Annotated in this window: 54 protein-coding genes (2 of these 54 cut by a window edge); 17 read left to right on the top strand and 37 right to left on the bottom strand. The window is 65.9% G+C overall.

The window, feature by feature from the left end:
* From iolE to ACO06P_RS24880, 14 genes are all read left to right on the top strand, one after another.
* A protein-coding gene (iolE, locus tag ACO06P_RS24945) for a myo-inosose-2 dehydratase (RefSeq protein WP_420347925.1) crosses the window boundary here: on the top strand, positions 1-81 show its end. 822 nt of this gene lie to the left of the window's left edge; 81 of the gene's 903 nt are visible here — the last part of the coding sequence; its start codon lies beyond the left edge, outside the window; its stop codon occupies positions 79-81.
* Positions 81-290 (top strand): hypothetical protein, encoded by a 210-nt coding sequence (locus ACO06P_RS24940; RefSeq protein ID WP_420347924.1) that lies wholly within the window; start codon positions 81-83, stop codon positions 288-290. The genes iolE and ACO06P_RS24940 overlap by 1 nt, the downstream gene beginning before the upstream one ends.
* Before the next feature lie 25 nt (positions 291-315).
* A complete protein-coding gene (iolB, locus tag ACO06P_RS24935) occupies positions 316-1,119 on the top strand; it encodes a 5-deoxy-glucuronate isomerase (RefSeq protein ID WP_420347923.1) in 804 nt (267 codons plus the stop codon).
* 249 nt (positions 1,120-1,368) lie between these two features.
* Entirely contained in the window at positions 1,369-2,658 is a 1,290-nt protein-coding gene (locus ACO06P_RS24930; RefSeq protein WP_420347922.1) for an ankyrin repeat domain-containing protein, read from the top strand.
* A gap of 97 nt (positions 2,659-2,755) precedes the next feature.
* Positions 2,756-3,040 carry a DUF7660 family protein gene (locus tag ACO06P_RS24925; RefSeq protein WP_420347921.1) on the top strand — a complete coding sequence of 95 codons (285 nt, stop codon included), beginning with the start codon at positions 2,756-2,758 and terminating at the stop codon, positions 3,038-3,040.
* 423 nt (positions 3,041-3,463) lie between these two features.
* Positions 3,464-3,700 (top strand): hypothetical protein, encoded by a 237-nt coding sequence (locus ACO06P_RS24920; RefSeq protein WP_420347920.1) that lies wholly within the window; start codon positions 3,464-3,466, stop codon positions 3,698-3,700.
* Between the two features lie 143 nt (positions 3,701-3,843).
* Entirely contained in the window at positions 3,844-5,103 is a 1,260-nt protein-coding gene (locus ACO06P_RS24915; protein ID WP_420347919.1) for a sarcosine oxidase subunit beta family protein, read from the top strand.
* A gap of 153 nt (positions 5,104-5,256) precedes the next feature.
* Complete coding sequence (locus ACO06P_RS24910; protein ID WP_420347918.1) at positions 5,257-5,559, top strand: sarcosine oxidase subunit delta; 303 nt, start codon at positions 5,257-5,259, stop codon at positions 5,557-5,559.
* Positions 5,556-8,552, top strand: coding sequence for a sarcosine oxidase subunit alpha family protein (locus tag ACO06P_RS24905; protein WP_420347917.1), 2,997 nt, complete (start codon positions 5,556-5,558; stop codon positions 8,550-8,552). The genes ACO06P_RS24910 and ACO06P_RS24905 overlap by 4 nt, the downstream gene beginning before the upstream one ends.
* Positions 8,545-9,141: a sarcosine oxidase subunit gamma gene (locus ACO06P_RS24900; RefSeq protein WP_420347916.1), complete on the top strand. Its 597-nt coding sequence runs from the start codon at positions 8,545-8,547 to the stop codon at positions 9,139-9,141. The genes ACO06P_RS24905 and ACO06P_RS24900 overlap by 8 nt, the downstream gene beginning before the upstream one ends.
* Positions 9,142-9,215: 74 nt before the next feature.
* A complete protein-coding gene (locus ACO06P_RS24895) occupies positions 9,216-10,214 on the top strand; it encodes a LysR family transcriptional regulator (RefSeq protein ID WP_420347915.1) in 999 nt (332 codons plus the stop codon).
* Positions 10,211-10,930 (top strand): DUF1963 domain-containing protein, encoded by a 720-nt coding sequence (locus tag ACO06P_RS24890; protein ID WP_420347914.1) that lies wholly within the window; start codon positions 10,211-10,213, stop codon positions 10,928-10,930. The genes ACO06P_RS24895 and ACO06P_RS24890 overlap by 4 nt, the downstream gene beginning before the upstream one ends.
* Positions 10,931-10,991: 61 nt before the next feature.
* Positions 10,992-11,738 (top strand): SDR family NAD(P)-dependent oxidoreductase, encoded by a 747-nt coding sequence (locus ACO06P_RS24885; protein WP_420347913.1) that lies wholly within the window; start codon positions 10,992-10,994, stop codon positions 11,736-11,738.
* A gap of 23 nt (positions 11,739-11,761) precedes the next feature.
* Positions 11,762-12,133: a glyoxalase superfamily protein gene (locus ACO06P_RS24880; protein ID WP_420347912.1), complete on the top strand. Its 372-nt coding sequence runs from the start codon at positions 11,762-11,764 to the stop codon at positions 12,131-12,133.
* A gap of 16 nt (positions 12,134-12,149) precedes the next feature.
* On the opposite strand, the gene pgi is transcribed toward ACO06P_RS24880, so the two are convergent.
* From pgi to zwf, 5 genes are all read right to left on the bottom strand, one after another.
* On the bottom strand, positions 12,150-13,805 hold the full coding sequence (gene pgi, locus ACO06P_RS24875) for a glucose-6-phosphate isomerase (protein WP_420347911.1): 1,656 nt from the start codon (positions 13,803-13,805) through the stop codon (positions 12,150-12,152).
* 25 nt (positions 13,806-13,830) lie between these two features.
* Entirely contained in the window at positions 13,831-14,469 is a 639-nt protein-coding gene (gene eda / locus ACO06P_RS24870; protein WP_420347910.1) for a bifunctional 4-hydroxy-2-oxoglutarate aldolase/2-dehydro-3-deoxy-phosphogluconate aldolase, read from the bottom strand.
* Positions 14,466-16,286 (bottom strand): phosphogluconate dehydratase, encoded by a 1,821-nt coding sequence (edd, locus tag ACO06P_RS24865; protein ID WP_420349678.1) that lies wholly within the window; start codon positions 16,284-16,286, stop codon positions 14,466-14,468. The genes eda and edd overlap by 4 nt, the downstream gene beginning before the upstream one ends.
* A gap of 71 nt (positions 16,287-16,357) precedes the next feature.
* On the bottom strand, positions 16,358-17,062 hold the full coding sequence (gene pgl / locus ACO06P_RS24860) for a 6-phosphogluconolactonase (protein ID WP_420347909.1): 705 nt from the start codon (positions 17,060-17,062) through the stop codon (positions 16,358-16,360).
* Between the two features lie 2 nt (positions 17,063-17,064).
* Entirely contained in the window at positions 17,065-18,540 is a 1,476-nt protein-coding gene (gene zwf / locus ACO06P_RS24855; protein WP_420347908.1) for a glucose-6-phosphate dehydrogenase, read from the bottom strand.
* Between the two features lie 279 nt (positions 18,541-18,819).
* On the opposite strand from zwf, the gene ACO06P_RS24850 reads away from it, so the two are divergent.
* Positions 18,820-19,995, top strand: coding sequence for a PQQ-dependent sugar dehydrogenase (locus ACO06P_RS24850; RefSeq protein WP_420347907.1), 1,176 nt, complete (start codon positions 18,820-18,822; stop codon positions 19,993-19,995).
* 192 nt (positions 19,996-20,187) lie between these two features.
* On the top strand, positions 20,188-21,429 hold the full coding sequence (locus tag ACO06P_RS24845; RefSeq protein WP_420347906.1) for a hypothetical protein: 1,242 nt from the start codon (positions 20,188-20,190) through the stop codon (positions 21,427-21,429).
* Between the two features lie 104 nt (positions 21,430-21,533).
* Here the strand turns inward: ACO06P_RS24845 and ACO06P_RS24840 are convergent, their stop codons facing one another.
* Positions 21,534-21,818 carry a hypothetical protein gene (locus ACO06P_RS24840; RefSeq protein ID WP_420347905.1) on the bottom strand — a complete coding sequence of 95 codons (285 nt, stop codon included), beginning with the start codon at positions 21,816-21,818 and terminating at the stop codon, positions 21,534-21,536.
* 164 nt (positions 21,819-21,982) lie between these two features.
* Positions 21,983-23,002: a histone deacetylase family protein gene (locus ACO06P_RS24835; RefSeq protein WP_420347904.1), complete on the bottom strand. Its 1,020-nt coding sequence runs from the start codon at positions 23,000-23,002 to the stop codon at positions 21,983-21,985.
* A gap of 128 nt (positions 23,003-23,130) precedes the next feature.
* On the opposite strand from ACO06P_RS24835, the gene ACO06P_RS24830 reads away from it, so the two are divergent.
* Complete coding sequence (locus ACO06P_RS24830) at positions 23,131-23,979, top strand: GNAT family N-acetyltransferase (protein ID WP_420347903.1); 849 nt, start codon at positions 23,131-23,133, stop codon at positions 23,977-23,979.
* Here ACO06P_RS24830 and ACO06P_RS24825 read toward each other — a convergent pair.
* The 30 genes from ACO06P_RS24825 to ACO06P_RS24680 all read right to left on the bottom strand — a co-directional run.
* Positions 23,957-24,385, bottom strand: coding sequence for a tetratricopeptide repeat protein (locus tag ACO06P_RS24825; RefSeq protein ID WP_420347902.1), 429 nt, complete (start codon positions 24,383-24,385; stop codon positions 23,957-23,959). The two genes, ACO06P_RS24830 and ACO06P_RS24825, sit on opposite strands and share 23 nt — an antisense overlap.
* 30 nt (positions 24,386-24,415) lie before the next feature.
* On the bottom strand, positions 24,416-25,264 hold the full coding sequence (locus ACO06P_RS24820) for a helix-turn-helix domain-containing protein (RefSeq protein WP_421935144.1): 849 nt from the start codon (positions 25,262-25,264) through the stop codon (positions 24,416-24,418).
* A gap of 23 nt (positions 25,265-25,287) precedes the next feature.
* A complete protein-coding gene (locus ACO06P_RS24815) occupies positions 25,288-26,052 on the bottom strand; it encodes an SDR family NAD(P)-dependent oxidoreductase (protein ID WP_420347900.1) in 765 nt (254 codons plus the stop codon).
* A gap of 7 nt (positions 26,053-26,059) precedes the next feature.
* Positions 26,060-26,794 (bottom strand): alanyl-tRNA editing protein, encoded by a 735-nt coding sequence (locus ACO06P_RS24810; protein ID WP_420347899.1) that lies wholly within the window; start codon positions 26,792-26,794, stop codon positions 26,060-26,062.
* Between the two features lie 129 nt (positions 26,795-26,923).
* Entirely contained in the window at positions 26,924-29,707 is a 2,784-nt protein-coding gene (gene fdhF, locus ACO06P_RS24805) for a formate dehydrogenase subunit alpha (RefSeq protein WP_420347898.1), read from the bottom strand.
* Positions 29,704-31,317: an NAD(P)H-dependent oxidoreductase subunit E gene (locus ACO06P_RS24800; protein WP_420347897.1), complete on the bottom strand. Its 1,614-nt coding sequence runs from the start codon at positions 31,315-31,317 to the stop codon at positions 29,704-29,706. The genes fdhF and ACO06P_RS24800 overlap by 4 nt, the downstream gene beginning before the upstream one ends.
* Positions 31,318-31,674: 357 nt before the next feature.
* Positions 31,675-32,553, bottom strand: a complete 879-nt coding sequence (sucD, locus tag ACO06P_RS24795) for a succinate--CoA ligase subunit alpha (protein WP_420347896.1) — start codon at positions 32,551-32,553, stop codon at positions 31,675-31,677.
* Positions 32,553-33,728 (bottom strand): ADP-forming succinate--CoA ligase subunit beta, encoded by a 1,176-nt coding sequence (sucC, locus tag ACO06P_RS24790; RefSeq protein WP_420347895.1) that lies wholly within the window; start codon positions 33,726-33,728, stop codon positions 32,553-32,555. Before sucC ends, sucD begins: the two co-directional genes overlap by 1 nt.
* 205 nt (positions 33,729-33,933) lie before the next feature.
* Positions 33,934-35,448: a tripartite tricarboxylate transporter permease gene (locus ACO06P_RS24785; RefSeq protein WP_420347894.1), complete on the bottom strand. Its 1,515-nt coding sequence runs from the start codon at positions 35,446-35,448 to the stop codon at positions 33,934-33,936.
* Between the two features lie 89 nt (positions 35,449-35,537).
* Positions 35,538-36,041 (bottom strand): tripartite tricarboxylate transporter TctB family protein, encoded by a 504-nt coding sequence (locus ACO06P_RS24780; RefSeq protein WP_420347893.1) that lies wholly within the window; start codon positions 36,039-36,041, stop codon positions 35,538-35,540.
* Positions 36,042-36,180: 139 nt separating this feature from the next.
* Positions 36,181-37,065 (bottom strand): Bug family tripartite tricarboxylate transporter substrate binding protein, encoded by an 885-nt coding sequence (locus tag ACO06P_RS24775; protein ID WP_420347892.1) that lies wholly within the window; start codon positions 37,063-37,065, stop codon positions 36,181-36,183.
* A gap of 691 nt (positions 37,066-37,756) precedes the next feature.
* A complete protein-coding gene (locus tag ACO06P_RS24770; protein ID WP_420347891.1) occupies positions 37,757-38,617 on the bottom strand; it encodes a universal stress protein in 861 nt (286 codons plus the stop codon).
* 138 nt (positions 38,618-38,755) lie between these two features.
* Positions 38,756-40,429: a formate--tetrahydrofolate ligase gene (locus ACO06P_RS24765; RefSeq protein WP_420347890.1), complete on the bottom strand. Its 1,674-nt coding sequence runs from the start codon at positions 40,427-40,429 to the stop codon at positions 38,756-38,758.
* Positions 40,430-40,522: 93 nt separating this feature from the next.
* Positions 40,523-41,437 carry a methionyl-tRNA formyltransferase gene (locus ACO06P_RS24760; RefSeq protein WP_420347889.1) on the bottom strand — a complete coding sequence of 305 codons (915 nt, stop codon included), beginning with the start codon at positions 41,435-41,437 and terminating at the stop codon, positions 40,523-40,525.
* Between the two features lie 102 nt (positions 41,438-41,539).
* Positions 41,540-42,817 carry a formyl-CoA transferase gene (gene frc / locus ACO06P_RS24755; RefSeq protein ID WP_420347888.1) on the bottom strand — a complete coding sequence of 426 codons (1,278 nt, stop codon included), beginning with the start codon at positions 42,815-42,817 and terminating at the stop codon, positions 41,540-41,542.
* A gap of 43 nt (positions 42,818-42,860) precedes the next feature.
* Positions 42,861-44,606, bottom strand: coding sequence for an oxalyl-CoA decarboxylase (gene oxc / locus ACO06P_RS24750; RefSeq protein ID WP_420347887.1), 1,746 nt, complete (start codon positions 44,604-44,606; stop codon positions 42,861-42,863).
* A 93-nt stretch (positions 44,607-44,699) separates the two neighbouring features.
* The gene (locus tag ACO06P_RS24745; protein WP_420347886.1) at positions 44,700-45,389 is read right to left on the bottom strand and encodes a GntR family transcriptional regulator; all 690 of its coding nucleotides are present in this window, start codon (positions 45,387-45,389) and stop codon (positions 44,700-44,702) included.
* A 206-nt stretch (positions 45,390-45,595) separates the two neighbouring features.
* Positions 45,596-46,585: a dihydroxyacetone kinase subunit DhaK gene (gene dhaK / locus ACO06P_RS24740; protein WP_420347885.1), complete on the bottom strand. Its 990-nt coding sequence runs from the start codon at positions 46,583-46,585 to the stop codon at positions 45,596-45,598.
* 28 nt (positions 46,586-46,613) lie between these two features.
* Positions 46,614-47,039, bottom strand: coding sequence for a hypothetical protein (locus ACO06P_RS24735; RefSeq protein ID WP_420347884.1), 426 nt, complete (start codon positions 47,037-47,039; stop codon positions 46,614-46,616).
* Entirely contained in the window at positions 47,032-48,675 is a 1,644-nt protein-coding gene (gene ptsP / locus ACO06P_RS24730) for a phosphoenolpyruvate--protein phosphotransferase (protein ID WP_420347883.1), read from the bottom strand. The genes ACO06P_RS24735 and ptsP overlap by 8 nt, the downstream gene beginning before the upstream one ends.
* Positions 48,659-48,952, bottom strand: a complete 294-nt coding sequence (locus tag ACO06P_RS24725; protein WP_420347882.1) for an HPr family phosphocarrier protein — start codon at positions 48,950-48,952, stop codon at positions 48,659-48,661. The genes ptsP and ACO06P_RS24725 overlap by 17 nt, the downstream gene beginning before the upstream one ends.
* Positions 48,953-49,008: 56 nt before the next feature.
* The gene (dhaM, locus tag ACO06P_RS24720) at positions 49,009-49,404 is read right to left on the bottom strand and encodes a dihydroxyacetone kinase phosphoryl donor subunit DhaM (protein WP_420347881.1); all 396 of its coding nucleotides are present in this window, start codon (positions 49,402-49,404) and stop codon (positions 49,009-49,011) included.
* Complete coding sequence (dhaL, locus tag ACO06P_RS24715; protein WP_420347880.1) at positions 49,401-50,015, bottom strand: dihydroxyacetone kinase subunit DhaL; 615 nt, start codon at positions 50,013-50,015, stop codon at positions 49,401-49,403. Before dhaL ends, dhaM begins: the two co-directional genes overlap by 4 nt.
* Before the next feature lie 13 nt (positions 50,016-50,028).
* Positions 50,029-51,045, bottom strand: a complete 1,017-nt coding sequence (locus ACO06P_RS24710) for an ABC transporter ATP-binding protein (protein ID WP_420347879.1) — start codon at positions 51,043-51,045, stop codon at positions 50,029-50,031.
* Complete coding sequence (locus ACO06P_RS24705) at positions 51,038-52,147, bottom strand: ABC transporter ATP-binding protein (protein ID WP_420347878.1); 1,110 nt, start codon at positions 52,145-52,147, stop codon at positions 51,038-51,040. Before ACO06P_RS24705 ends, ACO06P_RS24710 begins: the two co-directional genes overlap by 8 nt.
* Positions 52,148-52,157: 10 nt before the next feature.
* Positions 52,158-52,385 (bottom strand): hypothetical protein, encoded by a 228-nt coding sequence (locus ACO06P_RS24700; RefSeq protein WP_421938160.1) that lies wholly within the window; start codon positions 52,383-52,385, stop codon positions 52,158-52,160.
* Positions 52,382-53,332 carry a carbohydrate ABC transporter permease gene (locus ACO06P_RS24695; protein WP_420347876.1) on the bottom strand — a complete coding sequence of 317 codons (951 nt, stop codon included), beginning with the start codon at positions 53,330-53,332 and terminating at the stop codon, positions 52,382-52,384. Before ACO06P_RS24695 ends, ACO06P_RS24700 begins: the two co-directional genes overlap by 4 nt.
* Positions 53,329-54,291, bottom strand: coding sequence for a carbohydrate ABC transporter permease (locus ACO06P_RS24690; protein WP_420347875.1), 963 nt, complete (start codon positions 54,289-54,291; stop codon positions 53,329-53,331). The genes ACO06P_RS24695 and ACO06P_RS24690 overlap by 4 nt, the downstream gene beginning before the upstream one ends.
* Before the next feature lie 121 nt (positions 54,292-54,412).
* Positions 54,413-55,744: an ABC transporter substrate-binding protein gene (locus ACO06P_RS24685; protein WP_420347874.1), complete on the bottom strand. Its 1,332-nt coding sequence runs from the start codon at positions 55,742-55,744 to the stop codon at positions 54,413-54,415.
* A gap of 246 nt (positions 55,745-55,990) precedes the next feature.
* A protein-coding gene (locus ACO06P_RS24680) for a Gfo/Idh/MocA family protein (protein WP_420347873.1) crosses the window boundary here: on the bottom strand, positions 55,991-56,209 show its end. It continues 954 nt past the right edge of the window; only the last 219 of its 1,173 coding nucleotides appear in the window; its start codon lies off the right edge, out of view; the stop codon is at positions 55,991-55,993.

Genomic DNA, 56,209 nt, shown 5'->3' with positions numbered 1-56,209 from the left:
CCGGGCGTCTACGCCGCCCTTGGCCACAAGAACCTCGCCCGCTTCGCGGCGGAGGCCGGCCTTGCCCAGAGCTCGGCCTGATGCTCGACAACACCCACCCCTGGTTCCGGCCGCTCTATCGCCGGGTGCTGATCGTCGCGGTCTGTTTCCTCTGGCTGGTGCTGGAGACCATCGGCGAACAGCCGCTCTGGCAGATCATCTCCTTCGCCGTGCTGGCCTACGCTATCTGGGCGCTGTTGTGGAAATACGAGCCGCCGAAAGACGGTTCCTCCGGTAACGGCAACCGCTAACCCCTTTAAGCACGAGAGACCTGATATGCCCAAGCTCCTGGTGAAACCGCGAACCCCCGATGCCGACGGCGAGGTGCTCTCCGTCTCGCCGGAGTCTGCCGGCTGGCGCCATGTCGGCTTCAAGGTCTTCAAGCTAACGACCGGCCAGACCCTCGCCCGCGAGACCGGCGATCAGGAGGTCTGCCTGGTGCTGGTGACTGGCAAGGCGGACATCGAGGCCGGCGGCCAGAACTTTGCCGATCTGGGTGAGCGCATGTCGGTTTTCGAGGGCAAGGCCCCCTCCTCCGTCTATGTGCCCAACGGCGAGCGCTACAGCGTCACCGCCAGGACCGAGGTCGAACTCGCCGTCTGCTCGGCCCCCGGCGCCGGCACTCATCCGGTGCGCCTCATCGCGCCGGAGGACGTGGGCTTCGAGGAGCGCGGCCGCGGCACCAACCGGCGCCTGATCTACAACATCCTGCCGGAGACCGAGCCCGCCGACAGCCTGCTGGTGGTGGAGGTGATCACCCCCAACGGCAACTGGTCGAGCTATCCGCCGCACAAGCACGACACCGACAACATCCCGACGGAATCGAGCCTGGAGGAGACCTACTACCACCACCTGAACCCGCCCCAGGGCTTCGCCTTCCAGCGGGTCTACACCGACGACCGCTCCATCGACGAGACCATGGCCGTGGAAGACGGCAATTGCGTGATGGTGCCCCGCGGCTACCACCCGGTCGGCGCCCCCCACGGCTACGATCTCTACTACCTGAATGTGATGGCCGGCCCGGTGCGCCAATGGCACTTCAAGAACGACCCGGCCCATGACTGGATCATGAAGAAGTAGGGGCGGCTCTCTGCCACTCGGCCAAGGCGGAACAGAGACTCAACGCGCCACGCTCCTGTTGCGACGTCAGGCGATATAGGCCTGGAAATCTCTCCATCATCAACTTAACCTCATGGTTGAAATCACCTTGGAGAGTTGAGCGTTATGGTTCGCGCAGTAGCCCTGCCAGGAATCTTCTTCGGCATTGTCCTTAGTCTCACGTCCTGTGCGACTCAGCCGGTTGGCGGGTGCAAGCAACTCTGCGAGCCCATGTTCTGGCAGTCGGCGGGGCCGCTCGAAATCTCGGTTGAACTCGCAAGCGGCATCGACCCCAACGCCCGCAGCGACGCCGGCTACTCTGTGCTGCAGTACGCCGCGGCCCTCAGCGATAACCCCGAAGCGATCCGCTATCTGGTCGCTCAGGGCGCCGATCCGGATACGCCAAGCTGGCTGGGACTGTCGCCGCTCCATATGGCAGTCCTGTTCAATGACAACGTGGAGGTGGCCAGGGTGCTTCTGGAGGCGGGCGCCGACGTCGATGCCAAGGACAAAGAACGTGGCGGCACTCCGCTGCACCATGCCGGGCGCAAGCGAAACCCCGACGTCTACAGACTGCTCTTGTCGCATGGCGCCGATGTGCGTGCCAACGATGTCGCCTATGCAAAGCCTCTCCATTGGGTTGGCTATACAAAAGACGGCTTCTTCCCGAGGCTTTTTGCCGAATCACCGCCGTTCGACCTCGCGCTGATAGAGAACGCCGATCCTTCCGACTCGCCAACCCATGGGGCGCGTGGGCAGGAGGTCGGTGCGCTTCTGTTGGCCGCGGGCGCAAAGGTCAACGATCAGAATTGGCTTAAAGCCTCCGCCCTGCATTACGCTGTGGCTTACGAAAACGACCCTCAGTTCATCGAGTTCCTGCTGGACCAAGGAGCTGATCTTCACGCCGTTGCGCACAGAGGCCGGACCCCTCTCCACCAGGCGACCGCCTTCAGCCCCAACCCCCAAATTGTGGAGTTGTTGATCGATCGCGGTGCGAACATAGCGGCTTTGGCCGAAGACCAGATGACCCCCTTGCATACGGCTGCCGTTACAAGCACCGAGCCAGGAGTCATTCGAGTTCTGATGGAACGCGGGGCCGACATCTCGGCCAAGGCAGGGGAATTCGGCCCGCCGCTCAACTGGGCTGCCGCCTTCAACAACGATGCCTCCATCGCCCTTGCTCTGATCGATGCCGGGGCCGACGTCAACTCTCGCTACGGACCGCAGGACTACGCTCCACTGCATCTGGCCACGTACCGGAACCACAACACTTCGGTCATGACTGCTCTGCTGGACCGTGGCGCCGATGTGAACCTGCGATCCGGGAACGGCGGAACAGCCCTGCACCTCGCAGCAGCCTATGCCATGGGGCCGGAAGAGATCGACCTGCTGCTCGACCGCGGGGCCGATGCGACCATAGAAGCCAAGGGTGGAAGCGATGCCTATGACTCGGGGAGCTTTAATGCAGACATAAGGGGGACCGCCGTACTGGAGCGGCTGAGAAAGGCCGCCGGGCGGTAATGGTCTCCGGATGACCAGCGCCTGCGACGCGCAGTTTCTAGGGTGACATAGCCGGCTCGGATCGCCAAAGGCATTTAAAAAACGATCCGGCCCCCGAGTGGATCATGAAGAAGTGAGCCCAACGACGAAAGAACCTGAGGATTTGATTCCCCAGATCCAGACAAAGCAGGACTTCATCGAATTCATGCAGGTGCTTCGATGTGACCTAGAGGAACATCCGGAACGCTGGGAAAACCTCACTCTTCACGACTTCCTGCAAGCCATAGAAGCTTGGGTAGGATCAATGGAAAACATAAACAAGAACCTGAGATCAGCACCGCGAGAGGAACCGGATTGGCAGACGGTCGCTGAGATATTGTTTGCAGCCAGCATGTACGAATAGAAGATCCGTAGAAAACATCTCAGTCGTAAAAGCCTCTTCAGAAAACGATCACGCTCTCAATGGGCGCCTCCGGATCGTCCTTTGCGAGCGATGCCCGGACGCCGACGCCAAGCTGATAGGCCGTGAGAGTATCGACGTCGACAGCCAAGTCCGCGCCCAGGCCTGGTCAGTAATGCCCTTGGTTCAGCAAAGGCGAATTGACCGGGCCAACCTTGATCGATTGGCTGTCTTTGGGCTTGAAGCCCCGTGTAAAGCGTGAGTACCGCGCGGATCCGATCGCAAACGCACAAAGCTGAATTCAATATGAGCCTCGCAATGCTCTTAGTGTTGGCGATGCAGTCGTCACCTAATGTTTCGTTGGACCCACAACAGGTCTGCAGTTCTCAACGAAGCTTGCTGATATCGCAATCAGTGAAGACTGGCATGCACCGGACCGATGTTGAGGCATTCCTGACCGATGGTGGATTTCAGTTCACGTTTCTCCCAGACTTCAGTAGCGAAGGTCTCCGCCTTGAGAGTTTAGCCGGTGCGATTTTGGTCTCCGTGCCGCTACCAAAGACCAGTCAATGGGTCAAAGCGGATGAGTTAACCGTTATAGAGATCGACAATCAGCAAACCGTTTCGACTGCCAAATGCAGAATTGTTCTTGAAGGGCCGTGAAGTCCCGCATCACCAGCCACAATCCGCCTTCATCACCCCAGCCGATCCGGCCCATCGGAAATCGCGATGGCGCGGGCGCTTTCTGGACGGCGGCGGTCGCGCCGGTGCAAATGGGTCCGGGAGAACAGCCCTAGTCTGGAGCCATGGCGCGCTATTCGATCTTTTCCCTGCTCGGCAATGCCCTGACAGGCAACCGCAGGTGGCAGCGGGTCTGGCGTTCGCCGGAGCCGAAGCCGGCCTACGACGTTGTTATCGTCGGCGGCGGCGGCCACGGGCTGGCGACGGCCTACTACCTGGCCAAGGAGCACGGCATCACCAACGTGGCGGTGCTGGAAAAGGGCTGGCTCGGCAGCGGCAACATCGGCCGCAACACCACCATCGTGCGCTCCAACTACCTGCTGGAGCCCAACGCCCGCTTCTACGAGCACTCCATGAAGCTCTGGGAGGGCCTTTCCCAGGACCTGAACTACAACGTCATGTTCTCCCAACGCGGCGTTCTGAACCTGGCCCACACGCCGGGCCAGATGGACAGCTACGCCCAGCGCGGCAACGCCATGCGCCTGCACGGCATCGACGCCGAGCTGCTGGGCCGTGAAGAGGTCGCGAAGTTCGCCCCCGGATTGGACATGTCCCGCAGCGCGCGCTTTCCCATCGAGGGCGGCCTGCTGCAGCCGCGCGGCGGCACCGCGCGCCACGACGCGGTGGCCTGGGGCTATGCCTACGGCGCCGACAGTCGCGGCGTCGACATCATCGAGAACTGCGAGGTCACCGGCTTCCTGCGCGAGGGCGGCGCCATCGTCGGGGTCGAGACCAGCCGCGGCACCATCCGCGCCGGCAAGGTGGGGGTGGCCGTCGCCGGCAATTCCTCGGTGGTGCTTGAAAAGGCGGGGCTCAACGGCCTGCCCATCGAAAGCCACGTGCTGCAGGCCTTCGTTTCGGAGCCGCTGAAGCCCCTCATCGACAGCGTCGTGACCTACGGCGCGGGGCACCTTTACATTTCCCAGTCCGACAAGGGCGGGCTGGTCTTCGGCGGTGACATCGACGGCTACAACTCCTACGCCCAGCGCGGCAACCTGCCGATCATCAAGCAGGTGGCCGCCGCTGCCGTCACCATGTTTCCCAACCTGGCGCGCCTGCGCCTCGTGCGGCACTGGGGCGGCATCATGGACATGTCCATGGACGGCAGCCCGATCATCTGCAAGGGCCCCGTCGAGGGGCTCTACATCAACGCCGGCTGGTGCTACGGCGGCTTCAAGGCAACCCCGGCCTCGGGCTGGTGCTTTGCCTCGACCATCGCCAACGGCCAGGCCCACGCGCTGAACGCGGCCTTCACCCTGGAGCGTTTCTGCCAGGGCCGCGTGATCGACGAGCGCGGCGCCGGCCCGCAGCCGCGGCTGCACTGAGGGTTAAACGATGAAGGTCAGTTCGTCATCCACCCTTCGAGACGGCGCTTCGCGCCTCCTCAGGGTGAGGCTTGAGACCCAAAAAGCCAGCCTCATGGTGAGGAGCCCCGCAGGGGCGTCTCGAACCATGACGAGGGCCGAAGGAGCGGAAGGATGCTGATCCCTTGCCCCCACTGCGGCCTGCGCGACGTCGGCGAGTTCACCTACGGCGGCGACGCCACCAAGGAACGGCCCGATCCGGGAAGCACTTCGGCAACGGAGTGGTGCGACTACGTCTTCGCGCGGGAAAATCCGCGCGGCCCCCATCTGGAGTATTGGCACCATACCCAGGGCTGCAGGCTTTGGCTGAAGGTGCGCCGGAACACCGCAACTCACACAATCGAAAGCGCAGAGGTGGTCGGTCCCTGGGCCGGGGCGGAGGAGCGTCGGCGCGACAAAGGACAGGACGTGGCATGAGCGGCTACCGCCTGCCCTCCGGCGGCCTGATCGACCGCAGCCGCCCGCTCAGCTTCACCTTCGACGGCAGGCGCTACCAGGGCTTCGCCGGCGACAGCCTCGCCTCGGCGCTGCTGGCCAACGGCGTCGACTTCTTAGGGCGCAGCTTCAAGTACCACCGCCCGCGCGGGCTGTTCTCCGCCGGAGTGGAGGAACCCAACGCGCTGGTCACCCTGCGCAGCGGCGCGCGCAGCGAGCCAAACTGCAAGGCGCCTGTTGTGGAGCTCTTCGAAGGGCTGGAGGCGCGCAGCCAGAACCGCTGGCCCTCCCTCGGCCTCGACGTCATGGCGGTCAACGGCCTGGCCGGGCCCCTGCTCTCCGCCGGCTTCTACTACAAGACCTTCATGGGCCCGACTCGCAAGGCCTGGATGCTTTACGAGCACTTCATCCGCAAGGCCGCCGGCATGGGCGCCGGAACGCTGGTGCCCGACCCGGACCGCTACGAGGACATGAACGCCTTCGCAGACGTGTTGATCGCAGGCGCCGGGCCGGCGGGCCTGATGGCGGCTCTGGCCGCCGCCGGCAGCGGCGCAAGGGTCATCCTGGCCGACGAGCAGGCGGAGATGGGCGGCAACCTGCTCGGCAGCGGCCTTCCGGTCGGAGAGGTCGGCGGCAATGCCTGGTGCCGCTCGGCCCTGGCAGTGCTGGCCGCCCTGCCGAATGTCACCCTGCTGCCGCGCACGACGGTCTACGGCACCTACGACGACAACACCTTCGGCGCCGTGGAGCGGGTCGCCGATCATCTGGCCGCACCGCCGGAGGGTGCGCCGCGCCAGCGCCACTGGACGATCCGCGCAAAGCGGCTGGTGATCGCCGCCGGCGCCATCGAACGCCCCTTGGTCTTCGCCGACAACGACCGCCCGGGGATCATGCTGGCCGATGCGACGCGGGTCTATGTCGAGCGCTACGGCGTCGCACCGGGCCGCCGGGTCGCGCTCTTCGCCAACCATGACGGCGCCTATCGAACCCTCACCGCCCTCGCCGCCGCCGATGTTCCTGTCGTCGCTGTCATCGACCCGCGCCAGTCGATCGGCACAGCCGCCCGCGCCGCCGCCGAAGCGGCCGGCGCCGAGGTCCTGACCGGCCATGTTGTCACGCGGGCCCTCGGCGGGCGGCGGCTGACCGGCATCGACGTTGCCGCCTATGACCCCGATGCGGGCGTGACCGGCCCTGCCACCCGGACCCTCGCCGTCGACTTCCTGGCGGTCAGCGGGGGCTGGACCCCGACCATCCACTTGGCCAGCCAGGCCAGCGGCCCGGCGCGTTGGGATGAGACCCTGGCCGCCTTCCTGCCCGGCGAACCGGCCCAGCCCTGGATCGCCGCCGGCGCCTGCAACGGCGAAATGGCGACATCGGCCTGCCTGGCCGCCGGCGCCCGGGCCGGCGCCGAGGCGGCGCGCGCCTGCGGCTTCTCGCCTTCGCCGGTCTCGATCCCGGCGGTGACAGAGCAGCTCGTCTGCGACGGCATCCTGCCGCTTTGGGACGCCCGCCTGCCGAAGGGTGGAGGCAAGGCCTTCGTCGACCTGCAGCACGACGTCACGGCGTCGGATGTCAGCCTCGCCCACCGGGAGGGCTTCCGCTCCGTCGAGCACCTGAAGCGCTACACCACCCTCGGCATGGCCACCGACCAGGGCAAGACCTCCAACATGGCGGGCCTGGCGCTGATGGCCCACGAGCGCGGCCTGACCATCCCGGAAGTGGGTACCACCCGCTTCCGCCCACCCTACACGCCGGTCAGCCTCGGTGCCCTGGCGGGCCAGGCCCGCGGCGCCCACTTTCGCCCGCTGCGGCGCACGCCGCTGCACGACTGGCATGCGGCCGAGGGCGCCGACATGATGGAGGTCGGCCTCTGGCAACGCCCGCGGGTCTATCGCAAATCTGGTGAAAGCGTCGAGCAGGCCTACATCCGCGAGGCCCGCCAGGTGCGGGAAAGCGTGGGCATCGTCGACGTCTCCACCCTCGGCAAGATCGACGTCCAGGGGCCGGACGCGGCGGAGTTCCTGAACCGCGTCTATTCCAACGGTTTCCTGAAGCTGCCGGAGGGCAAGGCGCGCTACGGCCTGATGCTGCGCGAGGACGGTTTCCTCTGGGACGATGGCACCACCTGGCGCCTCGGCGAGCATCGCTTCCTCATGACCACCACCACGGCCAACGCCGCCCCGGTGCTCGCCCAGCTCGAGTTCCTGCTGGCGGCGGTCTGGCCGGAGCTGAAGGTGGCGGTCACCTCCGTCACCGAGCAGTGGGCCGCCATGGCGGTTTCCGGCCCCAAGACCCGCGACGTCCTGGCGGCGGTCGTCGACGACATCGACATGACCAACGAAGCCTTCCCCTTCATGGGCGTGCGCGCGGGACATCTGGACGGCATTCCGGTGATCGTGGCGCGGCTCAGCTTCTCCGGCGAGCTGGCCTACGAGGTCTACTGCGGCGCGCACTCCGGCGAGGCTGTCTGGCGCAGGATCCTGGCGGCCGGCCGGGACCACGACATCGTCGCCTATGGCCTGGAGGCTCTCGGCACGCTGCGCATCGAAAAGGGCCACGTGGCCGGACCGGAACTGGACGGCCGCACCACGGCGGAAGACCTGGGCCTGGCGGCTATGACCTCGCGCAAGAAGGACTACATCGGCAGCGCCATGCTGGACCGCGAAGGCCTGACCGATCCCAAGCGCCTGAAGCTGGTCGGCTTCGTCTCCCGCGACGGCCAGCCGGTGCGCTCCGGTTCCCATCTGGTGGCCGCCGACGACAGCGCCAGTCCGCCGCGCAGCCTGGGCCACGTCACCTCCTCGACCTACAGCCCGGCGCTGGAGAAATACATCGCCCTCGGCCTTCTGGAGGACGGACGCGAGCGCATCGGCCAGGAACTGATCGCCAGCTATCCCCTGAAAGGCCACAGGGTCGAGGTGGAGGTTGTCTCCTCCCACTTCTTCGATCCCGAAGGGAGCCGGATGCATGTCTGACCTGCTGTCTCCCCTGCAGGGCCACAGCGAGCCCCGGGTCGTGGGCGCCCGCCAGGGCGAAGCCGGTGTGGTGCTGAGCGAGCGGCGCATCGTCAGCCTGGTGCAGGTTGCCGCCTGGCCGGACAGTCTGGCGCAGGTGGAGGACGCCCTCGCCTCCCTCACCCACTGCGCCCCGCCGCAGCGCAGCACCGGCTCCAGCGCCCGGGAGGGCACGGTGCTCATGGCTATCGGCCCCGGGCGGTTCCTGATCGAAAGCACCGACCCGGGCCTCGCCGCCAAGCTCGCCGAGGTGATCCCCGCGCCGCTGGGTGCAGTCACCGACCTTAGCCATGCTCGCAGTGTGATACGCATCGCCGGGCCGAAGGCGGCCTGGGTGCTGGCCAAGGGCCTCGCCATCGACTTGGACCCTGCGCGCTTCCCGCCCCTGGAGGTCGCCCAGTCGGCGATCCACGAAGTGGGCGTGCTGGTGCGACGGATTTCTGACGGCAGCTTCGACCTTTATGTCTTCCGCGGCTTCGCGCTATCGTTCTGGGACTGGCTGACCGAGGCGGCGGCCGAGACCGGCTATCGCGTCGATCCGCCCGCCTAGGTCTAGGAGCCAGCGTGTAACCGCATGGCCGCGAAGCGGCCCGAAGGCCCGGGAATCGCTTCGACTGTTTTCTCATGGATCTTCCACAAGGCTTTGATCTAAAGGCAATCCGTGTTTTCGTAATGGTGGCGGAAACCGGCGGCATGACGCCGGCGGCCAAGCAATTGGGCCTGACCCAGTCCACCGTCTCCCAGATCGTCGGCAATCTGGAAGAGGCACTCGGAACGCCGCTCTTCGACCGCGCCGTCCGGCCGCTGGCGCTGACCGCCGCCGGCACCACCTTCTACGAACGCGGGCGGGTGATGCTTGCCGAGGCCGGCGACCTGCTGCGCAGCCTGCGCGGGGGCCAGTCGGAACCGCTCAGCAGCCTCACCCTCGCCATGGCCGACAGCCTCGCCAACGCGGTGGGCCCGGCGCTGGTGGCCGAGCAGCGCGCCCTCGCCAGACGCTGGCGCATCTGGGCCGGCATCTCGCCCGACAATCACGCGGCGCTGATGAACCGAACGGTGGACGCCGTGGTCACCACCACCGACGAACTGGATGGGATCGAGGGTCTGGAGTCCCTGCCGATCCTCACCGAACCCTTCGTGCTGGTGCTGCCGGCCAGCTACCAGGGGCCGGTGGAGCCGCTGGAGGCGATGACCGAACTGCCCTTCGTGCGCTACTCCCTGCGCTCGGCCATCGGGCGCCAGATTGAAGGACAGCTGAACCGCCTGCGGCTGTCCGTGCCCATCGGCGCCGAATTCGACACGGCGGCCAGCCAGCTCACCGCCGTCGGCGACGGCATGGGCTGGTCGCTCTCGACGCCGCTCTGCCTGCTACAGGAACGCGGCCGGCTGGATCGCCTGCGCGTCGAGCCCATGACCCGCGGCCGCTTCTCCCGCCCCATCGCGCTGGTCGCCCGGCGCGGCGATCTCGGCAGCACCACCGAGGTCCTGGCCGCAGCCATCCGCCGCATTTTGAGAGAGCGCTGCCTGCCGGAACTCTTCGCCGCCCTGCCCTGGCTGGCCAAGGACATCGTCTGGCCGGATGAGCCGCTCCATGATCCAGAGCGGTCAGAAACGGCGCTATGACGGACGAGACAAGCGAGCAGCACTGGAAAAGCAAACTTGCGCGGTCGGCCATGGTCGCTGCGCTGGGCGGAAAACCATCTAACGACCCTCTGGCCTCCTGGTTCGGGCGTGTATCGGTGGGCTCCGAGGGTGAGCTCTGGCCCCGGTTCCGGGGACGCCCTCTTGCCCCCATCTGTCAGATCAACCTTTCGCAGCTGCGCGAAAGGCCCGCCGCTTTAGACGGTATCGCCTTCATGACAGTCTTCGTCACCCCTGACTTTGCGTACATTGACACCTTCCATGCAGACGAACCCATGCCCACCGACGACATTGGTTGGTGCCTTCGCAGCTATGCGTCGCTGGATCGCTTGGTGCCCTTGAAGGCTCCGGCGCTTGACCGCTGCCCGCGCGCTTTCCCCATTTCCTTCGGCAAGGTGGTGGACGATTATCCCACGCACGATCTCCTGCCAGGCGAGATGCCCGATGACCTGAAGGCGCGCTACTACGATCTCGGCTGGGAAAAGAACTGGGCCAACACGAAGCTTGGCGGCTGGCCAAGCTGCTGCCAGTCGGAGCCCAACTGGCACTACTCTCCGGAAATGGAGGGCTTCGAGTTTGCATTGCAGATCGCGAGCGAACCGAAGGCGGAATGGTCCTGGGGTGATGGCGGCGTGATCTGTATCGCTCGACACAAGACACAGCGCAGCCGCTGGGCACTCGATTGGCAATGCTATTGAGCGTGGCAGCCACATGTGACGTATAGCTGCATGACCATGTTTAACGAGAAGAGCGAGACCCATGGCCAGTCTGAACGGTAAGCGCGCGATCATCACCGGCGGCGGCAACGGCATCGGCGCGGCGGCGGCGATCCTCTTTGCACAGGAGGGAGCCGCGGTGACGATCCTGGAGATTGACCGCGCGGCGGGAGAACGCAGCGCCGCGGCGGCAGAGGCCGCAGGCGGCAAGTGTCTTTTCATCGAAACAGACATCACTGAGCCGGAGGCGGTCGAGGCAGCAGTCGGGCAGGCGGTGGAGCGCTTCGGCGGGCTCGAGGTGCTCTACAACAACGCTGGCGGCGCTACGGTGCGCGACGGCAGCCTTGTCGATATGCCGCTGGAGGAGTTCTGGCGCACGATCTCCGTAGATCTCTACGGCAGCTTCCTCGCCTGCCGCTTCGCCCTGCCGCACATCAAGGCCACAGGCGGCGGATCGATCATCAACACAACGTCGATCCGCGCCATGAAAGGCACGGAGGGGGCCGACGCCTACTCAGCCGCCAAGGGCGGGATCGTGGCCCTCACCAAGGCCATGGCCCTGCAGTGGGGTCCGCAGGGCATCCGCGTCAACGCCATCGCGCCGGGCCCGGTGCTGACCGAACGCACCCGCGGACTCGGCATGACCGAGGAACCGGGCGCCCAGTGGGGCGGCGTGCGCCCGGGCCAGCCGGAGGAAGTGGCGGCCATGGCGCTCTTCCTCGCGTCGGATGCCGCCGCCTACGTGAACGGCGCCATCATTCCCGTGGACGGCGGCGCCGCAGCCTTCTGAGGAACAACACAGGAGCAGTCGCCGTGTCCGGTCTCTCCCACCCCACACCTGTCCTGCGCATCTTCGACGAAGCCAAGGCGCGGGAGTTCTACGTCGACTGGCTGGGCTTCGCGATCGACTGGGAGCATCGCTTCGGCGACGACTTCCCGATCTACCTGCAGGTTTCGCAGGGCGACTGCGTGCTGCATCTTTCCGAGCATCATGGCGATGCCACGCCGGGCAGCCACCTGCGCATCGTCTGCGACGACATCGACGGCTTCGCCGCCGCGCTGCGTGCCAAAGACTACAAGTACGGCAAACCGGGCGCGCCGGAGGAAAAGCCCTGGGGCACGCGGGAGATCCTGCTCACCGACCCCTTCGGCAACCGCCTCGCCTTTTCAAGCCCGCCCAAATAGGCACGCAGCCTGCGCCTCAGCCGCCGCGCAGCCTGACGATCTCGTTCAGCAGGCCCAGGGTCGAAGCATCGCGGTCCGCGATGACGGCTTCGCCTTTGACCATGGGCAGCAGTTCGCCGGCCAGTTGCTTGCCCAGTTCGACGCCCCACTGGTCGAAGGAGTTGATGTCCCAGATGCGGCCCTGGACGAAGACCTTATGCTCGTAGAGGGCGATCAGGCGGCCCAGGGTGCGGGGATCGAGCGTCTCGTAAAGCAGCGTGTTGCTGGGCCGATTGCCGGGAAAGACCTTGTGGGGCGTGAGCGCGGCAACCGCCTCGGCGGCGAGGCCGGCCGCCGTCAGTTCGGCGGCGGCTTCCTCCGCCGTGCGGCCGCGCATCATGGCTTCGCTCTGGGCCAGGCAGTTGGCGAGCAGGATCGGATGATGGGCGCCGAAGGTACCCTCTGTCTCCTCCTGCGCCGCGGCGGCGGCCAGAAAGTCGCAGGGGATGATGTCGCTGCCCTGGTGCAGCAGTTGATAGAAGGCGTGCTGGCCGTTGGTGCCGGGCTCGCCCCAGACCACCGGGCCGGTCGCCTGGGCGACCGCCTCCCCGCCCCGGGTCACGCGCTTGCCGTTGGACTCCATGTCGAGCTGCTGAAGATAGGCGGCAAAGCGCTCCAGGCGCTGGTCGTAGGCCAGCACCGAATGGGCACCGAATCCCCAGAGGTTGCGATACCAGACCCCCAGCAGGGCCATGACGACGGGCATGTTCTCGGCCAGCGGCGCCCTGCGGAAGTGCTCGTCCATCTCGAAGGCGCCCTGCAGGAACTCGGCAAAGCGCGTCGGCCCGATGGCGATCATGACGGGCAGGCCGATGGCCGACCAGACCGAGTAGCGCCCGCCGACCCAGTCCCAGAAGCCGAAGGCCCGGGCCGGATCGATACCGAAGGCGGCCACCGCTTCGAGGTTCGTGGAGAGCGCGGCGAAGTGCTGAGCCACGGCCGCTTCGCCAAGATCGGCCACCAGCCAGGCGCGCGCCGAGCGGGCGTTGGTCATGGTCTCCTGGGTGGTGAAGGTCTTGGACGCGACCAGGATCAAGGTACGCCGGGGGTCGAGGCCCCGCAGCGTGTCCGCCAGGTGCGCCCCGTCGACGTTGGAGACGAAGTGACAGGTGATGTCCTGGTGGCCGTAAGGCTTGAGCGCCCGGTAGACCATGGCCGGCCCCAGGTCGGAACCGCCGATACCGATGTTGACCACATCGGTGAAGCGCCCGCCGCCGGCCGGAGCGATGCCGCCGTCGCGAACGCCGTTCGCAAACTCCGCCATGGCGCCCAGCACGGCGCGGACGTCGCCCATCACGTCGCGCCCGTCGACCATCACCGCGCGGTCGCTGCGGTTGCGCAGGGCCGTGTGCAGAACCGCCCGCCCCTCGGTCAGATTGATCTTCTCCCCGTCGAACATGGCGTCACGGGCGGCCTCGATCCCGGCTGCCTCCGCCAAGGCCACCAGTTTCTCCATCGTCTCCGGAACGATGCGGTTCTTGGAGTAGTCGAGCAGCAGATCGTCGAGGCGCAGGGAGAAGCGGGCGAAGCGCTCCGGGTCCTCTGCAAAGAGATCGCGCATATGGCGGTCATTCATCTGCGTCTGATGGGCGCGCAGATCGTCCCAGGCCGCGGCGAGGGCTGCTGTCGTCATCGGGGGATCCTTCCGGTTCTTGGGTTCAGGCTGTGAGCCCGGCAGCATCGCGCGCCAAGGCCTCGATGGCCGCCCAGTCGCCCGCCGCCACCTTGTCGCCCGGCGCCACCCAGGAGCCACCGACGCAGACGACACTCGGCAGGGCCAGATAGCTGCCGGCACTGTCGCGCGCGATGCCGCCGGTGGGACAGAAGCGGATGGCCGACAGTGGCGAAGCCAGGGACTTCAGGTAGGCAACGCCGCCTGCCGGCTCGGCGGGAAAGAACTTCTGAAAGCGGTAGCCCTGTTCCAGCAGGGACATGGCTTCGCTGGCCGAAGCCGCACCCGGCAGCAGAGGAACGTCGCAGTCCGCCGCTGCGGCCAGCAGCCGTGGCGCGGCGCCGGGGGAAACCATGAAGCGGGCACCGGCATCCACCGCCTGGGCCAACTGATCGGCGTTGAGGACGGTCCCCGCACCGACCACCGCACCCTCGACCTCCTGCGCCACCGCCTTGACCGCATCGACCGCGGCCGGGGTGCGAAAGGTGATTTCGATGGCTTTCAGCCCGCCAGCCACCAGCGCCCGCGCCAGGGGTACGGCGGAGGCGGCATCGTCGATCACCAGCACCGGCACCACCGGCGCCAGCTTCAGGACCGCCTCGATCCCCGCCTGGTGCCCGGTCATAGACCCGCTCCGAAAACGTGGGCACCGAGGTCGGCCGGGCCCGCAGCCGCGCGGAAAGGTGCAAAGAGCTCCCGCCCGAGACCGACGTGGCTGGCGGAGAGATCCTCACTGGCCAAATCGCGGCGGGCCCATTCTTCCGCCGGCACATCGACCGTCAGGGTCCCAGCCACCGCGTCGAGTTTCACGACGTCACCGTCACGCAGCCTGGCAATGGGGCCGCCGCAGGCCGCCTCCGGCGTCACGTGGATCGCCGCCGGCACCTTGCCGGAGGCACCGGACATGCGCCCGTCTGTCACCAGCGCGACCTTGAAACCACGGTCCTGCAGGACGCCCAGCGGCGGGGTGAGCTTGTGCAGCTCCGGCATGCCGATGGCCTGCGGTCCCTGGAAGCGCACCACGGCGATGAAGTCCTTCTCCAGTTCCCCTGCCTTGAAGGCGGCCATGAGGGCGTCCTGGGAATGGAAGATGACCGCCGGCGCCTCGATTACATGGCGTTCCGGCTTCACCGCGGAGACCTTGATGACGGCCCGTCCGAGATCGCCGTCCAGAACCTTCAGGCCGCCGTTGGGCGAGAAGGCCTTTGCAACCGGCGCCAGGACCGCCTCGTCATAGCTTGTCGTTGCGGCCGGCTGCCAGGTGACGCTGCCGTCGTCGCCGAGCCTGGGCTCCTGGCGGTAGAGGTCGAGCCCCTGCCCCCAGACGGTGGTGACGTCGCCGTGCAGCAGCCCCGCGTCCAGCAGTTCGGAGATCAGGAAGCCCATCCCGCCCGCGGCGTGGAAGTGGTTCACATCGGCCAGGCCGTTGGGATAGATCCGCGCCATCAGCGGCACAACGTCGGAAAGCTCCGAGAGGTCGTCCCAGGTGAGGTCGATGCCTGCCGCCGCCGCCATGGCCACCAGGTGCATGGCGTGGTTGGTGGAACCGCCGGTGGCATGCAGACCGACCACGCCGTTCACCACCGCGCGCTCGTCGATCACCTCGCCGGCGGGCGTGTAGGCATTGCCGAGGGCGGTGATGGACAGCGCCCGCTTGGTGGCCTCGGCCGTTAGCGCATCGCGCAGCGGCGTGTTGGGGTTGACGAAGGAAGCGCCGGGCAGATGGAGGCCCATGATCTCCATCAGCATCTGGTTGGAGTTGGCCGTGCCGTAGAAGGTGCAGGTGCCGGGGCTGTGGTAGGACTCGGACTCCGCTTCCAGCAGTTCGTCGCGGCCGACCTTGCCCTCGGCATAGAGCTGGCGGATACGCGCCTTCTCGTCGTTGGGCAAGCCGGAGGGCATCGGCCCGGCGGGCACGAAGATCGCCGGCAGATGTCCGAAGGACAGCGCGGCGATCACCAGCCCCGGGACGATCTTGTCGCAGACCCCCAGGAAGACCGCGGCATCGAACATGTTGTGCGAGAGGCCGACGGCGGCGGAAAGCGCGATCACGTCGCGCGAGAACAGCGACAGCTCCATGCCCGGCTGGCCCTGGGTGACGCCGTCGCACATCGCCGGCACGCCGGCGGCCACCTGGGCGACGCCGCCGGCCTCCCGCGCCGCCTCTTTGATCAGCTCGGGAAAGCGCTCGAAAGGCTGGTGGGCGGAGAGCATGTCGTTGTAGGCGGTGACGATTCCCAGGTTCGGGACCACATCGCCCTTTAACGCCGCCTTGTCGGAAAGACCGCAGGCGGCAAAGCCGTGGGCCAGGTTGCCGCAGGACAGCGTGGTGCGCCGCGGCCCACCCTCTCCGGCGCGGCGGATGCGGTCCAGATAGGCCGACCGTTTGGACCTGCTGCGCTTCCGAATGCGCTCGGTCACGGCGGCAACGCGATCGTGCAGAGTCATCGACGCTCTCCTTGTTGTCTCACGAACCGCTCACCGCCGCTTCGCCGGCGGCTTCATCTGCGGCGTCAGGGGCACCAGAACACCTCCGGCGCGGCGGCCGGATGGCGCAGCACGGCGCGGACGGGCAGGTCTTCCGCAGGCCCGCTTCCCAGCGCCGTCTCCAGCACCACGGCCTTTTCCGCCCCCTCGATATGAAGATAGACCGCCCGGGCAGCGGCCACCACGGGCAAAGTCAGGGTGATGCGCGGCTCGCCGGCACCGTCGGCCCGCATCGGCAAGACCAGCGCCCCGGTTTCCGGGTCCAACGCTTCGGCCAGCCGGTCGCCGCCGGGAAAGAACGAGGCCGTATGCCCGTCGCCGCCCATGCCCAGCACCACGGCATCGAAGGGCAGCGGCAGCGCGGCGATGCGGGCGGCAATGGCGGGCGCACCCTCCTCCGGCGTCGGGGCTTCGTTCACCAGGCCGATAACGGACGCGGCCGCCGCCTTGTTCTGCAGCAAGCCGCGGCGCAGAAAACCTTCGTTGGAGCGCTCGTGGTCCGCGGGGACCCAGCGCTCGTCGACGAGAGTGACCGAGACCCTGGCCCAGTCCAACTCCACCTGAGAAAGGGCAGCGAAGAAACGCGCCGGCGTGCGCCCGCCCGAAAGCGCCAGGGACGCGGCCCCACGCGCGTCTATCCCGGACCTGAGGCCTGTGGCCACGGCATCGGCCAGAGCAGCCGCCAGGGCCTCGGCGTCGGGATAGTCATGGCGTGGGAGGGACGGATGCACCGCTAGGCTTCCTCGTGCCAGGTGCGCCCGTCGCGCTCGATCAGGGCGACGGAGGCGCTGGGGCCCCAGGTGCCCGCTGTGTAGGCCTTGGGCCTGTCGCCGGCAGCGCGCCAGGCGGCCAGGATCGGGTCTACCCAGTGCCAGGCGGCGTCGACCTCGTCGCGGCGCATGAAAAGGGTCGGGTTGCCGCGGATCACATCCATTAAGAGGCGCTCGTAGGCATCCGGATTGCGCCCGCCGAAGGCCTGGGCGAAGGACATGTCGAGCGGCACGTGGCGCAGGCGCATGCCGCCAGGACCCGGGTCCTTGATCATCAGCCAGAGCTTCACGCCCTCGTCAGGCTGCAGGCGGATGACCAGGCGGTTCGCTACGATGCCACCGGCGCCGCCCTCGAAGATCGAATGAGGGATCGGGCGAAAAGCGACGACGATCTCCGAAACCCGCTCCGCCAGGCGTTTGCCGGTGCGCAGGTAGAAGGGCACGCCGGACCAGCGCCAGTTGGCGATCTCGGCCTTCACGGCGACGAAGGTCTCGGTCGACGAGCCCTCGCTGCCGATCTCCTCCGCGTAAGACGGCACGGCCCCCCCGGCGGAGGCGCCGGCGCCGTACTGGCCCCGCACGGTCATGCGGTCGACATTGCTGCCGTCGATCGGCTCCAGCGCCTTCAGCACCTTCAGCTTCTCGTCGCGCACCGCATCGGCGTCCATGGACATCGGCGGCTCCATGGCGACCAGACAGAGGAGCTGCAGAATGTGGTTCTGCACCATGTCGCGCAGCGCGCCGGCGGTGTCGTAGTAGCCGCCGCGGCCTTCGACGCCGATGCTCTCGGCCACGGTGATCTGCACATGGTCGATATGGGCGGCGTTCCACAGCGGCTCAAAAAGCGCGTTGGCGAAGCGCAGCGCCATCAGGTTCTGCACCGTCTCCTTGCCCAGGTAGTGGTCGATGCGGAAGATCTGGTGCTCGTCGAAGACCGCGCCCACCGCGCCGTTGACCACCTGGGCGGTGTCGAAGTCCTTGCCGATGGGCTTCTCGATGACCGCGCGGGTGTTGCCGTGGATCAAGCCGGCCTTGCCGATGTTCCGGCAGATCGGCCCGAAGAGGTCGGGGTTCACCGCCAGGTAGAAGGCGCGCACCAGATCGGAGTCCCCGTTCAGGCGCGCCTTGAGGTCGGCCCATCCCGCCTCCCCGGTCCCGTCGACCGGGGCATAGGCGACCCGCCCCAGGAAGCGCGCCACCTCCTCTTCCGTGCGGTCCTCCGGGGCGACGAAGCGCTCAATGGCCTCCCGGGTTGCCGCCTTGAAGGCCTCATCAGTCATGTCGCGGCGAGACACGGCGAGGATGCGGCTGGGCCCGACGATCTGCCCGGCGCGGTCGCGCTGAAAGAGGGCCGGCAGCAGCTTGCGGTAAGCCAGATCGCCGGTGCCGCCGAAAACGATCAGTTCGAAAGGGTCGACGGGAATGGTCTGTGCGGTCAAGGCGCGCTCCCGAGAGGCAGAGAGGCTGGGAATTCGGACCCTCACCGAGGCATCTGGAGCCGTTGCAGGCGAAACACTGTCGCACAACGCCCGGTCGACTAACTCAACCTAGTTGAGGAATGTGCCGTTCATACCCGATTGCGACCCCGCTTGCCAATGGCCGATTTCCGCGCTGCACAAGAAAACCTGGCCGCCGGGCCGTTGATGCATTGGGAGTCTGGCCCCATGTCATGCAGCAACAGGCTTTCGCGCGAGCACGGAAAACAACAGGAGGCAGGCATGCGGCGGGTCAAGGCAGCAGCACTTCGGTGGGACGAACTGGCCCTGGTGCCCCCGACCCTCATGACCGCCGGGCTCCTGGCCCTTGCGGCAGTGGCGGCGGTCCCGGCCCAGTCCGCCGAGATAACCGAACAGTCGGAGCAGGCGGACTTCAAGGTCGTGCCTCTGACCGAAGGTCTAGACCATCCCTGGGGCCTCGCCTTCCTGCCCGATGGCGGCATGCTGATCACCGAGCGCAGCGGTGACCTGCGCCTCTTCAAGGACGGCAGGCTGGAATCCGGCGCCGTTGCCGGCGTGCCCGAAGTGGCGGCGCGCGGTCAGGGCGGCCTGCTGGATGTGGCGGTCCATCCGAGTTTCGCGGAAAACGGCCTCATCTACCTCTCCTACGCCGGCCCCGGCGAGGGCGGCGCCAGCACCGAAGTGGCGCGCGGGCGCCTTGACGGCATGACCCTGCAGGATGTCGAGGTGATCTTCCGCGCCACGCCCAAATCCGGCGGCACCGGCCACTTCGGCTCCCGCCTGGTCTTCGACCGCGACGGCAAGCTCTTCATCAGCCTCGGCGACCGCCGCCAGATCCGCGAGTCCCAGAACCTCGGGAACCACATCGGCACCGTCATCCGCCTCAACGACGACGGCAGCGTGCCGGAGGACAACCCCTTCCTCGGCCAGGCGGGCGCGCTTCCGGAGATCTACTCCTACGGCCACCGCAACGTTCAGGGTATGACCCTGCATCCGGTCAGCGGCGAGATCTGGTCTCACGAACACGGACCGCGCGGCGGCGACGAACTGAACCTCGTGAAGGCCGGCGCCAACTATGGCTGGCCGGTGATCACCTACGGCATCGACTACAGCGGTGCCATCATCACCGACAAGACCGAAGCGCCGGGCATGGAGCAGCCCATCGTCTATTGGGACCCCTCCATCGCCCCCAGCGGTATGGCCTTTTACGACGGCGACCAGTTCCCTGAGTGGCAAGGCGACCTCTTCATCGGCGCCCTGGCCCATCTGCACCTGCGCCGCCTGGAAATGGAGGGCGGACAGGTGGTCGGCCAGGAAAGCCTGCTGACGGGACTGAACGAGCGCATCCGCGATGTCCGCAACGGCCCGGACGGCTACCTCTACGTCCTGACCGACAGCTCCAACGGGCAGTTGCTGCGCCTGGAGCCGGCAAGCTAGAGACCCAGGATTCAATCGAGCAATATCCTCCTATATCACTTCAATTACTCTACATAAGATATTGATTTATATCGCATAAAAAATGACTTCTATCCTCGATTGAACGCTTTACCCTGATGTAGCGACCAAGGAGCGTGGACGGTAGCCGCCGCCCCACCATGTTTCCTTGGACCAATCAGGGGAGTTTCCCAAATGCACCCGTTTAGTACTCTTTCGCTGGGCGCAAGCGCCCTTTGCTTTAGCCTCTGCGCCGTGATCTCCTCCGCCCTTGCAGACGACAGTCAGCTTTTTGGAGTCGCCGATATCGACATCCAGGCGACCCCGCCCGGGCCGCAGATTGTCGTGCGAAATATTGCCGGCAACCACCATATCAGTAATGTGAACCTCGCTGTGCAAGGCAATAGCTTTGCCTTCGGCATCGGCGGATACGTCGAGTGCACCGGTGTACAGATTGAGAACTATGCCCTCCGGGAAGGACACCTTCTGAGCGGCGGCGCCTTCGGCATCGGCCGAACCAGCCTGCTGATGTCCAAAGCGCTGCCGGATTCCTTGAGTATCAACCGTGAGGGCGACATGGACGCCCATACCTTCCAGGTGCCGGTCGCTTTGCTCGCCAATCCGCAGATCGACATCGATCCTGCCGCCATCGTCATGGCCGCAGCCGAGCAGGCACCCAGCAAATTCGATTATCTGCGCAAAGACCAGGTCATTGAGGTGAAGATTCCCGTTCGCTGGGAAGCCCAATGCAACAGCTATACCCACAACAAGATCACTAAGAAAACGCTCGTCGAGGCAGACATCGACCAGGTTTCTTATCTGACGAAGGACGTGACGCTGAAAATCAAATACCAGGGTGACCCACAGTTGTTCCAGATGAGTGCCAAGCTTGGCGGCGAGCAGCCCGGTCAATTCCAGGTCGGCGACCAGCCGTTCAAGATCACATCGATGAGCTTCCAGCCCGACATGCCACACTACGTCGGGGGCTGCCCGGATGAAACCACGATCCGGGTGGACTACATGGGTCAGGGCAGGGGCGAGATCCGCATCCGCGTGAACGATGGCGGTCAGACGATCTACAACTCGCCGAACATCGCCTTCGATGCGAAAGACGGCAAACAGTCCCACGAATTCGAGATCGCGGTGCCGAAGCCGCCGCAGCACCAACTGAATCAGACCAAGCACCACAATCTCCAGGTTTATGTGAGTGGCAAGAGCGAAGAGGAACAGCTTTGGCCGGCCTACTACCAGCAGATGGACGCGGCGCTGTGGAAACACCGCTGTACGCCGGTGATGAACCCGGTTCTGGGCGGCGCCAACACCGGCCAGAAGGGCGGCTACCAGCAGCAGGGTCCGGGGCTTTCGCCCGTCCTGCCAAAGCGGCTACAGAAGCCGGAGCCGGCCCCTGCCAGGCCAGCGCGTCAGAAGATCAACTGAATACCTGGCCACCTCGGTCGAACACAAAGGGGGCGCCTCATCGTTGGTGGGGCGTCCCCCTTAGTGTGTCCCGTCGCTCCTTCCGGACGCAGCATGAAAGCGGTTCAGCGGCAGACGTGTCGCAGACGGGAGACCGCCGCGCTGTAATCGCCATGGGCGCTGCGCACGGCAAAAAAGGCGCTGTGGCAGGCATCGCCGTGACCGCGCCGCTCCACGCACTGCGTCAGGCCGCGTGCAGCGAACGCAAGGGCATCGGCGCTGCGTTCGGCGTCTTGCCGGGCATAGGTGCAGTCCCGCGACGCCTCAGTCTCCTGAAGCTGTAGCCAGGCTCCCAGGGTCGGCGGTCCCAGCGAATGCTCAGACGGCTCCGCCGCGCCTACAGACGGCATTGCAAGGAGGATCGCAAAACCCGCCACGCCGCGAAGGCTCCGGCAAGTTCGACCAGGCTTTGATCGGCGCGTACCCATGGATCTGATATAGGGGCGTTCGCTTTGATCGTCATCCGGAGGACGCGACTCAGGGCTGCGCGTGAGAGCCGTCGACGATCACCCGATTACGCGAAGGCCCCCAGGACGGCGGCCAGGTTGCGGCCGAGCGCGGGCGAGAGGTAACCGCCCTCCTGCACCAGAACGGTGGGCAGGCCGAGGCCGTCGATAGCAGCGCCGATGCGGGCGAAGCCGTCGGTGGTGATGGCCAAGCCGCCGAAAGGATCCTCCTCCGACGCATCGAGCCCGAGCGCGACGACAAGGTAGGAGGGGGCGAAACCGTGCAAGGCCTCGGCGGCCACCTCCAACGCGGTCAGGAAGCCTTCGTCGCCGGTGCCGAGCGCGAGCGGCAGGTTCAGGTTGGTGCCCTCGCCCTCCCCCGAACCGCGTTCCCCGGCGTAGCCCCAGAAAAAGGGATAGAACTGCGCCGGATCGGCGTGGATCGAAATGGTCATCACGTCGCCGCGCTGCCAGAAGATTCCCTGCGTGCCGTTGCCGTGGTGCAGGTCGACGTCGAGAACGGCGACCCGCCTGGCGTGGCGGCTGAGATACTGTGCCGCGATCGCCGTGTTGTTCAGGAAGCAGAAGCCGCCGGCCATATCGGCATAGGCGTGGTGTCCCGGCGGGCGGCAGAGCGCATAGGCGGCGCGCTCGCCGGACAACACCGTGTCGGCGGCCGTCAGCGCGACATCGGCGGCACGCAGCGCGACGGCATAGGTCTCCGGCCCCAGCGGGCAGGCGGTATCGGCCATGTGCCAGCCGGCGCGTCCGATGATGGAGTCCGGATATCCACCGGCCTCGTGGCGGTTGGGATGCACGTTGGCAACGATCTCCGCCGAGGCATCCCCCAGCGCCGCCCAGGCCGCCGGCGCTTCTTCGAGGAAGCGCAGATAGTCGGCTGTGTGAACCGCCTGAACGGGGTCGGGCCCGAAGCGTTGCGGCGGGCGCAGCTTATGGCCCGCCCGCTCCAGGCCATCGCGCAACTGGTCGGCACGCGCCGGAACCTCCGTGCTGTCCCGAAGCTGTCCGCGCACAAGGAAAAACCCCGGATGGTGATCCACATGGCGCGGATCATAGAATGCCTTCATCGACTGCCCCCCAAACTCCTCCCCGGGCGATTCCCTTGCTATGATCGCGTCCGGACAGCAGAGACAGTGGTGGGAGAGCTTGGGAAGCGTCAAGCCGAATCCGCCCGGGCCAGCGCAGGGAAGCCGCCATGGGAAGTGCTTTGGAGATCCGGCCGATCAGCCGGGAAGAGTTCGACATCGCCGTTTCCTGGGCCCGCGAAGAAGGCTGGAATCCCGGGCTCGCCGACGGCGACTGCTTCTACGCCAGCGATCCGGGGGGCTATCTCATGGCCTTCGAGGACGGCCTGCCCCTCGCTTCCATCTCTGTCGTCGCCTACGGCGAGACCTTCGGGTTCCTGGGGTTCTACATCTGCCGCCCGGAGCGTCGCGGGGAAGGCATCGGCTACCGGCTCTGGCAGGCCGGGCTCGAACGGCTTGAAGGACGCACCGTCGGGCTCGACGGCGTGGTCGACCAACAGGCCAACTACCGCAAGGAAGGTTTCGTGCTCGAGCATCGCAACGTCCGCTATGGCGGCCGGGTTGACTGCGACGCCCCGCAGGACCCGCGCCTGCGAGCGATCGGGCCCGAGGAGGTCGAGGCCGTGGTGGCATACGACGCGCCCTTCTTTGCGGCGCCGCGGGAGACCTTTCTGCGCGGCTGGCTTCGGCGCAGCGAGGCGCGCTTCGGCTCGGTCCTGATCGACGGCGGCGCGGTGCGGGGCTATGGCGTGCTGCGCCGCTGCCACGAGGGCTTCAAGGTCGGACCACTGTTTGCCGACAGCCGGGAGGATGCGGATCTGCTGTTCCGCAGCCTCGCTGCGGAGACCAAGGGAGAACCCGTCTATCTCGACCCGCCACAACCCAATGCGGCGGCCGTCAGCCTGGCCGAAAGCTACGGCCTGACGCCGGTCTTCGAGACCGCCCGGATGTACCGCGGCACGGCACCCAGGCTGCCGCTCGCGCGCACCTTCGGCATCACGACCTTCGAACTCGGCTGAGCGGGAAGCGGACGACGCGGCCTTCGAGGCGCTCTTCCAGTGCGCGGTCCTCCAGCGCGGGGTCGGCCGCCAGAGCGCCGGCATAGACCTCTGCGGCCTCTTCCGCCCGCCCGAGATCCAGCAGAAGGCGGGCCCGCAACAGCGCGGCCTCCGGCGTCTCGGTTCCGAAAACCCAGTCGAGCGCGGCATCGAATGAACCTTCTTCTGACAGGAGTTCGGCCACGAAGACCCGGTCGTCCAGGTTCTCCACCTGCTCAGGCGACAGCGGTTCAAGGCTCGCCAGAGCCAGTTCGACCTCGCCAAGATCCACGGCCGCCCGCACCAGGGTCAGGCGCAGGGCCGCATCCTCGGGGGTATCCTGGAGCGCCGTCTGCAAGGCCTTCAGCGTAGCGTGATCCCTGGACATCCTGCCGCCGGCCCCTTCCGGGCCACCTCGCTAGTGGGAGACGGCGTTGACAAACTGTCCGGGCGTGACGCCGTAGACCCGCTTGAAGTGGCGATTCAGCGCCGACTGATCGTAGAACCCGGTCAAGGCCGCGGTATCGGCAATGCCGGTGCCTTCCGACAGCAGACGCCGGGCTTCCTGCAGGCGCAGCTGGGTCAGGTAGACATGGGGCGGCAAGCCCATCTCCTTCTTGAAGCTGCGTACCAGGTGAAAGGCGCTCATCTCCGCCACCACCGCCAGCTGCTCCAGCTTTACGGAGTCTGCATAGTTGGCCCGTAGGAACTCCACCACGCGCCCGATCCTGCTGCGCTCGTCGGCCACGCGCCGCTCCGCCGGCCGCGGACTGCCATGGCGGCGGTAGAGCTTGGCCATGGCGTCCAACAGGCCGGACTCGCGCTCCAGCACCGGCGTTTCACCTTCCGAGGCGGCGTGAGCACGGTGGAAGGCAGCAAAGAGGCTCCGGTCCCGCAGTTTGTTGGTGAGGAAGGCGGGAAACGTTTCAGCCCCCAGTTCCAGGCCTTCGCCAATGCGCGCCAGCGCATGCCGGTTCAGATAGAAGGCCCGATAACGCCAACGGTCGCTGCGCCCCAGGCGCCCGGCGTGCGGCTCGCCGGGATTGAAGACCAGCAGTGTCCCCGCCTCCGCCTGATCCGAGACCCCGCGGCTGTTGAACACGGCGCCGCCCCGCTCCGTTGCCGCAATGACGAGTTCGTCGTGGACGTGGGGGGCGAACTCATGGTTGGTGAAATCCGCCTGCATCAGCAGCATGCCGGGAACCGCCGCGTCGCCCCAGAGGCGGCAGCGATTGGCGTCTGTCCTGCGTGTCCTTGCCTGTGCCATGGTCGTCCTACTGTGCTCCTTCGTCAGGCGGAAAGAAAGCCGCCATCGACGCAGAGGTTATGCCCGTAGACGAAAGCGGCCTTCCCGGAGGCCAGCCAGAGCACCGCTTCTGCCACCTCTTCCGGCCTACCCAGCCGCTTGGCGGGCAGTCCGGCGGCCACCGTTGCCCTGTCGCCGACGCCCGCGGCCAGCATCATCGGCGTCTCCACCCGCCCCGGCGACACAGCGTTGATCCGGATGCCTTTGTCTGCGTACTCCATGGCCGCCGAGCGGGTGAGCGAGAGCAGCGCCGCCTTGGAGGCGCTGTAGAGGGCGAGACCCGGATTGGGGTTGCGCAGGCCGCTGACCGAGGCGTTGTTAACGATCACCCCGCCCCCGCCTTCCTGCATCAGCCGGATCTCCGCCTGCATGGCCAGAAAGACGGAGCGCAGGTTTGTATCGAACACGGTGTCGTAGGTCTCCGCCGGCTGATCCGCCAGCAGGGCGCGGCGCTCCTGGAAACCGGCATTGTTGAAGGCAATGTCGAGTCCGCCCAGCCGGTCGGCAGCCGATGCCACGAGCGCAGTCACCGTCGCCGCATCGGTCAGATCCGCGGTCAGAAAGGTCAGTGCTCCCTCCGCGGCGGCCACGACCTCCGCAGCCCGCGCGGCATCGCGGCCCGAGATCACCACCCGCGCACCGGCCCGCGCAAAGGCCAGCGCCGTCGCCCGGCCGATGCCCGAGGTGCCGCCGGTGACCAGCACCCGCTTGCCCGAAAACGCCGCCTCCGCGGCCATCTCCTTCGTCATGGCGCCGTCACAGGTCGGCGAGGCCAAGCTTGATGCGGCGGTTGTGGCGGCCCTTGTTTTCCACCTTCAGAATCCGCAAAGGCCGGGACTCGCCGGTCGAGGACAGATGGGTGCCGCCACAGGCCTGGCGGTCGAGCCCGGCGATCTCGACGATGCGCACCGTCCCATCCGGCTGGGCGGGGGGCGTGACCGCCTTGGAGCGCAGGGTCCCCGGCTCCTGCGCCGCCTCGGCCAGCGGCAGCGAAAAGGTTTTCACCGGCAGGTCCTGGGCGATGATGTCGTTGATGGTCGCCTCCATTTCCCGCAGGCGCTGATTGTCGGCGTCGGGCAGGTCGAGGTCGATGCGGGCCGTACCGCCCCCGCTGCCGGGATCGCCAGCCATGTTTGCGCCGGTGACCAGGGCACCGTCGAAGGCCTGAAACGCCAGGGCGTTGACGATGTGAAGCCCGGTGTGGAGTTGCTGCATCAGAAACCGGAAGTCGGGATCGACCCGCAGTTCCACCGGGCCACTGATCTCGACCGATTCCGCCAGCAGATGCCAGAGACGGCTGCCCTGCTGTTCGACGCCGGTAATGGCCGTCTCTCCGCCCTGCCAGACGAGCGTTCCATGGTCGGGCGGCTGACCGCCACCGCCGGGATAGAGGGCCGAGCGGCTGAGCACAACCGCGCCGGGGCGGCTGTCCACCACCGCGGCCTCATGGGTTAGGAGATCGGGCGCCTCGTGGCAGAGGTAGGCCGCCATGTATCCGTCCTAAGGTGTTTCTGAGCACGACTGTGCAGCAGAACACCATGGAACCCAGCGGCGATCTTGGCGAATCTTGCCCTCAAGAACGGGGAAACCCACTACCGCCGATTGAGGGCGGCGCCGGCCCTACTCCGCCGCTACGAAGGCCTCGATCTTCTCGACCCTGGCGGCGCAGAACTTGAACTCCGGAATCTTGCCGAAGGGGTCGAGCTGCGGGTTGGTCAGCATGTTCGCCGCCGCCTCGTTGAAGCAGAAGGGAATGAAGACCATACCCTCCGGCACGTCGCGGTCGGCCCGCACGGCCAGCGCGATCTCGCCGCGCCGGGTGCTGACTTTGACCGTGTCGCCGGCCTCCAGCCCCATGGCGGAGAGTTGGCGCGGATGCAAGCTGGCCACCGCTTCGGGCTCCAGGCTGTCGAGCACGCTGGCGCGGCGGGTCATGGCACCGGTGTGCCAATGCTCCAGCATGCGGCCGGTCGACAACACCAGCGGATAGTCGGCGTCCGGCAGTTCGTCCGGCGGCACCAGCCCGGCGGGAACGATCTTGGCCCGCCCGTCGCTGGTCGGAAAACCCTCGGCAAAGAGGATCTCGTTGCCGGGCTTGTCCGGCGCATCGACCGGATAGGTGACCGCGTCCTCGCGCACCAGCCGGTCCCAGGTGATGTTGGCCAGCGAGGGCATGACCTGCGCCATCTCGGCGAAAACGTCGCTCGGATGGGTATAGGACCAGCCGAGGCCCAGGCGCGTTGCCAGTTCCTGGATCAGCTCCCAGTCCTGGCGCGCCTCGCCCGGCGGCGGCGCCACCGGCCGGGCCACCTGAACCTCGCGGTTGGTGTTGGTGAAGCTGCCCCACTTCTCGGCATGGGCCGAGGCGGGCAGGATGACATCGGCGTGCCAAGCCGTCTCGGTCAGGAAGATGTCCTGCACCACCAGATGTTCAAGCTTGGCGAGCGCCTGGCGGGCATGGGCCTGATCGGGGTCCGACATGGCCGGGTTCTCGCCCATGATGTACATGGCCTTGATCTGATCGGCGATGATGGCATCGACGATCTCCACCACCGTCAGGCCGCGCTTGGGATCGAGCTTTGTGTCCCAGAACGCCTCGTACTCCTTGCGCACCTCCTCCAGTTCCACCGAGCGGTAATCGGGGTAGACCATGGGGATCAGGCCGGCGTCGGAGGCGCCCTGGACGTTGTTCTGGCCGCGCAGGGGGTGCAGGCCGGTGCCCGGGCGGCCGACATGGCCGGTGATCATGGTGAGCGCGATCAGGCAGCGGGAGTTGTCGGTGCCGTGAACGTGCTGGGAGATGCCCATGCCCCAGAAGATGATCGAACGCTCGCTGCGGGCGTAGAGCCGCGCCACCTCGCGGATGGTCGCCGCATCGATGCCGCTGACCTCGGCCATGGCCTCCGGCGAGAAGTCCCGCACCATGGTCTTGAGGTCTTCGAAGCCGCTGGTATGGGCCTGGATGTACTGCTGGTCGGTCAGGCCCTCTTCGATGATGGTGTGGATCATCGCATTCAGAAGCGCCACGTCCTGGCCGGGCTTGAACTGCAGATGCGTATGGGCGTAGCGATCGATCTGCTGCTTGCGCGGGTCCATGACGATGATCTTGGCGCCACGCCTGGCCGCGTTTTTCAGGAAGGTGGCGGCCACCGGATGGTTCTGCTCCGGCCGCGCGCCGATGATGATCATGCAGTCGCTGTCCTTGGCCGCCGTAAAGGGGGCCGTAACGGCGCCGGAGCCGATGCCCTCCATCAGCGCCGCCACCGAAGAGGCGTGGCAGAGCCGCGTGCAGTGGTCGACGTTGTTGGTGCGAAACGCGGTGCGGATCAGCTTCTGGAAGAGGTAGGCCTCCTCGTTGGAGCCCTTGGCCGAGCCGAAGCCGGCAAGGCCGGAGGATCCGTTTTCTTCGTAGACCTTTTTCAGGCCGGCGGCGGCCCGGTCCAGGGCCTCCTCCCAACTCGCCTCGCGGAAATGGGTCCAGGGGTTCGCCGGGTCGACCTGATCGTCCCACTTCTTCGGGGCGTCGTCACGGCGGACCAGCGGCTTGGTCAGGCGGTGCGGGCTGTAGATGTAGTCCCAGCCGAAGCGGCCCTTCACGCAGAGCCGGTTCTGGTTCGCCGGCCCGTCACGACCATCGATGTAGAGGATCTTGTCGTCCTTCATGTGGACCTTGGTCTGGCAGCCCACCCCGCAATAGGGACAGAGGGTGTCGACCGAGCGATCCTCGAAGTGGACCCGCGTCCCCTTCTCGTCCAGCAGGCTGGACTCCATCAGCGCGCCGGTGGGACAGGCCTGCACGCACTCCCCGCAGGCCACGCAGGTGGACTCGCCCATGGCATCGTCGAAATCGAAAATCACCTTGGAGCCGTGACCGCGGTAGGCCATGCCGATGACGTCATTGACCTGCACGTCGCGGCAGGCGCGCACACAGAGGTTGCAGTTGATACAGGCATCCAGATGCACGGACATCGCCGGGTGGCTGACGTCCGGCGCCCAGGTCTCGCGCGCCGGAAAGCGGCTCTCGGTGACACCCAGGTCGGCCGCCCAGTGCCAGAACTTACTCTCGGGGTCGTGGGAGGTTTCGCGCTTGGGCTGATCGGCCACCAGCAGTTCGAAAACCATGGCGCGCGCCTTCTCCGCGCGCGCGCTGGCGGAGGTCACCACCATGCCATCGCGCGGCTCGCGAATGCAGGAAGCGGCGAGCACCCGTTCGCCCTCAATCTCCACCATGCAGGCGCGGCAGTTGCCATCCGCCTCGTAGCCCGGCTCCGGGCTGTAGCAGAGGTGCGGCAGCCGCGTGCCGGCACGCTCCGCCGCCTGCCAGATGGTCTCCCCCGGAAAGGCCTCGACCTCGCGCCCGTCGAGGGTGAAATGGACGGTCTGGCTCGCTTCCTGCAGGCTCATTTCAGTTCCTCCGGGAAATACTTGAGGACACAGGACAGGGGATTGGGCGCCGCCTGGCCGAGGCCGCAGATGGAGGCATCGCGCATCACCTCTGCGAGTTCCTCCAGCAAGGGCACGTCCCAGCGCGCTTCGCGCATCAGCTTCACCGCCTTTTCGGTGCCGTTGCGGCAGGGCGTGCACTGGCCGCAGGACTCGTCCTCGAAAAAGCGCATGAGGTTCAGCGCCGCCGCCTTCACGTCGTCCTTGTCGGAGAGCACGACCACGGCATGGGAACCGACGAAGCAGCCGAACTTGTCCAGCGCCCCGAACTCCAGCGGTGCGTCGCCCATCGCCGCCGGCAGGATGCCGCCGGAAGCGCCCCCCGGCAGATAGGCGTGAAAGGCATGACCCTCGGCCATGCCGTCGCAGAATTCCTCGATCAGTTCCTTCACCGAGATCCCGGCGGGGGCGAGCTTCACGCCCGGTGACTTCACCCGGCCGGAAACGGAGTAGGAGCGCAGACCCTTGCCGCCGTTGCGGCCGTGGCCGGCGAACCACTCGGCACCCTTCTCCACGATGTCGCGGACCCAGTACACGGTCTCGACATTCTGGTTCAGGGTCGGCTTGCCGAACAGCCCGACCTCGGCGATGTAGGGCGGGCGGTGGCGCGGCAGGCCGCGCTTGCCCTCGATGGACTCGAGCATCGCCGACTCTTCGCCGCAGATGTAGGCCCCGGCGCCACGCCGCAGCTCGAGCGGGCAATGCTCGGTGAGGCCCGCCGCCTCAAGCTTTGCCATCTCGCGGCGCAGGATCTCCAGCACCGCCGGATACTCGTCACGCATGTAGATGTAGCAGCGCTCGCAGCCTACCGCCCAGGCGGCGATCAGGGCGCCTTCCAGGAAGCGGTGCGGGTCGGTTTCAAGATAATGGCGGTCCTTGAAGGTGCCGGGCTCGCCCTCGTCGCCGTTGATGGTCATCAGCCGCGGGCCGGGGTAGCCGCGCACGATCTCCCACTTCTTGCCGGTGGGAAAACCGGCGCCGCCGAGGCCGCGCAGGCCGGCGTGGGAAAGCGCTTCGACCAACTCTTCCGGTGTCCGCTCACCACCCAAGCAGGCACGCAGGAGGGCGTAGCCGCCTTCCGCGGTGTAGCCGTTATAGTCTTTGTAGTCCGGGATGATGGGATGGTGCTCGTCCTGCACGGCCGCCGAGAGGCTCTCGACCGTCGCGTGATCGATGTGACGGTGGCCGACCTCGGCCACCGGAGCGCAGTGGCAACGGCCCATGCAGGGCGCCGGAACCACGCGCACCTGCTCACCCACTTCCTCGGGCAGGGCCGTCAGCAAGTCCTGTGCACCCATCATCTCGCAGGTGATGGACTCGCAGACCCGGATCGTCAGCGGCGGCGGAGGCGCCTCGCCGTCCAGCACGATGTCAAAGTGCGCGTAGAAGGAGGCCACTTCGTAGACCGCGGCCATCGGCAGGTTCATTTCCTCCGCCAGGGCGCGCAGATGGCGCGCCGAGAGATGACCATGGGCATCCTGGATCAGGTGGAGATGTTCGATCAGCAGATCGGCCCGCCGCGGGCGCTCGCCCAGCAGGTCCTGCACCTCGGCCAGGGCCGCGCTGTCCAACTGCCGGCCTTTGGGTGTCCGGGGGGCTTTACGCCGGCCCGAACCCGGATGTATCTGCCGCTCAAACGGGCGCGGCGTTCCCTCTGGCATCGATCTGCCTCCGAACCAATAAATAGGCCGCCGATGCCCTGGGCTCGGCGACCCTTGTTTTACGTGGCTTCACGCTCCCTGACGGCCGGAAGCACAGCCAGGGACGAGAATAGACCGGATTCCAACGTTTTCTAAACGGAATCACCCTGCCTGGAGCGGCTAAAAATTGACCAGAACCGACCTTTTCCGTGGTGGAACCGCGGAGGAGCGACACGCGCCCACGCGGCGGTTCAAAGCAGAGCCGCGGGTGCCCCCCTGGCCGCGCCATCAGGCCGCCTTCAGGGTCTGCCGCACCGTCTGCCCGATCTCCGCGACAGACTCCGCGATGGTGACCCCGGCGGCGCGCAGGGCATCGACTTTCTCGGCGGCCCCGCCCTGACCGAAGACATTGACCGTTCCGGCATGGCCCATGCGGCGTTCCGTCGGCGCGGAGAGGCCGGCCACGTAGGCCACGACCGGCTTGGGCGGCCGCTGGGATCGGAGGAAGGCCGCGGCTTCTTCTTCCTCGCTGCCGCCGATCTCCCCCAGAAGAACGACGCAGTCGGTATCCGGATCGCGGAAGAACAGCTCCAGGCAGTCGACGAACCCCAGCCCGTGGACGGGGTCGCCGCCGATGCCAACGGAGGTCGACTGGCCGAGGCGCTGGGCCGAGACCTGCTCCACCACCTCCGAGGTGAGCGAAGCGGAACGCGAGACGATGCCCACGCGGCCGGGGCGTTCCAGATGCGCCGGCATCACGCCGATCTTGCAGCGCCCCGGATTGAGGATGCCTTGCGAGTTCGGACCGATGAGGCGGCTTGCAGAGCCTTCGAGGCGGCGCTTCACCCTTACCATGTCGAGGACCGGGATACGCTCGGTGACGCAGACGATCAGCGGCAGTTCGGCATCGATCGCCTCGATGATCGCCTCGGCGGCAGATGCCGGCGGAACGAAGACCGCCGACGCCGTCGCCCCGGTGGCCGCGACCGCATCAACCACCCGGTCGAAAACCGGCAGGCCGAGATGGCGGCTGCCGCCCTTGCCCGGTACGACGCCGCCGACCACCTGGGTTCCATAGGCGATCGCCCGTTCCATGTGGTAGCTGGCCTGGCGGCCGGTGAAGCCCTGGCAGATGACCTTGGTGGCGCCGTCAACGAGAATGGCCATCACGCCGCCTCCCGGCCTGCGGCCTCGACCGCCGAGGCAACCGCCGTACCGATCGATCCCGCCGGCGTGAAGGTGACGCCCTGAGCCTTCAGGGTCTTGCGGGCCAGTTCGCCGTTGGTTCCGGCCGCCCTGACGATGAGCGGCACGCGCAGCCCTTCGGACTTGCAGGCCGCAGCGATCCCCTCCGCCACCGTGTCGCAGCGCAGGATGCCGCCGCCGTAGACGTTCACCAGGATGGCATCGATCTCCGGATTGCGCAGCAGCAGGCGGAAGCCCTCGGCGACCTGATCGCGACTGGCTTCCGGCCGGATATCCATGAAGTCGGCCGGCGCACCGCCCTGCTGCTTCATCAGGTCCAGCGTTGCCAGCGCCAGGCCCGCGCCGTTCACCATGACGCCGATGTTGCCGTCCAGACGCACGTAGTTCAGTGCGAAACGCTGGGCCTCCAGTTCAGAGGGATCCAGCTCCTCCACATCGCGCAGCGCCGCCAGATCCTTGTGGCGGAAGAGCGCGTTGTCGTCGATCACCATCTTCACGTCGAGGGCGGTCAGCCCGCCTTCGTGGGTCAGCGCCAGCGGGTTTATCTCAATGAGGCTGGCGTCCAGTTCCAGAAAAGCCTTGTAGAGGGCCGCCATGATTTCGACCGCCTGGGATGCGGCGCGGCCTTCAAGCCCCAGATCCGCGGCCATGCCGGCAGCGGCCTGCGGGTCGAAACCGAGATCGCCGTCCACCGTCAGATGCCGCAGCGACCCGGGCTCCGCCTGGGCGCGATCTTCGATGTCGCTGCCCCCGGTGCGCGACGCCAGAAAGGCCACCCGGCCCCGGCTGCGGTCGACGAGGATCGCGAGGTAGAGTTCGCGCGCGGCGCCCACGGCCTCCTCGACATAGACGGAACGGACCAGCTTGCCGCGCGGGCCGGTCTGCGGCGTCACCAGGCGGTTGCCCAGCAGTTCACCCGCCGCGGCCCCCGCGGCCTCGGGGCCGGAGACCATGCGCACGCCCCCGGCGTCGTGACGCAGCCCGGCGTGAATCTGTGCCTTCACGGCCCAACTGGCCCCGCCGAGGGACCGGGCTGCAGCCGCCGCCGCAGCGCCCTCGGAGGCCAGGCTGCCGGCCGGGCTCGGGACGCCGTAGCGCCTCAAAATCTCTTTCGCCTGATGTTCGTGAAGGTTCATGGTCCGCCCGCCCTATCCGATTTATCGTTGGATAATAACGCTGTAAGCAGGTCTTTTTCACTTAGAGCGCCAAGCATCTCATTCTCTGGCATATGGTATACCAGAAGGCCGGCTGCGGCAATCCCTTTCTCCCTGGCCCGCCTTTGCCTGGCGGGCATTCCGGACCCGTTCAGCCGCGCCGGCCGCCCTCAGGTTCCAGCCGCCCTCAGGTTCCAGCCGTCTGCGGTCGTTTCGACAGGAAGCGGCGAATGATCGGCACCATCAACAGTGCGAAAGCGCAGAAGAAGATGGTCGCCGACAAGGGACGTTCGAGGAAGGTCATCGGATCGCCCTGCGAGGACAGCAGCGACTGACGCAGCGACCGCTCGGCAAGGCCGCCCAGGACGATGGCAAGCACGGCCGGCGCCACCGGATAGTCCAGCTTGCGCAGGATGTAACCGCAGACCCCGAAGAGCACCATCAGCCAGACGTCATGCAGCGACGAATTCGGCGAGTAGCCGCCGACCAGGCAGAGCACGAAGATGATCGGCGCCAGAATGGTGAAGGGCATGACCAGAACCCGCACAAAGAGCGGGATGAAGGCAATGTTGATGATCACCGTGAAGAGGTTGGCCATGTACATCGAACCGATCAGGCCCCAGACGAAGTCCGGATGCTCGACGAAGAGCAGCGGGCCGGGACGCAGCCCCCAGATGATCATGCCACCCAGAAGGATCGCCGTGGTCGGCGAACCGGGGATGCCAAGGGTCAGCATCGGCAGCATGGACCCGGTGGAGGCGGCGTTGTTGGCCGACTCGGGCGCCGCCACACCGACCACATTGCCCTTGCCGAACGACTCGGGGTTCTTCGAGAAGGTCTTGGACAAACCGTAGGCCATCAGCGAAGCCGGCGTAGCACCGGCTGCGGGCAGGATGCCGACGAAGTAGCCGAGCACGCCGCTGAACACCGTCTGCGTGAGGTAGTTTTTGACCTTCTTCATGTTCTCGACGACGGAACGGAAGGACGACTTCACATAGTGCACCTGCATCTTTCCGCCGGACTGTTCCATGGTCCAAAGGATCTCGCCGATGCCGTAGATGCCGATGGCCAGCACGAGGAAGCTGACACCGCGCAGGAAACCGTCGATGTCGAAGAACACCAGACGCGGATTGCCCGAAATGATGTCGTAACCGACCGCCGCCAGCACCAGGCCGATGAAGATCGAGAACATGGTCTTCGGAATGTCGTCGCCGCCCAGGCCGATAAAGGTGGCGAAGGCCAGCACCATGAGGGCGAACTCTTCCTGGGGCCCGAAGGACAGGGCAAAGCTGGCCAGCGGCGGCGCCGCGACGGTGAACAGGACGGCGGCGATCGTGCCGCCGATGAAGGACGCGAGGGCGGCAGCCATCAGCGCCTGGTCACCACGGCCCGTCATGGCCAGCGGCCGGCCGTCGAAGACAGTGGCGACCGCTGTCGAGGCCCCCGGTATCCCCAGCGTGATCGACGAAACGGCGCCGCCGTACATGGCCCCGTAGTAGATCGCCGCCAGGAAGATGATCGCTGCGTTCGGTGGCACCAGGAAAGTGATCGGCAGCAGGATGGCGACGCCGTTGACCGACCCGAGGCCGGGCATCGCGCCGACGAAGAGCCCGATGATGCAGCCGATCACCATCATCATGAGGTTGACCGGTTGAACGGCTTCGAGCAGCCCGCCAAGGAGAGGATCGATGATGGTTTCCATGTCCGTCTACCGCCTGCTTTGCCTGTTGCCTGGTTACACGCCCCGGCCCCGGAGACGCCACGTCCCGGCGTGCCGTATGGTTTTCGGGATCAGTAGATAAGATCGTAGATCGGATAGAACGCCGGCTCGGTGATGCCCTTGGGCAGCGGCGTCGTCAGCGCCCATTCGAACAGCAGGAACATCACCACTGGCGCCGCCACCGCCAAGGCAAGTGTGACGAACCAGGAATGCCGGCCCAGGAAGCGCACGAAGGCGATCATGAACAGGAAGACCGCGGCGTACATGCCGATGAGATGCGTTCCGGCCAACAGCAGCAGCAGCCCGACCACCACCGGACCGACGATGGCCAGGGTGTCGGCGCTCATGAAGATCTCTTTGGAGCGCGACTGCGGTGTCACGCGGCGGAACCAGCGCAGGATGGTCCACAGCGAAGTGATCAGCATGCCGACCGAGAGCCAGAAGGGCCAGGCGCCACCGCCCGGTCCCGACCCCGCGACCCAGCCAATGTTGAGTTCCGTGCTCTTCCACATCAGACCGAGGGACAGGAGCGCGAGGATCACTGCAACCAACAACTCGGCAGTACGGACCGTCATACCGGCGCCTCCCAGAAAACGCGCAGCTTCAGCGGATGAATCGATGCTTGTTGATGGTTCCGGAGACGGCCAGACGGCCGTGACCAAGGCGGCGGGGTTAGGGGGGCGCTCCGGACGTCACCCCCCTGCCCCATAGCGGTTACTCGCCGGTAATCGCTTCAGCACCAACCTTTTCGATCAGGGCCTGGTGACGCGCCAGCTGCTGGTCGTGGAAGGCGGCCAGATCGGCGCCTGCAACCCAGCTCTCGCACATCAGGCCTTCTTCCTGGCAGTAGCCCTGCCACTGCTCGGAGTTGAAGACCTTTTCGAACAGGCTGATGTACCACTCCTGAGCTTCACTCGACATGCCCGGAGGCGCGTTGAAGGAGCGCTGCATGAAGTAGACGATGTCATGCCCCAGTTCCTTGCTGGTCGGCACGTCCGGGAAGGCCCCCAGCCGTTCGTCGGTAAACTGAACCAACGGACGACTCTGGCCGGCACGGTAGAACTGCATCTGCTCCGACGGATTGTTCACCGTCGAGGCGATATGCTTGCCGATCAGGTTCTTGGCGACGGTGCCGCCGCCCGGAAAGGGAATGTAGGTGATGTTGTCGATGCCGAACTCGGCCTGGAGCATGGCGAAGAGAATCGAGTCCTCCTGCCCCTTGCCGGTGCCGCCGACGTTCCAGTTGTCGGCTGCCTTGACCGTCTCGACCCAGCCATCCAGCGAATCGATGCCGCTGTCCGAGGTGACCCAAAGCTGGAACGTATCCAGCGCCATGAGACCGATCGGCGTGAACTTGGTCACGTCGACGCCCAGGCCCTGGTTGATGATCGGCGTCGTGTAATAGCTGTTGAGCGTCACCAAGACGGTGTGATCGTCACCGGCCTTGTCCTGCAGGTAGCGCAGTGCCTCGGCGCCCGAGCCGCCCGGCTTGTTGATCGGAATGAAAGGTCTCGGAGACAGATCGTTCTGGTCAATGATGCCCTGGATCAGCCGCGCCAACTGGTCGGCACCACCGCCCGTGCCTGCCATGATGATCATCTCGACGGGCTTCCTGGGCTCCCAGGCCTGGGCTTCGGAGATCGTTGCACCTGACACTGCGACGCCCGTTGTCAAAGCAAACACGCCGCCAGCTAGAATTCCTCTGGTAAATTTCATGTTTGATTACCTCCCGGTATTCTTGTCGGACAGGCCGCCAGGGTATTCCCCATAAGGTTGAAAACCCAGCAATAAATGTCGTTGAGCCTTATCCTTTTTTTAGTCTTTGCAAAACACCCCTCTTGCAACGCCAATTCATGGTGTGTGGTATACAAAATACCGCGAGTTACGCGTCAGGTCCACTGTTCTCATCGCTACAATAAAGTTTCAGTCGAATTGCTGCGGCGCAATATTGACAAATGCGTCAGCAATCGCTGCGCAAAATCTCTTCTTTTCAAAACATTACCAATAGATGTCATCTTCATGGCGCCGCCTCCAAATTTCGACTGCCCAGCCTTCCCCGAGCGACTTTCTCAAGCACAGCGCGATGATCCAACCACCCGGAGATCGGCGCCAAGCGTGACATTGACGGCCGGCGGAACGCCGCCGGAATACCGCCGGAATACCGCCAGGACTATACTCCCGGTTGATGTGAGCGCGCTGGCCCTTGCAGCTTTAGGATGAAAAGCGAAAGGCCCCTGCGGCAGAGCGACCGGGTGGGCGATGGGGGTGAACAGCTGCTCCGAAAGCCCGGTCAGTGCATAAACAGAATGGGCAGATCGGTATTGTCGACAACGTACTGGGTCACTCCGCCGAGGATCAACTCGCGCTGCCGGCTCTGTCCATAAGCTCCCATAAGCAGACAGTCGCAGCCAAGCCGGCGCGCCGAATCGAGCAGTGTCTGGGCCACCGCCGAGGACTTGGCGGTGAACTGCTCGCAGGCGGACGTCACGCCGTGGGTGTCGAGATAGATCTTCGCTTCCTCAACCGCGACCGGAAGCTTCGTGTCACCGGGCGCCAGCAAGGTGACCGCATCGGCCTCTCTCAGAATCGGCAGGGCAGTGGTCATCGCCCGCGCCGCCTCCCCGCTGCCATTCCAGGCGACGGCCACCCGCGCGCCCAGGGATTCGACGGGACGCGAGGGACACATGAGGACCAGCTTGCCAGACTCGAGCAGCGCCGCCTGCAGGGTGTTGAGTCCGAGATTCCGGTCCTGGTCCGGCTGGGCGACCGCGATGAGGTCCGCCAGCCGGCCGCGCCGGCCGATGATGTTCGCCTGCTTGCCGGTTGCCTCGCGCCAAGTGGCCGAGACGCGGTCCATCGGCCAGGGAAAGCTGTCGACTTCCAGAATGTCGCGCTTGGCGCAGTAGTCGTCGAACAGCTTCCGGATCTGGCCTTCCTCCTCATCCGCCAATGCCGTGGCCGATGTCGTGATGGTCTTCATCAGGCTGGCCGGAATCGGCACGCCGTAGGGAATCATGTCCTGTGGCTTCGGGCGGCAGTGCAGCACTTCCAGATGAGCGACATGACGCTTGGCCAGCGCCCAGGCATGGTCCAGCACCCCCTCGCCCAGGCCATCGCCACGCACCGGCACCAGGATTGTTCGGACAGTCATTTCGCACTTCTCCCTGCCAGCAGGTCCCGCGGGCTCGCACATCCGCAGTGACGTTTAGCGCCGACATTGAGCGGTCGTGACGACTCCTGCCCGCCGACGGCGCGAACCGTAAAGCTCCTCGTCTCTCTCCAACAGGCCCTAGAACAGACCTTGGATCAGCCCCGCCTCATCGAGGGCGATGCTGTTGGCGGCCGGCACCCGCGGCAGGCCCGGCATGGTCATGATTTCACCGCAGATGACGACGATAAAGCCCGCGCCGGCGGACAGCCGCACCTCTCGGATCGGCACCGCGTGCCCGCTGGGCGCGCCACGGAGGTTGGGATCGGTCGAGAAGCTGTATTGGGTCTTGGCCATGCAGACCGGCAGGTCGCCGTAGCCTGCGTCCTCCCACTGCTTCAGCTGATCGCGGATCTTCTTGTCGGCGATGGCTTCCTCGGCGCCGTAGATCTCCTTGGCGATGGTGTTGATCTTCTGGAACAGGGGCAGTTCGTCCGCGTAGAGCGGCTTGAAGGCGGCCCCGCCGCCGTCCAGCAGGCCGACCACCTTGTGGGCCAGTTCCTCGGTGCCTTCCGAACCCTTGCCCCAGTGCTCGCAGACCACCGCGTCCACGCCGAGCGTCTGGGTGAATTCCTGGATCGCCGCCAGTTCGGCCTCGCTGTCCTTCACGAAGCGGTTGATGGCCACCACGGCGGGCACACCGAACTTGGCCACATTGGCGATATGGCGGCCGAGATTCTCCAGCCCCTTCTTCACCGCCTCGACGTTCTCGTCACCAAGGGCGTCCTTCGCAACGCCGCCGTGCATCTTCAGGGCCCGCACCGTGGCGACGATGACAACCGCTTCCGGATTGAGCCCGGCCTTGCGGCACTTGATGTCGAAGAACTTCTCGGCGCCGAGATCCGCGCCGAAGCCCGCCTCGGTCACCACATAGTCGGCCAGCTTCAGGGCCGACTTGGTGGCCGAAACCGAGTTGCAGCCGTGGGCGATGTTGGCGAAGGGGCCGCCGTGGATGAACGCCGGGTTGTTCTCCAGCGTCTGCACCAGGTTGGGCATCAGCGCATCCTTCAGCAGAACGGTCATCGGCCCTTCGGCCTTCAGATCGCGCGCATAGATCGGCTTGCGGTCACGGGTGTAGGCAACCACGATGTTGCCCAGGCGCGTCTGCAGATCCTCCAGTCCGTCGGCCAGGCAGAAAATCGCCATGACCTCCGAGGCCACGGTGATGTCGAAGCCGGTCTGGCGCGGAAAGCCGTTGGCGACGCCGCCGAGCGAGGTCACCGTGTCGCGCAGCGCACGGTCGTTCATGTCCAGCACCCGGCGCCAGGAGACCCGGCGCTCGTCGATGCCCAGCTGGTTGCCCCAATAGATGTGATTGTCGATCAGAGCCGAGAGCAGGTTGTGCGCCGAGGTAATGGCGTGGAAGTCGCCGGTGAAATGGAGGTTGATGTCCTCCATTGGCACCACCTGTGCATAACCGCCGCCGGCCGCCCCGCCCTTCATGCCGAAGCAAGGACCCAGCGAGGGTTCGCGCAGGCAGATCATGGCTTTCTTGCCGATCCGGTTGAGGCCGTCGCCCAGGCCGACCGTGGTGGTGGTCTTGCCCTCACCCGCCGGGGTCGGCGAGATGGCCGTCACGAGAATCAGCCGGCCGTCGCTCTTGGACTTGATGGACTCCAGGTAGTCGAAGCTGACCTTCGCCTTGCTGGGGCCGTATTGCATCAGGGCGTCGGCGGGCATGTCGAGCTTGGCGCCGATCTCGGTGATCGGCTTCATGCTGGCTTCGCGGGCAATTTCGATATCGGACTTGGCCATCGTGTTTTCTGCCTGGTCTCACTTGATTGCTGTCTGTGAAGGGCCCTGACGCCGCACAGGAACGGGCCGGGGCGAGGATTTGGCTTTGGTTTGTCAGGTCCCGAGCTTGGCGCCGACACTGAGGCCGGCCTTGGCCGCAAAATCGCCGGCGGAGATCTTCTTGTCGTCGTGCGGGCGCACCCGGTCGATACGGATCGCCCCGCCGCCGGCGGCGACGGTAAAACTGTCGTCCTCGGCGGCGATCACGCTACCGGGATCGCCCGCGCCGTCGACCTTGCGGGAATCGAAGATCTTCACCTCGTTGCCGTTGAAGGTCGTCCAGGCGCCGGGCTGCGGATTGGTCCCACGGATCAGGTTGTAGACCTCGTCTACCGGCTTGGACCAGTCGATCTCGGCGTCCGCCTTGCGGCACCAGCTTTCATAGGTCTTCTTGCTGTGATCCTGAGGGATCGACGGTGCCTTGCCGTCGCGCACGAGGTCCACCGCCTCGACCATGGCTTCCACACCCATGGGGAAGAGCTGGTTGAAGTAGAGCGTACCCAGCGTGTCGTCGGGACCGATCTCCACCGTCTTCTGCAGCAGCACCGGGCCTTCGTCGAGCCCCTCGTCGGGCCAGAAGATCGTGAGGCCGGTTTCCTTGCGGCCCATGATGATCGGCCAGTTGATCGAGCTTGGGCCGCGGTGCAAAGGCAGCAGCGAGGGGTGGTACTGAATGGTGCCCTTCTCCGGAACGTCGAGCACCGGCTGGGGCACGAAAAGCGTCACATAGGCCATGACGCAGAGGTCCGGCGCGAAGGAGCGCATCAACTCCTCGGCCTCCGGCGTCTTCCAGGACGCCGGCTGGTGCAGCGGCAGCCCCTTCTCCAGGGCGAACTCCTTCAGGGGGTCCGTCGGCCGCCCCTCCTTGTCGGGGGCGCAGAACACCCCCACCACATTCTCCCCACGCTCCAGAAGCTTCTCGAGCACGGCCTTGCCAAAGGCCTGCTGGCCATGGACGACAATCCGCATGCCTGCCTGTTTCCCCCCGTGTACTGGCCGTGCCTCAGAAAGGACGGTGTGATCAACGACGATTCCCGCCGGATCGGCTGATCCGGCGGCGACACTCTTCGGTCATTCAGCGGCGGCCTGCTCCGGCAGGTCGCCCAGGGCACCGCTGGCCCAGGTCTCCTGAATCTCATCCTCGGACAGCCCCAGGACCTGGCCCAGGATCTCGTTGGTGTGCTCGCCGAGCAGCGGCGAGCGAGTGACTTCGGCCGGCGAGTCCGACAGTTTGACGGGATTACCGACGGTCAGGTATTTGCCCCGGGTCGGATGGTCGACCTCGACGATGGTTCCGGTCTCCCTGAGGCTCGGCTCCTCCGCCAGTTCCTTCATCGAGAGGATCGGACCGCAGGGAATGTTCAGCGGGTTGCAGGCCTCCATGACCTCGAACTTGGTCTTGGTCTTGGTCCAGCCCTCGATGGTCTCGAAGATCTGCGGAATCTTGTCGAGCCGTGCCTCCGGCTTGGCGTAGCCAGGATCTTCTTTCCACTCCGGCTTGCCGATGAGATCGCAGATGTTGCCCCAGACGGCGGCCTGGGTGATGAAGTAGACATAGGCGTTGGGGTCGGTCTCCCAGCCCTTGCACTTGACGATCCAGCCCGGCTGACCGCCGCCGGAATCGTTGCCGGCCCGCGGTGTCGCCTCGCCGAAGGGAATGCCCTGGCCGAACTGGCTGTACTCTTTCAGCGGCCCATGCTCCAGGCGCTGCTGGTCGCGCAGTTTCACCCGGCAGAGGTTGAGCACCCCGTCCTGCATGGCCGCCAGCACGCGCTGGCCCTTGCCCGACTTCTCGCGATGGAACAGCGCCGTGACGATGCCGAGAGCCAGGTGCAGGCCGGTGCCGGAATCGCCGATCTGCGCGCCGGTCACCGTCGGCGGCCCGTCCAGAAAGCCGGTGGTCGAGGCGGCGCCGCCGGTGCACTGGGCGACGTTTTCATAGACCTTGCAGTCCTCGTAGGGCCCGGGACCGAAGCCCTTGACGGAGGCATAGATCATCCGCGGATTGATCTTCTGCACCTGGTCCCAGCCGAAACCCATGCGGTCCAGGGCACCGGGGGCGAAGTTCTCCACCAGCACGTCGCAGGACTGAACCAGCTTGGTCAGGACCTCTTTGCCCTTCTCGCTCTTGGTGTTGAGCGTGATGGAGCGCTTGTTGTGGTTCAGCATGGTGAAGTAGAGGCTGTCCACGTCGGGAATGTCGCGCAACTGGCCGCGTGTGGCGTCGCCCACACCGGGCCGCTCAACCTTGATGACGTCGGCGCCGAACCAGGCCAGAAGCTGGGTGCAGGTCGGGCCGGACTGAACATGGGTGAAGTCCAGGATGCGTACGCCTTCGAGAGCTTTCATACCGGGCTCCTCTATTCTGAAGGTTTGACTCGTCGGAGCTGGGCTACTTCTTGGCAACCACGCTCTGCGGATTGAGATTGCCGATGCGGCCGCTTTCCGTGCCCGCCGCTTCGTCGATGACGGCGTTGACCAGGGCCGGCCGGCCGGAATCCATGGCCTCGTTGACCGCGCGGCGCAGCTCGTCGGGCGAGGTCGCGTAGTAGCCGGCGCCGCCGAAGGCCTCCATCATCTTGTCGTAGCGGGCGTCCTTGACGAAGACGGTGGTCGCCGCGTCCGCGCCGCCGGTGGGGTTGACATCGGTGCCGCGATAGATGCCGCCGTTGTTGAAGACGACAACGCAGATCGGCAGGTTGTAGCGGCAGATCGTCTCGATCTCCATGCCCGAGAAGCCAAAGGCGCTGTCGCCCTCGACGGCCAGCACCGGGTGACCCGTCTCGACAGCCGCCGCGATGGCCTGGCCCATGCCGATGCCCATGATGCCCCAGGTTCCGACGTCCAGGCGCTTGCGGGGCTTGTACATGTCGATGATGCTGCGCGCGAAATCGAGGGTGTTGGCCCCTTCGTTGACGAGGATGGCATCCGGCCGCTCGGCGATGACGGTCCGCAGCACGCCCAGGGCCCCGTGAAAATCCATCGGCACGTTGTTGTTCTGCAGCCGCGGAGCCATGCGCTCGATGTTCGCGTCCTTCTTCGCCCTGACAGCCTCGGTCCAGTCGGCGGGCGGCGGCGCCCAGTTTTCGCCCATCGCCTCCAGCAGCGCGGAAACGCAGGAGCCGATGTCGCCCACAAGCGGCGCGGCGATTTCGACGTTGCTGTCCATCTCTTTCGGCTCGATGTCGATCTGAACGAACTTCTTCGGCGCGTTCCCCCAGGTCTTGCCCTTGCCGTGGGAGAGCAGCCAGTTGAGGCGCGCGCCGATCATCAGGACGACATCGGCCTCCTTCAGCACCAGCGAACGGGCCGGGCCGGCCGACTGGGGATGGGTGTCAGGCAACAGGCCCTTGGCCATGCTCATCGGCAGGTAGGGAAAACCGCTTTTCTCGACCAGGGCGCGGATCTCCTCGTCGGCCTGGGCGTAGGCAGCCCCCTTGCCGAGGATGATCAGGGGCCGCTTGGCGCCCTTCAGCACCTCCAGCGCCCGGGCGACGGCTTCGGGCGCCGGCAGCTGGCGCGGCGCCGCGTCGACGACTTCGACGAGGGAGCGCTGCCCGGCTTCTGCGTTCATGACCTGCCCCAGAAGCTGCGCCGGGAGGTCGAGGTAGACACCGCCGGGCCGCCCGGACACCGCCGAGCGGATGGCCCGGGCAATGCCGATACCGATGTCCTCGGCATGCAGCACCCGGTAGGCGGCCTTGCAGAGCGGCTTGGCAATGGCGAGCTGGTCCATCTCCTCGTAGTCGCCCTGCTGCAGGTCGACGATCTCCCGCTCGGAAGATCCGCTGATGAGGATCATGGGGAAACAGTTGGTGGTGGCGTGGGCCAGGGCCGTCAGGCCATTGAGAAAGCCGGGCGCCGAGACCGTCAGACAGACCCCGGGCTTCTTGGTCAGAAAGCCGGCGATGGCGGCAGCGTAGCCCGCGTGCTGCTCGTGCCGGAACGACAGCACCCGCATGCCCTCGGCCTGCATGTAGCGCCCCAGGTCCGTAATCGGGATACCCGGCACATTGTAGATGGTGTTGATCCCATTGAGCTTCAGCGCGTCGATGACGAGGTGGAAGCCGTCGGTCAGAGCCTCCGTCTCGGCGGCTTCTTCCACAGTTGCATCAAGGCTCTGTACTGATGCTGACATTCCGTTGTCTCCCCGAAAACCCATGGCCTTGGGTCATTGCATTGGTTTGTGGCTTCACGTTTCGGCGCCCCGGCGACACGGTGGCCGAGTGGTTCAATCGAGATAGTCGACGTGCGCCTCGATGTGCGCCGCCAGATTCAATGTGTGTTCGCGCACCAGACGCTCCGCGAGTTCGGTATCGCGGGCCTCCAGCGCCTCGATGATGTGCAGATGGTCGATAATGGACCGCTTGGCACGGTCCTGTTCCGAGATCGTCCGGGCGCGGATGCCCTTCATGTGAATGAACAGCCGGTCGGCGGTTTGCTTCAGCAACGCGCAGCCGCTGAGCTCCAGGATCGACTGATGAAACTCGATGTTGCGGTCCGAGTACTCGTCGATGTGCGCCTGGACCTGCCCATTCTCGAAAGAGGTGAAGAGCTTGCGCAGGGAGGCGATGCCCTCGTCGGAGGCGTTCTGGGTGATGAGCCGGGCGGCCATGCTTTCCAGCGCCGCCCAGACCGTGATCATCTCCAGGATCTCCTTGCGCGATTTGCGCACGATGAAAACGCCGCGGCGCGGAATGACGGTCACCAGTCCTTCCTGCTCCAGACGCGCCAGGGCTTCACGGATCGGCGTGCGGCTGATGCCCAACTGCTCGGAAAGCTGCCGCTCGTCCAGCTTCAACTGGGCGTCGTCGGCATAGATGTTCATGGAAGTAATGCCGTCACGCAGCGTCTCGTAGATATGCTCCTTCAGGCTGAAGGTCGTCTCGATCGGCTTGACTTCGAGCTTGTTCGGCAACATCTGCGGGATCTGTCCGTTCCGTCGTGGCTAGGACCCGACACCGCAACCGGCTGCTGCCGCCGGCAGACTGGCGTCTGGTTCTTGGTATACAATAGCCCACAAACCAGACGCCGACAACATTCTTCCCACCCCGCTCTGGGGACAAAATCGCTGTAGATTCCTAACACAATTTCTTGGAAAAGCCCTCCAAGGGACTGTGATTATTACTATAAACCCCAACGCAAAGCAGGGGTGTGCACCGGCGCATCCCAGAGCCTGCGCAGTTCGTCATCCAAAAGGGCGACGGTCAGCGAACAGCCGGCCATCTCCAGAGAGGTGACGTAATTCCCGACAAGGCTGCGGGATACGGTGACGCCGCGGCGTGCCAGCAGCTGCTCTGCGGCGTTGAACATCAGATAGAGTTCCATCAGCGGCGTGCCGCCGAAGCCGTTCAGCAGGACAAAGGCTTCGCCCCCGGTCTGATCGCCGAAGTCGGAGAGGATGGCGGTCACCATTTCCTCGGCGATCTCATTGGCCGAAGCCAGCGCCACGCGGCGTCGGCCGGGTTCCCCGTGAATGCCGACGCCCAGTTCCATCTCGCTCTCGCCGAGATCGAAGGTCGGGGTCCCCGCCGCCGGCACGGTACAGCTCGTCAGGGCGACACCCATGGAGCGGGTGGCAGCGTTGGCGCGGTCGCCGAGCGCTTTCAGGGCGGCAAGGTCGCGGCCCTCCTCCGCCGCCGCGCCCACGACCTTCTCCACGAACAGCGTCCCCGCAACGCCGCGCCGGCCCGTCGAGAAGGTGGAGGTTTCCACCGCCACGTCGTCGTTGGTCAGCACCGTCATGATCTCGCCGGCCGCCATCTCCGCCGCCATCTCGAAGTTCATGACATCGCCTTCGTAGTTCTTGACGATGAAGAGCGTCCCGGCGCCGCCGTCGACCGCCTCAGCCGCCGCCAGCATCTGGTCGGGCGTGGGCGAAGTGAAGACCTGGCCCGGACAAGCCGCATCCAGCATGCCGTGGCCGACAAAGCCGCCATGCAGCGGTTCGTGGCCGGAGCCGCCGCCGGAGATCAGGGCCACCTTGCCGGCCTTGGGCTGGACGCGGCGCACGAACTTGTGCTCCTCCCCAAGGGTTAGAATGTCGCTGTGGGCCGAGACGAAACCGTCCAGGCTTTCGGTGAGCACCGTCTCGGTGGCGTTGATCAGCTTCTTCATGACGTCCTCTCTCCTCTGCCTTGCGCCCTCAGGATTCCCGGCCCTGTTCAAACAGGCGTGCGACTTTTTGAACGAACTCCTCGATGACGCGTTCCAGCTCGCGATTGCGCGCCTCGTCCCCCAGATCCGGCAGGTGAATGCGATGCTCGCGCAGCTTTGGCGCGTCCTTCACCAGCTTCAGGCGGGCCGGATGGGCAAGGCCGTAGCTCTTCAGAAAGCTGCGCCGCTCCTCGACGGAGAAATGGCAGATCTCGAAAATCGTCTCCAGATGGCGCGCGGGAATCGGCACCGAATAGGTTGGGTTTGAGATCTGCGAGATGAAACTGCGGTTCTTGCCGAGCGCCGTGGCGAGGCGCTGACGGGTGCCGGAGGGGCGCTTGTCGAGCACCCCCTGCAGCACCGCCTTGTAGGCAGCGACGGCATCGGCGGACGCGACGGCGGGGGATCTAGCCATGCGGTGCCCCCAGGTCGATGCCGGCGATGGCCGCCTTGGTGCGCCCCAGGGCCAGCGGCGCGACGGAGAGACTGCGCAGGCCGCAGTCCAGCAAGGCCGGGATCCGGGAGGGCTCGCCCCCCGCATCGCCGCAGAGGCTGACCTCGATGCCCAGGGCCTGCGCGCCCGCCACCAGCGATGCGATCAGCTTCAGCACCGCCGGATGGGAGACGTCGTTGAGCGGCGCCACCGCGGCGATGTCGCGCCCTGCAGCGGTCACGTATTGCGTCAGGTCGTTGGAACCGATGGAGAAGAAGTCCGCTTCGGCAAAGAGTTCTGGCGCGATGGCCGCTGCCGGCACTTCCACCATCATACCCAGCGGAGCCGCGGCGCAGGCCTTGCCCTCTTCCTGCAGTTCCGTCAGCGCCTCACCGAAGAGACGCCGGGCCTCGTGCAGTTCCTCCGGGCGGGTCACCATGGGCAGCATGACCTTCAGACTGCCGTGCGGTGCGGCGCGGGCCAGCGCGCGGAGCTGAACCCGGAACACCTCCGGGTGCGCCAGCGACAGACGCAGCCCCCGCAAGCCCAGAAAGGGATTGGACTCCTCCGCCATCGTCAGACCTGCCACCGGCTTGTCCCCGCCGGCATCGAGGGTGCGGATGACCACCGGCCTGCCCTCGGCCCATTCGAGCATCCGCCGATAGGCGCGGTACTGCTTTTCCTCATCCGGCAGCCCCGCGGCGCCGTGGAAGAGAAACTCGCTGCGCACCAGACCGATCCCGTCACAGTCGTTGGGGTCGAGCGCGTCCAGTTCCGCCGGATCGGCAACGTTGATCATCACGGCAATCGCCGTACCGTCGCGCGTCGCCGCCGGCTCGCCACGGAAAGCCGCCTCCGCGGCCTGCGCCCGCCTCGCCGCCGCCTGCCGGTCGGCAAAGGCAGCGCGCTCGGCGCTGCTGGGATCGACGATCAGCAGGCCGCTTTCGCCGTCCAGCAGGGCCTCTCCCCCATCGGGCAGGTCGGCATCGCCGAGCCCGACCACCATGGGCACGCCACGGGCCCGCGCCAGCATGGCCACGTGGCTGGACGGGCTGCCCTGACGCAGGGCGAGGCCGCCGCCCCGGGTCCAGTCCGTTTCCAGAAAGCGGCTGGGCGTCAGGTCGCGGCCCGTCAGCACCTTGCCGGCCAGGTCCTGAGCCGGCAGGGCACGGCCGCTGAGATGCCGCAACACGCGGTCCTTGAGGTCCGAGAGGTCGCTTGCGCGCGCCCGGAAGTATTCGTCGTTGGCCGCCTCGTAATCGGCAATCTGGGTATCCAGGGCAGCGCGCCACGCGACCGCCGCGTCCTTGCCGTCCGCCAGGGTCTCCAGGGCCGGATCGATCAGCGCATCGTCTTCCAGCATGGCGATCTGGAACTCGATGATGCCCGCGGACTCGGCGTCGAGATCGGCAAGAAGGGCCGCAAGCTCGGCCACGGCCTCGCTCATGGCCGCCCGCAGCCGTCCCGCTTCCGCCTCCGGGTCGAGGCCCGCCTGCGGTGCGGGCGCGTCGTTCGGGGCCGCGTCGTCCTCCAGAACGAGGAGCGGACCGATGGCCAGACCCGGCGCCGCCGGGGTGCCCTGAAACTGGAGCCCGCTGCGGTCAGGCGTTGGCGGCATCCGCCTGACCTTCGTCGAAATCGCGCTCGACAAGCGCCGTCAGCGCCGAGACCGCATCACCCGCGTCATCGCCTTCGGCACGAAAGAACAGCACCGTGTCCTTGGGCGCCTTGGCGGCCATGACCCGGACAATGCTCTTCGCATCGATCCAGGGACCGTCCTCCGAGACCGCCAGTTCGATGCGCGCGGTGAAGGTCTTGGCCAGCTTGGTGAGCTTCACCGAGGGTCTTGCGTGGAGGCCGACCGCATGGGTCATGAGGACTGAAGCTTCTTCCATTTCTTCCGCCGTACTTGATAAAGTCGTCATCAAATCGTCATTCTCGGCGCCGGCAGTCAGGCCGGCGACAGTTCCTCAGCCGTGCGGCGGACCACCTCCAGCGGCGCACCGCCGGAGGCTTCCGTGGCCGCAATCACCGCGCCTTCGACAATCGGCGCGTTGCAGATTGCAATGCGCGCGCGCCTCTCGTCGGGCTGCATCTCCACCGCCATTTCGCTGTTGGTTTCAGCACCGCCCAGATCGACCAGAATGGCAACGCCGGCGTTGGTCCAGGCCTGGTCGATCGCCCCCAGAATGGTCTCGACCGAGGTGCCGAGGCCGCCGTCGGGATCGCCCCCGCACCAGGCCAGCGGCACCTCATCGCCGACCATCTGGCGCACCATGTCCGCCGTGCCGCGGGCAACCTCCGGCGAGTGGGAGACAATAACGATTCCAACCTTATCCTCGCTCATTTGGCCGCGGCCTCCAGGGTCTTGCTGACGGTATCGATCATGAGTGCCGAGGACCGTGCGCCGGGGTCCATGTGGCCGATCGAGCGCTCGCCCAGAAAAGAAGCCCGGCCGCGCTCGGCGCGCATGGGAACGGTGGCCTCCGCCGCGTCGGCCACGGCGGCGCAAAGCCCGGGCGATGCCTTGGGTTCGGCTTTCAGCGTCTCCAGGGCCGGAGCCAGCACATCCAGCATGGTCTTCTGACCGGGGTGCGACTTGCCGCGGGCCATCACCGCTTCCAGCGCCGCCTCGAAGGCTGCCAGGGTATCGGCCGCGGCCGGTGCCTCCGGCAGACTCTTGCCCAGCGTCATGAAAAAGGTGCCGTAGAGCGGTCCCGAGGCACCGCCCACCTTCATCACCAGCGCCATGCCGATGCCTTTCAGGGCCTCCGGCAGGGACTTGGCCGCCAAGTCGTCGAGATCGGCCAGCACCGCCTCGGCGCCGCGCTTCATGTTGACGCCGTGGTCGCCGTCCCCGATGGCCTGATCGAGCGCGGTCAGCTCGTCGGCGTGGTCAATCACCGCCTGCGCCACTGTCTCGATCAGGCGGCGCCGGCTTTCGGCATCCTCTAGCATGTTGTCCTCACTCTCATGCCCTCACACGCGCGCCGGCGCTGTCAAAGCAAAGCGGGTTGACCAGTTCCAGGGTCACCTGGTCATCCACCTCCAGCGGCGAGTCCGGTTCCACCAGGGTGGTGATCTTGCGTTCGCCCACCGTGACGTGCAGGTGGTTCTGGTCCCCCAGGTGCTCGATCCACTGCACCCGGCCCTGGGCGTTGCCGTTGTCGGCCTTGCGAATGCGGATGTGCTCCGTGCGCGCGCCGATGGTAGCCGCCGTCGCCGGCAGGCTGCCGGCCGGGAGCAGATCGCGCGGAATCAGATTGATCGCCGGTTGTCCCAGACGCGTCGCGACATAAACGTTGTCCGGGTCTTCGTAAATCGTCCTCGGCGCGCCGACCTGGATAAGCCGCCCGTGATCGATAACGCCGATGCGGTTGGCCATGGTCATGGCCTCGATCTGGTCGTGGGTCACATAGAGCAGGGTCGCGCCCAGTTCCTTCTGGATGCGCTTGAGCTCGACGCGCATGTCGGCGCGCAGCTTGGCGTCCAGCGAGGACAGGGGCTCGTCCATCAGGTAGATCTGCGGTGCGCGCACCAGGGCCCGGCCGATGGCGACACGCTGCATCTCGCCGCCGGAAAGCTGGGTCGCCTTGTTGGCGAGCTTGTCGGGAATCCGGAGCATCTCGGCGATTTCCGTGACCCGCCGGCGGATCTGCTCCTCCGGCACCCGGCGGGCCGGCGAGCGCAGCGGAAAGGCGAGATTGTCGTAGACGCTCAGATGCGGATAGAGCGAGTACTGTTGGAAGACGAAGCTGACGTCGCGCACAGTCGGCGGTGCCCCGGTGACGTCCTGCCCGCCGATGTGGATGCTGCCCTCGTCCGCCTTCTCCAGGCCGGCCACGAGCCGGAGGGTCGTGGTCTTGCCGGCGCCGGTCGGGCCCAACAGCACCACGAATTCGCCGTCGGCAACGGTCAGATCCATCCCTTCGATGGCGACAAGATCTCCGAAGCGCTTGGTGACGCCCTGCAGTTGGACCTCAGCCATGGGCCACTCCCCCGGGCGCAGCGTCGTGCAGCGCCGTCCGCAGTGCCCGTCCGCTTTCGGTCTCGAAGAGCGACAGCCGCTCGGTGAGAAAGGTCAGCCCCACCGTCTCGCCGGCGCTGACGCGGGTATCGGCACGCAGGCGCGCCTTGACCGTTCCGTGGGCCGTTTCCAGCGTGACGATCTGGTTGGTGCCGAGGTATTCGGTCTCGAAGACCTTGCCGCGCAGGGCTGCAGAATCGTCGAAGCGGATGTGCTCCGGCCGTACGCCCAATGCGAACTCCGCTTCCCCGTGATCCTGGCGCAGCGCCGGCACGGCCACCTGCGCGCCGTTTACCGCTACGCTCGTCGCGCCTTTCTCCAGAGCACCCCCGAAGGCCAGGAAGTTCATCGGCGGCGATCCGATGAAGTCTGCGACGAACATGCTGGCGGGGCGGTCGTAGATCTCCTGCGGTGCACCGAACTGCTCGATATAGCCAAGGTTCATGACCGCGATCTTGTCGGCCATGGACATCGCCTCGAGCTGATCGTGGGTGACATAGACCGTGGTCGCGTCAATGCGGTCGTGCAGGGAGCGCAGTTCCTCGCACATCAGGTCGCGGAACTCGGCATCCAGGGTGCCGAGCGGCTCATCCATCAGGAAGGCCTTCGGCCGCCGCACGATGGCCCGGCCCAGCGCCACCCGCTGCCGGTCGCCGCCGGCCAGGCCGGAGACCGACTTGTTCAGCAGATGGTCGATGCGCAGAAGCCGCGCGGTCTCCTCCACGCGCTCGCGGATCTCGCTGCGCGGCCGGCCGATGCACTTCAACGGAAAGGCGATGTTCTGGCGCACGTTCATGTGCGGATAGAGGGCAAAGAGCTGGAACACAAAGGCGATGTCGCGCTCCGAGGCGCGGTTGAAGGTCACGTCCTCCCGGTCCAGCCGGATGACGCCGGAGGTTGGCAGCTCGAGCCCGGCGATCATGCGCAGGGTCGTGGTCTTGCCGCAGCCCGAGGGCCCCAGCATGACGAAGAAGTCTCCGTCATCGATGGTGAAGGAGGAGTCGGCGACCGCGACGAAGTCGTCGAAGGTCTTGCGCAGGCTTTCCACCCGGATCTCGGCCATAGCGCTCTCGCTACTCCTTGAAGTGGCTGACGATGATGAACATCACCGTGCCGGTCAGAATGGTGACGAAGGAATAGGTGAAAAGCTCGAGGTAGAAGGGCTGCATCAGCATGAAGGTGCCGACCGCGATGATGACGGTCGCCAGGTTTTCCCAGGGCCCACGGCGCAACTGCAGGAAGCGGGTGAGCAGGCTCTGGCTCTCGCTGTCGCGCGCCTTGTCTCTCTCATGCACGCTCATTTCCTGACCGCTCCGAAGGTGATGCCGCGCAGCAGGTGTTTCCTGAGCACGATGGTGAAGACGACGATAGGAATGAGGAAGAGGGTCGCGCCCGCCGCGACCGCCGGCCAGTCGAGCCCGCCCTCCCCGATGATCGTCGGAATGAAGGGCGGTGCCGTCTGGGCGGTGCCGGAGGTCAGCAGCAGCGCAAAGGCATACTCGTTCCAGGCAAAGATGAGGCAGAAGATCGCCGTGGCGGCAATGCCGGTCGCCGCCTGTGGCAGTACGACCTTGATAAAGGCCTGCAGGCGCGTGTAGCCGTCGATCAGGGCCGCTTCCTCATACTCGCGCGGAATCTCGTCGATGAAGCCCTTCAGCAGCCAGACCGCCAGCGACACGTTGACAGCCGTGTAGAGCAGGATCATGCCCAGATGCGTGTCGGAGAGCCCGAGCGTCCGGTACATCAGGAAGATCGGGATCGCCACCGCAATGGGCGGCATCATCCGCGTACTGAGGATGAAGAACATGAGGTCATCCTTCAGCGGCACCTTGAAGCGGGAGAAGGCATAGGCTGCCAGGGTGCCGAGGAAGACCGAGAGGAACGTGGAGCCGAAGCCGATGATGACCGAGTTCAGGAACCGCTCGCCGAACTTCGAAGGGCCGGCAATCACCATGTTGCGGTCGCGCACCAGCCGCTCCACCCAGTTCTCCGGCGGCGGCAGCGAGGCCATGTACTCGGGCGTCTGCCGGGTGCGCGTGGTGAAAAGGTTCACATAGCCTTCCAGCGAAGGTTCGAAGATCACCTTCGGCGGATAGGAAATCGAGTCCGGCGGCGTCTTGAAGCTGGTCATCAGGATCCAGACCAGCGGCAGGATGGTGATCAGGGCGTAGAGGATCACCACGCCGCCGGCCAGATGCCGCGTCCAGGGCTTCGACTCCACGACGGAATGTGCGCTGGCGGCACTCATCGCTGCTTCACCTTGTTGAGGGCCTTGACGTAGATGTTGGCGACGCCGAAGACCGTGACGAAAAGGATGATCGCAAAAGCCGAAGAGTAGCCGGTGCGCCACTTCTCGAAGGCCTCGCGCTTCAGATTGATGGAGGCGAGTTCCGTCACCGAGCCGGGACCACCGGAGGTCAGTTCGACCACCAGGTCGAACATCTTGAAGTTCTCGATCACCCGGAACAGCACCGCCAGCATCAGGAAGGGCAGCACCATGGGCACGGTGATCGACCAGAACTGGCGCCACTTCGAGGCACGGTCCACCTCCGCAGCCTCGTAGATATAGTCGGGAATCGACCGCAGGCCCGCCAGGCAGATCAGCATCACGTAGGGGGTCCACATCCAGGTATCGACGATGACAATGGCCCAGGGTGCGAGGTTCACGTCGCCGATCATCTGGAACGAGGAGGGCTCGATCCCGGCGAAGAAGGCGACGATGTAATTGAACAGGCCGATCTGCGGCTGATAGAGGAACGTCCAGAAGTTCCCGACCACCGCCGGCGACAGCATCATCGGCAGCAGGATCAGTGTGGTCCAGAAAGAGTGACCGCGGAACTGCTTGTTGATGAGCCAGGCCAGCCCGAAGCCGATGATCACCTGGAAGAACATGGTCCAGCCGACGAAATGGGCGGTGACCTGCAGGGTGTGCCAGATGTCGGTGTCTGTCAGAACCCGCTCATAGTTCCTGAGCCCGATCCACTCGACCTCGCGATTGAGGCGGTTGGCCCTGTAGTTGGTGAAGGAGAGGTAGACCGTCCAGACCAGCGGAAAGATGTTGATCGCCAGCAGCAGGATGATGGTCGGGGTGACGAACAGCCAGGCGATCGCGCGGTCCGAAAGGCCGCGGATCTGCCGGGCCATTGCCGGCGGCGTCGCCGCGGCGGCGGACTTGGCAATGCGCTGAGCCGTCGAGCTGTCATCCATGGGAGCGTCGTTCCAAATGCGGGCCCAGGTACCGGCCAGATGCCGGCCGGATGAGAGGGTCCGGAGCCCCGTCCCCGGCGCCGTGGGGGCGCCGAGGACGGAAGTTCCCCGATCGATACGCCTAGAGCTTGCCTTCGTCCTCGAAGGTTTCGGTCCAGTCCTCGATCAGCTTGTCGAGGGCTTCCTGGGCCGTGCCCTGGTCGGCAACAACGTAGTCATGCAGGCGCTTCTGCATCGCGAGCAGCAACTCGGCATAGGTCGGCTCCTGCCAGAAGTCCTGGACACCGTCCATCGCCAGCAGGAAGTCCGCCGCAAAGGGCTGGCTCTGCTTGAAGGACGGGTCGTTCAGCACCGCCACGTGGCAGGAATAGCCGCCCAGCGACCACCACTTCTTCTGGACGTCGGGCTGGGCGAACCACTTGATGTACTCCAGCGCCTGCTCCTTCTTGTCGGAATAGGAGACGACGGAGATCCCCTGCCCGCCGAGGGTCGAGGCCTCGATCTTCTGGCCCGGATTGACGAAGAAGCCGATGTTGTCACCGCCGACCTTTTCGTCCTTGTGAAGGCCGGGGAAGAACGCGAACCAGTTCATCGCCATGGCCACCTGGCCGGACTTGAAGGCGTCGAGGCTCTCCTGCATGTAGCTGTCGGTGTAACCCGGCGGCGTGCAGCACTCGTAGAGGTCCTTGTAGAACTCCAACGCCGCAACCGCGTCGGCGGAATTGACGGCACCTTCCATGTCGTAGCTGCCGGGCGTGTTTTCGTACTTGAAGCCCCAGGCGTAGAGCGCGCCGGTGGCGCCCATGGTGATGCCCTCCGAGCCACGCTCGGTGAAGATCGCCGCGCCGTAGCGCTTCTGGCCGTCGATCTCGCGGCCCTGGAAGAACTCGGCAAGGTCCTTCAGTTCCATCTGGGTGGTGGGCGGCGCCAGATCGCGGCCGTACTTCTCCTTGAAAGCCGCCTGCAGGTCGGGCCGGGAGAACCAGTCCTTCCGGTAGAACCAGGCATTGGCGTCCCCCATGGCCGGCAGAGCGTAGTAGTTGGGCGAGCCTTTGGGCCAGGTGGAATAGGCATAGACGGTCGCCGGCGCGAAGTCGTCCATCGAAATGCCGGCTTCATCGAAGAAATCGTTCAGCTTCACGTAGTGGCCGTTTTCCGCTCCGCCGCCGATCCACTGGCTGTCGCCGATCAGCAGGTCGCAGAGCTTGCCGCCCGAGTTCAACTCGTTGAGCATGCGGTCGGCGAAGTTGGGCCAGGGCACGAACTCGAACTTCATGCCGATGCCCGATTGCGCGGTGAAGTCCTTGGACAGCTCCACAAGCGCATTCGCCGGATCCCAGGCCGCCCAGCACAGCGTCAAATCGCCAGACTGCGCCTTTGCCTCATCCGCCGGCCCGGCAAAAGCAAGCGCGGCGGCTGAGACCGCGGTCGCCAAAGCAAGAACCTTCTTCATCGTTATTCCTCCCTAGGGTTTGGGGCGCGCAGTCCGGCAAACCCGCCGCCGCGCCATTCAGGCACCACGCGGGCGCACTGAATTCCGTCGTTTTTGTTGTCGTCTGAGAAGGCTGGCGTGGCTCTTCTCCTCCCTGCCGGAGACCTTGTCGTCTCCGGTCGTTGTTTATTAATTTGGTTTAGTAAATCCCACTTCACTAAACATCGCAAGGTCTTTCTGCGCGCGCCCGGATGAGCGCGACCATAGTCAAGGCTTCACCCAGACCGAGCCTTTCGCGCTGGACTTCACCGCCGCCTCGACAAAGGCGACACCCTCCAGGCCGTCGGCCACGGTCGGAAAGATGACCTCCGGATCGGGTTTGCCGCCGCTGCGCGCGGCATAGAGCGCCGCGGCGACCTCGCTGTAAACATTGGCAAAGCCCTCCAGGTAGCCCTCGGGATGGCCGGGCGGCACGCGGGTCACCCG

This window comes from Pelagibius sp. (assembly GCF_965227505.1).
GTDB lineage: Bacteria > Pseudomonadota > Alphaproteobacteria > Kiloniellales > Kiloniellaceae > Pelagibius.
The sequence above is the reverse complement of the archived record's forward strand: the minus strand, read 5'-3'. Positions and strand labels throughout refer to the sequence as shown.

Bases quoted from the DNA above. Each gene is read 5' to 3' on its own strand.
- ACO06P_RS24940 (WP_420347924.1), top strand. From the start codon at position 81: ATGCTCGACAACACCCACCCCTGGTTCCGGCCGCTCTATCGCCGGGTG.
- iolB (WP_420347923.1), top strand. From the start codon at position 316: ATGCCCAAGCTCCTGGTGAAACCGCGAACCCCCGATGCCGACGGCGAG.
- ACO06P_RS24930 (WP_420347922.1), top strand. From the start codon at position 1,369: ATGTTCTGGCAGTCGGCGGGGCCGCTCGAAATCTCGGTTGAACTCGCA.
- ACO06P_RS24920 (WP_420347920.1), top strand. From the start codon at position 3,464: ATGCACCGGACCGATGTTGAGGCATTCCTGACCGATGGTGGATTTCAG.
- ACO06P_RS24915 (WP_420347919.1), top strand. From the start codon at position 3,844: ATGGCGCGCTATTCGATCTTTTCCCTGCTCGGCAATGCCCTGACAGGC.
- ACO06P_RS24910 (WP_420347918.1), top strand. From the start codon at position 5,257: ATGCTGATCCCTTGCCCCCACTGCGGCCTGCGCGACGTCGGCGAGTTC.
- ACO06P_RS24905 (WP_420347917.1), top strand. From the start codon at position 5,556: ATGAGCGGCTACCGCCTGCCCTCCGGCGGCCTGATCGACCGCAGCCGC.
- ACO06P_RS24900 (WP_420347916.1), top strand. From the start codon at position 8,545: ATGTCTGACCTGCTGTCTCCCCTGCAGGGCCACAGCGAGCCCCGGGTC.
- ACO06P_RS24895 (WP_420347915.1), top strand. From the start codon at position 9,216: ATGGATCTTCCACAAGGCTTTGATCTAAAGGCAATCCGTGTTTTCGTA.
- ACO06P_RS24890 (WP_420347914.1), top strand. From the start codon at position 10,211: ATGACGGACGAGACAAGCGAGCAGCACTGGAAAAGCAAACTTGCGCGG.
- ACO06P_RS24885 (WP_420347913.1), top strand. From the start codon at position 10,992: ATGGCCAGTCTGAACGGTAAGCGCGCGATCATCACCGGCGGCGGCAAC.
- pgi (WP_420347911.1), bottom strand. From the start codon at position 13,805: ATGACGACAGCAGCCCTCGCCGCGGCCTGGGACGATCTGCGCGCCCAT.
- eda (WP_420347910.1), bottom strand. From the start codon at position 14,469: ATGACCGGGCACCAGGCGGGGATCGAGGCGGTCCTGAAGCTGGCGCCG.
- ACO06P_RS24850 (WP_420347907.1), top strand. From the start codon at position 18,820: ATGCGGCGGGTCAAGGCAGCAGCACTTCGGTGGGACGAACTGGCCCTG.
- ACO06P_RS24845 (WP_420347906.1), top strand. From the start codon at position 20,188: ATGCACCCGTTTAGTACTCTTTCGCTGGGCGCAAGCGCCCTTTGCTTT.
- ACO06P_RS24840 (WP_420347905.1), bottom strand. From the start codon at position 21,818: ATGCCGTCTGTAGGCGCGGCGGAGCCGTCTGAGCATTCGCTGGGACCG.
- ACO06P_RS24835 (WP_420347904.1), bottom strand. From the start codon at position 23,002: ATGAAGGCATTCTATGATCCGCGCCATGTGGATCACCATCCGGGGTTT.
- ACO06P_RS24830 (WP_420347903.1), top strand. From the start codon at position 23,131: ATGGGAAGTGCTTTGGAGATCCGGCCGATCAGCCGGGAAGAGTTCGAC.
- ACO06P_RS24825 (WP_420347902.1), bottom strand. From the start codon at position 24,385: ATGTCCAGGGATCACGCTACGCTGAAGGCCTTGCAGACGGCGCTCCAG.
- ACO06P_RS24820 (WP_421935144.1), bottom strand. From the start codon at position 25,264: ATGGCACAGGCAAGGACACGCAGGACAGACGCCAATCGCTGCCGCCTC.
- ACO06P_RS24815 (WP_420347900.1), bottom strand. From the start codon at position 26,052: ATGACGAAGGAGATGGCCGCGGAGGCGGCGTTTTCGGGCAAGCGGGTG.
- ACO06P_RS24810 (WP_420347899.1), bottom strand. From the start codon at position 26,794: ATGGCGGCCTACCTCTGCCACGAGGCGCCCGATCTCCTAACCCATGAG.
- fdhF (WP_420347898.1), bottom strand. From the start codon at position 29,707: ATGAGCCTGCAGGAAGCGAGCCAGACCGTCCATTTCACCCTCGACGGG.
- sucD (WP_420347896.1), bottom strand. From the start codon at position 32,553: ATGGCCATTCTCGTTGACGGCGCCACCAAGGTCATCTGCCAGGGCTTC.
- sucC (WP_420347895.1), bottom strand. From the start codon at position 33,728: ATGAACCTTCACGAACATCAGGCGAAAGAGATTTTGAGGCGCTACGGC.
- ACO06P_RS24785 (WP_420347894.1), bottom strand. From the start codon at position 35,448: ATGGAAACCATCATCGATCCTCTCCTTGGCGGGCTGCTCGAAGCCGTT.
- ACO06P_RS24780 (WP_420347893.1), bottom strand. From the start codon at position 36,041: ATGACGGTCCGTACTGCCGAGTTGTTGGTTGCAGTGATCCTCGCGCTC.
- ACO06P_RS24775 (WP_420347892.1), bottom strand. From the start codon at position 37,065: ATGATCATCATGGCAGGCACGGGCGGTGGTGCCGACCAGTTGGCGCGG.
- ACO06P_RS24770 (WP_420347891.1), bottom strand. From the start codon at position 38,617: ATGACTGTCCGAACAATCCTGGTGCCGGTGCGTGGCGATGGCCTGGGC.
- ACO06P_RS24765 (WP_420347890.1), bottom strand. From the start codon at position 40,429: ATGGCCAAGTCCGATATCGAAATTGCCCGCGAAGCCAGCATGAAGCCG.
- ACO06P_RS24760 (WP_420347889.1), bottom strand. From the start codon at position 41,437: ATGCGGATTGTCGTCCATGGCCAGCAGGCCTTTGGCAAGGCCGTGCTC.
- frc (WP_420347888.1), bottom strand. From the start codon at position 42,817: ATGAAAGCTCTCGAAGGCGTACGCATCCTGGACTTCACCCATGTTCAG.
- oxc (WP_420347887.1), bottom strand. From the start codon at position 44,606: ATGTCAGCATCAGTACAGAGCCTTGATGCAACTGTGGAAGAAGCCGCC.
- ACO06P_RS24745 (WP_420347886.1), bottom strand. From the start codon at position 45,389: ATGTTGCCGAACAAGCTCGAAGTCAAGCCGATCGAGACGACCTTCAGC.
- dhaK (WP_420347885.1), bottom strand. From the start codon at position 46,585: ATGAAGAAGCTGATCAACGCCACCGAGACGGTGCTCACCGAAAGCCTG.
- ACO06P_RS24735 (WP_420347884.1), bottom strand. From the start codon at position 47,039: ATGGCTAGATCCCCCGCCGTCGCGTCCGCCGATGCCGTCGCTGCCTAC.
- ptsP (WP_420347883.1), bottom strand. From the start codon at position 48,675: ATGCCGCCAACGCCTGACCGCAGCGGGCTCCAGTTTCAGGGCACCCCG.
- ACO06P_RS24725 (WP_420347882.1), bottom strand. From the start codon at position 48,952: ATGGAAGAAGCTTCAGTCCTCATGACCCATGCGGTCGGCCTCCACGCA.
- dhaM (WP_420347881.1), bottom strand. From the start codon at position 49,404: ATGAGCGAGGATAAGGTTGGAATCGTTATTGTCTCCCACTCGCCGGAG.
- dhaL (WP_420347880.1), bottom strand. From the start codon at position 50,015: ATGCTAGAGGATGCCGAAAGCCGGCGCCGCCTGATCGAGACAGTGGCG.
- ACO06P_RS24710 (WP_420347879.1), bottom strand. From the start codon at position 51,045: ATGGCTGAGGTCCAACTGCAGGGCGTCACCAAGCGCTTCGGAGATCTT.
- ACO06P_RS24705 (WP_420347878.1), bottom strand. From the start codon at position 52,147: ATGGCCGAGATCCGGGTGGAAAGCCTGCGCAAGACCTTCGACGACTTC.
- ACO06P_RS24700 (WP_421938160.1), bottom strand. From the start codon at position 52,385: ATGAGCGTGCATGAGAGAGACAAGGCGCGCGACAGCGAGAGCCAGAGC.
- ACO06P_RS24695 (WP_420347876.1), bottom strand. From the start codon at position 53,332: ATGAGTGCCGCCAGCGCACATTCCGTCGTGGAGTCGAAGCCCTGGACG.
- ACO06P_RS24690 (WP_420347875.1), bottom strand. From the start codon at position 54,291: ATGGATGACAGCTCGACGGCTCAGCGCATTGCCAAGTCCGCCGCCGCG.
- ACO06P_RS24685 (WP_420347874.1), bottom strand. From the start codon at position 55,744: ATGAAGAAGGTTCTTGCTTTGGCGACCGCGGTCTCAGCCGCCGCGCTT.